This window comes from Flectobacillus sp. BAB-3569, from assembly GCF_002270355.1.
Taxonomy (GTDB): Bacteria; Bacteroidota; Bacteroidia; order Cytophagales; family Spirosomataceae; genus Flectobacillus; species Flectobacillus roseus.
In genome coordinates this window covers 1-57,671 of the sequence record NZ_NJFZ01000021.1, presented here as the reverse complement: position 1 = coordinate 57,671, position 57,671 = coordinate 1, and the positions used below count along the sequence as shown (strand labels likewise).

At 37.5% G+C, this 57,671-nt stretch carries 54 protein-coding genes and 1 pseudogene; 22 read left to right on the top strand and 33 right to left on the bottom strand.

Annotated features, from left to right (window positions below):
• Positions 1–111 precede the first annotated feature (111 nt).
• On the top strand, positions 112–888 hold the full coding sequence (surE, locus tag BWI92_RS19815; protein WP_095166046.1) for a 5'/3'-nucleotidase SurE: 777 nt from the start codon (positions 112–114) through the stop codon (positions 886–888).
• A 169-nt stretch (positions 889–1,057) separates the two neighbouring features.
• Complete coding sequence (locus BWI92_RS19810; protein WP_095166044.1) at positions 1,058–2,599, top strand: GH3 auxin-responsive promoter family protein; 1,542 nt, start codon at positions 1,058–1,060, stop codon at positions 2,597–2,599.
• Positions 2,600–2,690: 91 nt separating this feature from the next.
• On the opposite strand, the gene BWI92_RS19805 is transcribed toward BWI92_RS19810, so the two are convergent.
• The 5 genes from BWI92_RS19805 to BWI92_RS19785 form a co-directional block, all read right to left on the bottom strand.
• Positions 2,691–3,257, bottom strand: a complete 567-nt coding sequence (locus tag BWI92_RS19805; RefSeq protein WP_095166041.1) for a DinB family protein — start codon at positions 3,255–3,257, stop codon at positions 2,691–2,693.
• A 70-nt stretch (positions 3,258–3,327) separates the two neighbouring features.
• A complete protein-coding gene (locus tag BWI92_RS19800; protein WP_141234848.1) occupies positions 3,328–3,921 on the bottom strand; it encodes a Crp/Fnr family transcriptional regulator in 594 nt (197 codons plus the stop codon).
• The gene (locus BWI92_RS19795) at positions 3,914–5,053 is read right to left on the bottom strand and encodes a glycerate kinase (protein ID WP_095166038.1); all 1,140 of its coding nucleotides are present in this window, start codon (positions 5,051–5,053) and stop codon (positions 3,914–3,916) included. Before BWI92_RS19795 ends, BWI92_RS19800 begins: the two co-directional genes overlap by 8 nt.
• Positions 5,054–5,055: 2 nt before the next feature.
• A complete protein-coding gene (locus BWI92_RS19790) occupies positions 5,056–5,670 on the bottom strand; it encodes a LysE family translocator (protein ID WP_095166037.1) in 615 nt (204 codons plus the stop codon).
• A gap of 67 nt (positions 5,671–5,737) precedes the next feature.
• Positions 5,738–6,286 carry an NUDIX hydrolase gene (locus BWI92_RS19785; protein WP_095166102.1) on the bottom strand — a complete coding sequence of 183 codons (549 nt, stop codon included), beginning with the start codon at positions 6,284–6,286 and terminating at the stop codon, positions 5,738–5,740.
• A 235-nt stretch (positions 6,287–6,521) separates the two neighbouring features.
• Between BWI92_RS19785 and BWI92_RS19780 the strand changes: the two genes are divergently transcribed.
• Both BWI92_RS19780 and BWI92_RS19775 read left to right on the top strand, forming a co-directional pair.
• Positions 6,522–7,505, top strand: a complete 984-nt coding sequence (locus tag BWI92_RS19780) for a cation diffusion facilitator family transporter (protein ID WP_095166033.1) — start codon at positions 6,522–6,524, stop codon at positions 7,503–7,505.
• Positions 7,456–8,322: an alpha/beta fold hydrolase gene (locus BWI92_RS19775; RefSeq protein WP_095166030.1), complete on the top strand. Its 867-nt coding sequence runs from the start codon at positions 7,456–7,458 to the stop codon at positions 8,320–8,322. Before BWI92_RS19780 ends, BWI92_RS19775 begins: the two co-directional genes overlap by 50 nt.
• A gap of 32 nt (positions 8,323–8,354) precedes the next feature.
• Here the strand turns inward: BWI92_RS19775 and BWI92_RS19770 are convergent, their stop codons facing one another.
• The 4 genes from BWI92_RS19770 to BWI92_RS19755 form a co-directional block, all read right to left on the bottom strand.
• Positions 8,355–9,275: an SPFH domain-containing protein gene (locus BWI92_RS19770; RefSeq protein ID WP_095166100.1), complete on the bottom strand. Its 921-nt coding sequence runs from the start codon at positions 9,273–9,275 to the stop codon at positions 8,355–8,357.
• A gap of 98 nt (positions 9,276–9,373) precedes the next feature.
• Positions 9,374–10,075 carry an SDR family NAD(P)-dependent oxidoreductase gene (locus tag BWI92_RS19765; protein WP_095166027.1) on the bottom strand — a complete coding sequence of 234 codons (702 nt, stop codon included), beginning with the start codon at positions 10,073–10,075 and terminating at the stop codon, positions 9,374–9,376.
• Positions 10,076–10,345: 270 nt separating this feature from the next.
• Positions 10,346–11,047: a GTP cyclohydrolase I FolE gene (folE, locus tag BWI92_RS19760; RefSeq protein WP_095166025.1), complete on the bottom strand. Its 702-nt coding sequence runs from the start codon at positions 11,045–11,047 to the stop codon at positions 10,346–10,348.
• Positions 11,007–11,426 (bottom strand): 6-carboxytetrahydropterin synthase, encoded by a 420-nt coding sequence (locus BWI92_RS19755; protein ID WP_095166024.1) that lies wholly within the window; start codon positions 11,424–11,426, stop codon positions 11,007–11,009. The genes folE and BWI92_RS19755 overlap by 41 nt, the downstream gene beginning before the upstream one ends.
• A gap of 830 nt (positions 11,427–12,256) precedes the next feature.
• On the opposite strand from BWI92_RS19755, the gene BWI92_RS19750 reads away from it, so the two are divergent.
• The 5 genes from BWI92_RS19750 to BWI92_RS19730 all read left to right on the top strand — a co-directional run bounded on the left by BWI92_RS19750 (position 12,257) and on the right by BWI92_RS19730 (position 16,516).
• Positions 12,257–13,117 carry a sugar phosphate nucleotidyltransferase gene (locus tag BWI92_RS19750; RefSeq protein WP_095166021.1) on the top strand — a complete coding sequence of 287 codons (861 nt, stop codon included), beginning with the start codon at positions 12,257–12,259 and terminating at the stop codon, positions 13,115–13,117.
• Positions 13,118–13,262: 145 nt separating this feature from the next.
• A complete protein-coding gene (gene ispG / locus BWI92_RS19745) occupies positions 13,263–15,311 on the top strand; it encodes a (E)-4-hydroxy-3-methylbut-2-enyl-diphosphate synthase (RefSeq protein WP_095166019.1) in 2,049 nt (682 codons plus the stop codon).
• A gap of 79 nt (positions 15,312–15,390) precedes the next feature.
• Complete coding sequence (locus BWI92_RS19740; protein WP_095166017.1) at positions 15,391–15,579, top strand: DUF6728 family protein; 189 nt, start codon at positions 15,391–15,393, stop codon at positions 15,577–15,579.
• Positions 15,580–15,589: 10 nt separating this feature from the next.
• Complete coding sequence (locus tag BWI92_RS19735) at positions 15,590–15,943, top strand: MmcQ/YjbR family DNA-binding protein (RefSeq protein WP_095166015.1); 354 nt, start codon at positions 15,590–15,592, stop codon at positions 15,941–15,943.
• A gap of 24 nt (positions 15,944–15,967) precedes the next feature.
• Positions 15,968–16,516 (top strand): tetratricopeptide repeat protein, encoded by a 549-nt coding sequence (locus BWI92_RS19730; RefSeq protein WP_095166013.1) that lies wholly within the window; start codon positions 15,968–15,970, stop codon positions 16,514–16,516.
• Between the two features lie 55 nt (positions 16,517–16,571).
• On the opposite strand, the gene BWI92_RS19725 is transcribed toward BWI92_RS19730, so the two are convergent.
• From BWI92_RS19725 to BWI92_RS19715, 3 genes are all read right to left on the bottom strand, one after another.
• On the bottom strand, positions 16,572–17,603 hold the full coding sequence (locus BWI92_RS19725; RefSeq protein WP_166577773.1) for a DUF255 domain-containing protein: 1,032 nt from the start codon (positions 17,601–17,603) through the stop codon (positions 16,572–16,574).
• Positions 17,604–17,708: 105 nt separating this feature from the next.
• Entirely contained in the window at positions 17,709–18,062 is a 354-nt protein-coding gene (gene gldC / locus BWI92_RS19720; protein WP_095166009.1) for a gliding motility protein GldC, read from the bottom strand.
• 135 nt (positions 18,063–18,197) lie between these two features.
• Complete coding sequence (locus tag BWI92_RS19715; RefSeq protein ID WP_095166006.1) at positions 18,198–18,926, bottom strand: DUF4197 domain-containing protein; 729 nt, start codon at positions 18,924–18,926, stop codon at positions 18,198–18,200.
• Between the two features lie 278 nt (positions 18,927–19,204).
• Here BWI92_RS19715 and BWI92_RS19710 point away from each other — a divergent pair, with 278 nt between their 5' ends.
• Both BWI92_RS19710 and BWI92_RS19705 read left to right on the top strand, forming a co-directional pair.
• Positions 19,205–20,443, top strand: coding sequence for a competence/damage-inducible protein A (locus tag BWI92_RS19710; RefSeq protein ID WP_095166003.1), 1,239 nt, complete (start codon positions 19,205–19,207; stop codon positions 20,441–20,443).
• 101 nt (positions 20,444–20,544) lie between these two features.
• Positions 20,545–21,846 (top strand): dihydrolipoamide acetyltransferase family protein, encoded by a 1,302-nt coding sequence (locus BWI92_RS19705; RefSeq protein ID WP_095166000.1) that lies wholly within the window; start codon positions 20,545–20,547, stop codon positions 21,844–21,846.
• A gap of 25 nt (positions 21,847–21,871) precedes the next feature.
• Here the strand turns inward: BWI92_RS19705 and BWI92_RS19700 are convergent, their stop codons facing one another.
• The 7 genes from BWI92_RS19700 to BWI92_RS19670 all read right to left on the bottom strand — a co-directional run bounded on the left by BWI92_RS19700 (position 21,872) and on the right by BWI92_RS19670 (position 28,932).
• Positions 21,872–22,597 (bottom strand): ATP-binding cassette domain-containing protein, encoded by a 726-nt coding sequence (locus tag BWI92_RS19700; protein ID WP_141234847.1) that lies wholly within the window; start codon positions 22,595–22,597, stop codon positions 21,872–21,874.
• Positions 22,545–23,138 (bottom strand): hypothetical protein, encoded by a 594-nt coding sequence (locus tag BWI92_RS27055; RefSeq protein ID WP_141234846.1) that lies wholly within the window; start codon positions 23,136–23,138, stop codon positions 22,545–22,547. Before BWI92_RS27055 ends, BWI92_RS19700 begins: the two co-directional genes overlap by 53 nt.
• 472 nt (positions 23,139–23,610) lie before the next feature.
• Complete coding sequence (locus BWI92_RS19690; protein WP_095165994.1) at positions 23,611–24,372, bottom strand: acyl-CoA desaturase; 762 nt, start codon at positions 24,370–24,372, stop codon at positions 23,611–23,613.
• A gap of 181 nt (positions 24,373–24,553) precedes the next feature.
• On the bottom strand, positions 24,554–25,228 hold the full coding sequence (locus BWI92_RS19685) for a DUF4159 domain-containing protein (protein ID WP_374761193.1): 675 nt from the start codon (positions 25,226–25,228) through the stop codon (positions 24,554–24,556).
• 40 nt (positions 25,229–25,268) lie between these two features.
• Complete coding sequence (locus BWI92_RS19680) at positions 25,269–25,970, bottom strand: 16S rRNA (uracil(1498)-N(3))-methyltransferase (protein WP_095165989.1); 702 nt, start codon at positions 25,968–25,970, stop codon at positions 25,269–25,271.
• A 111-nt stretch (positions 25,971–26,081) separates the two neighbouring features.
• Positions 26,082–26,645, bottom strand: a complete 564-nt coding sequence (locus BWI92_RS19675; protein ID WP_095165987.1) for a hypothetical protein — start codon at positions 26,643–26,645, stop codon at positions 26,082–26,084.
• A gap of 82 nt (positions 26,646–26,727) precedes the next feature.
• A complete protein-coding gene (locus BWI92_RS19670) occupies positions 26,728–28,932 on the bottom strand; it encodes a glutamine synthetase III (protein WP_095165985.1) in 2,205 nt (734 codons plus the stop codon).
• A gap of 573 nt (positions 28,933–29,505) precedes the next feature.
• Here BWI92_RS19670 and BWI92_RS19665 point away from each other — a divergent pair.
• From BWI92_RS19665 to mtaB, 3 genes and pseudogenes are all read left to right on the top strand, one after another.
• On the top strand, positions 29,506–30,519 hold the full coding sequence (locus BWI92_RS19665; protein WP_095165982.1) for a glutamine synthetase beta-grasp domain-containing protein: 1,014 nt from the start codon (positions 29,506–29,508) through the stop codon (positions 30,517–30,519).
• Between the two features lie 646 nt (positions 30,520–31,165).
• Positions 31,166–32,463 (top strand): annotated as a pseudogene (locus tag BWI92_RS28910) (LTA synthase family protein).
• Positions 32,464–32,497: 34 nt separating this feature from the next.
• Positions 32,498–33,853, top strand: a complete 1,356-nt coding sequence (gene mtaB, locus BWI92_RS19655; RefSeq protein WP_095165977.1) for a tRNA (N(6)-L-threonylcarbamoyladenosine(37)-C(2))-methylthiotransferase MtaB — start codon at positions 32,498–32,500, stop codon at positions 33,851–33,853.
• A 172-nt stretch (positions 33,854–34,025) separates the two neighbouring features.
• Here the strand turns inward: mtaB and BWI92_RS19650 are convergent, their stop codons facing one another.
• Together BWI92_RS19650 and BWI92_RS19645 are read right to left on the bottom strand one after the other, a co-directional pair.
• A complete protein-coding gene (locus BWI92_RS19650; RefSeq protein ID WP_095165975.1) occupies positions 34,026–34,232 on the bottom strand; it encodes a hypothetical protein in 207 nt (68 codons plus the stop codon).
• The gene (locus BWI92_RS19645) at positions 34,229–34,618 is read right to left on the bottom strand and encodes an exonuclease domain-containing protein (RefSeq protein WP_095165973.1); all 390 of its coding nucleotides are present in this window, start codon (positions 34,616–34,618) and stop codon (positions 34,229–34,231) included. Before BWI92_RS19645 ends, BWI92_RS19650 begins: the two co-directional genes overlap by 4 nt.
• Positions 34,619–35,269: 651 nt before the next feature.
• Here BWI92_RS19645 and BWI92_RS19640 point away from each other — a divergent pair.
• From BWI92_RS19640 to BWI92_RS19630, 4 genes are all read left to right on the top strand, one after another.
• On the top strand, positions 35,270–36,064 hold the full coding sequence (locus BWI92_RS19640; protein WP_095165971.1) for an HNH endonuclease: 795 nt from the start codon (positions 35,270–35,272) through the stop codon (positions 36,062–36,064).
• A 10-nt stretch (positions 36,065–36,074) separates the two neighbouring features.
• On the top strand, positions 36,075–36,212 hold the full coding sequence (locus BWI92_RS27385) for a hypothetical protein (protein WP_176464489.1): 138 nt from the start codon (positions 36,075–36,077) through the stop codon (positions 36,210–36,212).
• A gap of 71 nt (positions 36,213–36,283) precedes the next feature.
• Positions 36,284–36,697: a HEPN domain-containing protein gene (locus BWI92_RS19635; RefSeq protein WP_095165969.1), complete on the top strand. Its 414-nt coding sequence runs from the start codon at positions 36,284–36,286 to the stop codon at positions 36,695–36,697.
• Complete coding sequence (locus BWI92_RS19630; RefSeq protein ID WP_095165967.1) at positions 36,676–37,083, top strand: hypothetical protein; 408 nt, start codon at positions 36,676–36,678, stop codon at positions 37,081–37,083. Before BWI92_RS19635 ends, BWI92_RS19630 begins: the two co-directional genes overlap by 22 nt.
• 162 nt (positions 37,084–37,245) lie before the next feature.
• Here the strand turns inward: BWI92_RS19630 and BWI92_RS19625 are convergent, their stop codons facing one another.
• The 3 genes from BWI92_RS19625 to BWI92_RS19610 all read right to left on the bottom strand — a co-directional run bounded on the left by BWI92_RS19625 (position 37,246) and on the right by BWI92_RS19610 (position 40,508).
• Positions 37,246–38,583: an ammonium transporter gene (locus tag BWI92_RS19625; protein ID WP_095165964.1), complete on the bottom strand. Its 1,338-nt coding sequence runs from the start codon at positions 38,581–38,583 to the stop codon at positions 37,246–37,248.
• 128 nt (positions 38,584–38,711) lie between these two features.
• Complete coding sequence (locus BWI92_RS19620) at positions 38,712–39,818, bottom strand: porin (RefSeq protein WP_095165961.1); 1,107 nt, start codon at positions 39,816–39,818, stop codon at positions 38,712–38,714.
• A gap of 342 nt (positions 39,819–40,160) precedes the next feature.
• Positions 40,161–40,508: a 4Fe-4S dicluster domain-containing protein gene (locus tag BWI92_RS19610; protein ID WP_095165955.1), complete on the bottom strand. Its 348-nt coding sequence runs from the start codon at positions 40,506–40,508 to the stop codon at positions 40,161–40,163.
• A 220-nt stretch (positions 40,509–40,728) separates the two neighbouring features.
• Here BWI92_RS19610 and BWI92_RS19605 point away from each other — a divergent pair, with 220 nt between their 5' ends.
• On the top strand, positions 40,729–41,745 hold the full coding sequence (locus BWI92_RS19605) for an acyl-CoA reductase (protein WP_095165953.1): 1,017 nt from the start codon (positions 40,729–40,731) through the stop codon (positions 41,743–41,745).
• A 177-nt stretch (positions 41,746–41,922) separates the two neighbouring features.
• Here BWI92_RS19605 and BWI92_RS19600 read toward each other — a convergent pair whose 3' ends face one another.
• The 3 genes from BWI92_RS19600 to trpS all read right to left on the bottom strand — a co-directional run bounded on the left by BWI92_RS19600 (position 41,923) and on the right by trpS (position 44,215).
• Positions 41,923–42,357 carry a DUF2147 domain-containing protein gene (locus tag BWI92_RS19600; protein ID WP_095165950.1) on the bottom strand — a complete coding sequence of 145 codons (435 nt, stop codon included), beginning with the start codon at positions 42,355–42,357 and terminating at the stop codon, positions 41,923–41,925.
• 33 nt (positions 42,358–42,390) lie between these two features.
• A complete protein-coding gene (locus BWI92_RS19595; RefSeq protein WP_095165947.1) occupies positions 42,391–42,948 on the bottom strand; it encodes a phosphatase PAP2 family protein in 558 nt (185 codons plus the stop codon).
• A gap of 292 nt (positions 42,949–43,240) precedes the next feature.
• Positions 43,241–44,215, bottom strand: coding sequence for a tryptophan--tRNA ligase (gene trpS, locus BWI92_RS19590; RefSeq protein ID WP_095166097.1), 975 nt, complete (start codon positions 44,213–44,215; stop codon positions 43,241–43,243).
• 164 nt (positions 44,216–44,379) lie between these two features.
• Here trpS and BWI92_RS19585 point away from each other — a divergent pair, with 164 nt between their 5' ends.
• Positions 44,380–45,066: a DUF2461 domain-containing protein gene (locus tag BWI92_RS19585; protein ID WP_229363389.1), complete on the top strand. Its 687-nt coding sequence runs from the start codon at positions 44,380–44,382 to the stop codon at positions 45,064–45,066.
• A 66-nt stretch (positions 45,067–45,132) separates the two neighbouring features.
• A complete protein-coding gene (gene dnaE / locus BWI92_RS19580; RefSeq protein ID WP_176464488.1) occupies positions 45,133–48,705 on the top strand; it encodes a DNA polymerase III subunit alpha in 3,573 nt (1,190 codons plus the stop codon).
• 409 nt (positions 48,706–49,114) lie between these two features.
• Here dnaE and hmpA read toward each other — a convergent pair whose 3' ends face one another.
• The 6 genes from hmpA to BWI92_RS19550 all read right to left on the bottom strand — a co-directional run bounded on the left by hmpA (position 49,115) and on the right by BWI92_RS19550 (position 57,351).
• The gene (gene hmpA / locus BWI92_RS19575; protein ID WP_095165945.1) at positions 49,115–50,302 is read right to left on the bottom strand and encodes an NO-inducible flavohemoprotein; all 1,188 of its coding nucleotides are present in this window, start codon (positions 50,300–50,302) and stop codon (positions 49,115–49,117) included.
• A gap of 183 nt (positions 50,303–50,485) precedes the next feature.
• Entirely contained in the window at positions 50,486–50,920 is a 435-nt protein-coding gene (locus tag BWI92_RS19570) for an Rrf2 family transcriptional regulator (protein ID WP_095165943.1), read from the bottom strand.
• A 111-nt stretch (positions 50,921–51,031) separates the two neighbouring features.
• Positions 51,032–52,402, bottom strand: coding sequence for an APC family permease (locus BWI92_RS19565; RefSeq protein ID WP_095165941.1), 1,371 nt, complete (start codon positions 52,400–52,402; stop codon positions 51,032–51,034).
• Positions 52,403–52,617: 215 nt separating this feature from the next.
• Positions 52,618–53,682: a mandelate racemase/muconate lactonizing enzyme family protein gene (locus tag BWI92_RS19560; protein WP_095165939.1), complete on the bottom strand. Its 1,065-nt coding sequence runs from the start codon at positions 53,680–53,682 to the stop codon at positions 52,618–52,620.
• Between the two features lie 9 nt (positions 53,683–53,691).
• On the bottom strand, positions 53,692–54,732 hold the full coding sequence (locus tag BWI92_RS19555; protein ID WP_095165937.1) for a DUF1611 domain-containing protein: 1,041 nt from the start codon (positions 54,730–54,732) through the stop codon (positions 53,692–53,694).
• A gap of 90 nt (positions 54,733–54,822) precedes the next feature.
• Positions 54,823–57,351 carry a serine hydrolase gene (locus BWI92_RS19550; protein WP_229363387.1) on the bottom strand — a complete coding sequence of 843 codons (2,529 nt, stop codon included), beginning with the start codon at positions 57,349–57,351 and terminating at the stop codon, positions 54,823–54,825.
• 146 nt (positions 57,352–57,497) lie between these two features.
• On the opposite strand from BWI92_RS19550, the gene BWI92_RS19545 reads away from it, so the two are divergent.
• A partial coding sequence (locus BWI92_RS19545) for an Lrp/AsnC family transcriptional regulator (protein WP_141234845.1) occupies positions 57,498–57,671 on the top strand: 174 nt, incomplete at its 3' end.

Below are 57,671 nucleotides of genomic sequence, written 5' to 3'. Positions count from 1 at the left end.
TTGTCATTCAAATGTAATCAATTTTCCTGTGGGAGAAAACGTTATTCGTGATTAGGAGATCGAAATCACCAATAAGTGCAAACTAAAACAATCCCTAAAATCAACTTTGCAATGCAAAAGCCATTAATTCTTATTTCAAACGACGACTCAATCGCCTCCAAAGGTATCAAAACACTCGCAGCTATCATGTCACAATTGGGCGAAGTTGTCGTGGTTGCGCCAGACTCTCACCAATCAGGTATGGGACATGCTATAACCCTTGACCGTCCATTGCGCGTGAGCGAAGTGCACAATTTTTTACCAGGTGTAAAAGCATATCAGTGTAGCGGTACTCCAGCGGATTGTGTAAAATTTGGAAAACATTATGTTCTTAAAGGTCGTAAAATTGATTTGGTGGTAAGTGGTATAAATCATGGTTCCAACTCATCAATTGCGGTAATATATAGTGGAACGATGTCAGCCGCCATCGAAGCAGCAATTGAGGGTATTCCTGCAATTGGCTTTTCGTTATGTGAATTTGGAGCAGACATTGAATTTGGTCATGGCGAGCCTTACATCAAGCAAATTGCTCAAACTATTTTAGATAACGGTCTTCCTCACGGCGTAGCATTAAATGTAAATATTCCAGCAAAAAAAGAAGAAGCGATCAAAGGAATCAAAATATGTCGTCAAACAGATGCACTTTTCCGCGAATCATTCGAAGAAAGAAAAGATCCATACGGAAGAGCTTATTATTGGATGGATGGTTATCTACAAAATGATGATAAAGGTGGAAATACTGATGAAGACGCATTAAAAGAAAATTATATTGCCATTGTTCCAGTGAAATTCGATTTGACTGATTATAAAGCAATTGACATTTTAAAATCTCTTAAATTGGGAGAGTAAATGCTAAAACTCAGTTAAGAATTTAACATTTACATTATTTTAACCTCAAAATTTAACAATAACTTTGAAAATCATTTTTCATCATTCAGAGATTAAGTAGCAAGGTTGCTCTATCATTCAGCATCAAAATCGTAAGGTTCTTTTTCTCTTTCAAAATTTTAATCATCATATGGCAATAGTCGGTAATCTACTTAAGAAAGGAATTGGTTTAACAACTGTGATTCAGCGTAAAAAAACGAATCATGCCAAACTACAGAAAAAGACACTGATTAAATTGTTGAATAAAGCCCGTTTTACGCAATTTGGTGACAAATATAATTTTGAAGATATCATGAATGCGGCTTTGTTCTCAGACGACAAAGAGTATTATACCAAATTCAAAAATCAAGTACCTGTTTATGATTACAATAAAATGTATAGTGAATGGTGGTACAAAGCGCATGCAGGCGAGAAAAATGTAGCTTGGCCAGGGCGAGTAAAATATTTTGCCTTGAGTTCGGGTACTTCTGAAGCTGCCTCTAAGCATATTCCTGTGACCAAGGATATGGTAAAGGCTATTCACAGAACATCTATTCGTCAGATTTTGTCGTTGGGTTCCTATAAAAACTTGCCTCCTCAGCTATACGAAAAGGGCTATTTGATGCTCGGTGGTAGTACTGAACTTCAACAGATGGGCTCGCATTATGAAGGTGATTTAAGTGGTATTACAGCTGGAAAAATTCCTTTTTGGTTTGAAAGATTTTATAAGCCTGGTAAAAAAATAGCCGCCACACGGGACTGGAGCGAGAAACTTGATAAAATTACCAAGCAAGCCAAAAACTGGGATATTGGCTTTATCGTCGGTGTTCCTGCATGGATTCAGTTATTGATGGAAAAAATCATCAAGGAATATGGTGTCAACAATATCCATGATATTTGGCCAAACTTAGAGATATTCTGTCACGGCGGTGTGAGCTTTGAGCCTTACAAGCAAGGTTTTGAAAAATTACTTGGTCGTCCGATTACCTATATAGAAACCTATCTAGCTTCAGAAGGCTTTCTGGCATATCAAACGCACCCGAACAGCGATATGCGTTTGGTGCTTAATAATGGTATTTTCTTCGAATTTGTACCTTTCAACGAGAACAACTTTGATGCTGATGGCACCATGGTAGATCGTCCAGAAACCTTGATGATTGATGAGGTAGAAGAAGGTAAAGAATATGCTTTGCTCATTTCAACAGTATCTGGAACTTGGAGATATTTGATTGGCGATACCATCAAGTTTACTAATAAGAAAAATGCAGAAATTGTCATTACGGGTCGTACCAAGCACTTTTTAAGTCTTTGCGGCGAACACCTTTCTGTTGACAACATGAATAAAGCCATAGAATTGGCATCCAAACATTTCAATATTGATATTCGTGAGTTTACGGTAGTAGGGAAAAAAGTTGAAACTACTTTTGCGCACCATTGGTATGTTGGCACTGATGACAAAATAGAGTCAGAAGCACTAGCACAGTTTATTGACAAAACACTTTGTGAAATCAACGATGACTATCCTGTAGAAAGAAAGCATGCACTTCGTGAAATGAAAGTTCGTGTTCTACCTGCCAAAACTTTCTATGATTTTATGGCGTCGAAAGGAAAAACAGGTGGTCAAAATAAATTCCCAAGGGTAATTAAGAAAAAAGAGCAAATTGATGATTGGGAAAATTTCTTGCCGAAATAAATATAAAAGTTGAGTGAATTCTTTCATTCCTCTTTAAGCATGAAAAAAGGCGATCGAAATTAGATTTTCGGTCGCCTTTTTTCATGAATTGCTATTTTACCTTAATATTCCGCTCTGCTTGAAGGATATGTCTTTCTTGATGGATTATTAAAAAATAAAGTGCATCAGCTAATCTTAATGTCAAAAATTTCGCAATTGAGATAGGAATCGTAATCTGATTGAGTTGATAATTTCTGGCAACCTTAAGGATTTCCAGTAAATTCTTTTGATGTGATATAAAAGTATCTAGCACTTCAAAAGCTGGAAGCTTAGAAGAAGGGATATAGCCTTTCATTGCCTTAAACTTGCTTTTTCCTGTATCTGGATGCATACTTTTAATCGCCAATTTTCCCAACCAAGTAGATTTTATCGGGTGGTTTTGGGAAAATTGCCCCTGAGACAACATTCTTTCTCGAAAATTTTGCAAATAATAATTACTGTAGGCATTTAGATGTGACAAACATTGCGCAACACTCCAACCTCCTGTCTCACTAGGCTGTAATAGCGTTTTTGCATCTATGGACTGTCGCCACTCGACGGTTTTATCTAATTGTTTTTCTGCTAGTTGAGTCAAAAAGTCGAGCAATTCCTCCTTTGTATCAAAATAAGTTAGTGCCATAATTAAAAATATTGATTTCGGAACAAAGGTAAAAGCGTCAACCTTGAATAATCTTGGTATTTTCTAAGATTTACAATTTTACAGAATTTAGCAGCTTGCTGAAATTGGTAGCATCGATACCGATATAATTAGCCAAATATTTATGGGGTACAAGTTGGAGAATATGCGGGCTTCGAATTAGCAAAATTCGAAATTTTTCTTCTGCTGAATAACATTGTATTTCAACCAATCTTTCGAGCAACCCACTGAAAGCGAATAGTAGACCTTCAAATAATAATTGATTAATGGCAGGATAGATTTTGCCTAAATCCCGCACGTCCTTGATATTGGCACGAAGTAAAGTAGATTTTGTCAGAGTCTCGTACGTGTATTTGGTCTTTCGACCTGCCAGCATGGAATCCAATACGCCTCCAAAGTTACCTTGATAGGTAAAAAGAATAGTAGCTTCGTGTCCTATATCATCCTGAAAAACAATACGTTGAACTCCCTCTAACACAAAATATAAATATTTTTCGGTAGAACCAGCCTCAGTCAAAACCGATTTTCGACTATAACTTATTGGCTTGAATAGGGCATAAAATTGATCTAGCTCTTCAGAATGAAGAATCCCAAAAGCATTTACAGTTCTTTCGAACGAACGATATGATTCCTCTGGATTATCCATGATGAATCGTTTTAAGCATTTTCCCGATTACTTTTCCTTTTTGAAAAAGCAATTCCCTACAATTTTGCAAGGAAATTTCGAGAGATTGTGGTCCCGTCTGAATTGCACTTACATACACCACTTCGGGAATTTCTAGTAACTTATCAAGCTCTTGAATTTGTCCAGCTATTCCAAAAATAGGTTTCTGATATGTTTTAGCATACTTTAAAACTTCAGAAAGCACTTTACCTTGAAAGGATTGGCTATCGATACGCCCCTCACCTGTGATAACAATATCAGCTTCTTCCACGGCCGTTGACAAACCAATCGTTTCGAAAACCCATTGAGCTGCCGAAATGATTTTTCCGCCCAAAAAACAAATACCTCCTGCTCCTATTCCTCCACCCGCGCCAGCACCAGCTATTTCTTGCGTGTCAATGGAAAAGGTATCTTTAAATATCCTATGAATTTGCTCAAGACCATGATTCAATAGTTCGACCTCTTCTGAATTTGCCCCTTTTTGTGGAGCATAAACAAAGGCTGCACCATTCTTTCCAAATAGTGGATTGGTTACGTCTGTCGCAATATAAAATTCTGTGGTGTAAATTCGTATATCTATATCTTGTGTAAGGATGGAAGCGACTTTCCCTACATTTTCCCCTGAAGCTTCTAAACTCTTTCCCTTTTCATCCAAAAATTGGTATCCTAATGCCTTAGCCATACCCATGCCCGCATCGTTGGTAGCACTTCCTCCAACCGTCAAAAAGATCTTTTTTGCTCCTCTATCCAAAGCATGCTTGATAAGTACGCCCGTCCCGAAGGTGGAAGTCTTCATCACATTTCTTTCCTCTGGTCGAAGCAATTCTAATCCCGAAGCCTTTGCCATTTCGATAATGGCTGTTTCTTGTTGAGCTATCCAAAGATAACTTGCCTCGATAGAACGATGAAGGGCATCGAAAGTAGGTACAAACTCATACTTTCCATCCAATGCCAATTGCAAGGCTTCGAGCGTACCTTCTCCCCCATCAGCCAATGGTTTTTGCATTATATGAGCTTCTGGAAATGTATAAAAAATTCCTTCAGAAATAGACTCACAGACTTTCTTGGCAGAAAGAGCATCTTTAAATGAATCACATGCAATGAGGATTTTCATGGTTAAATCATAAACTGTTTATACAAAATAGCCATTGCCGAACCTATAAAAACCAAACCAGCTACCTGATTGATACGCGTAATTATTTTAGGGGTAAGTATTCTTTTCATCTTATTCGCGTAATAAGAAATAAGCGATTCAGCCAGCATAGTGGCCAGCAAACTCAAACAAAAGAAAACTATAATTTGCCCTAAATCGAAATGCTGCGCCCCCTTTAGGTAGGTAGATGTACCAAAGACTGCGATATAATTAGAAGGATTAAGTAGGTTAAGGAAAAGTCCGGAGGTAAAATAATACAGTACTGTACCAAATTTGGTTTTGGGGTATACCAGTTGTGGTTGTTGCTTAAAAATACTAATTAAACCCAACCCCATCAATAAGACCGCTCCACCAACAGACAAATACATATCAAAATTGTCGATTTGAGGCAAAAAAGCGGTTCCAAAAACTGCCAAAAACATTAATATCGCATCTGCGGCTGTTACTCCTAAGGCTATCAACATACCACTTTTGTAGCCATTATCAATACTCGTTTGTATCAATCTAAAAAAGGCTGGTCCAAATGTAAAACATAGAATAAAGCCATACAAAAAACCAAAAAATGCTGCTGTTATCATACTATATATCTTAAAATTTGATTGGAAAAATGTTACTCTACAGTCCCAATCAAAATGTTCTTTCTTATTAAATTCCTTTCAACCTAGCTACTTTCAACAAGGCTGCGATACTCAACGAGTCTGTGATTTCTGAATTCATCACCATTTCAATGGCTTTTGACAAGCTTACTTTTTGTATTTTCAAAATTTCGGTATCGTCTGGTTCTGATTCACCAAAAGTTAGATTTTCTGCCAAATACATATAACCGACCTCGTCAGTCACCGAATTTGAGGTATGAATTCGTCCCAACTCTGTCCAGCTTTCGGCAGAGATACCCGTTTCTTCTTTCAATTCTCGCTTAGCCGAATCAAGACTCTCTACGTCTAAGGCTCCTCCGCCCATCGGAATTTCCCAAGAATACTCTTCTAAAGGATATCGATATTGTCCTACTAGCCAAGTATTTAACTCGCTATCAACAGGAACAATTGCAATTGCTTTGTTTTTAAAATGAGCTACCCCATAAATACCTGGTTCGCCATTAGGTTTAATTACTTCCTCGTGTCTTATGCTTACCCAAGGATTATCGTATACTTGGGTAGAAGAGGTTTTGGTCCAAGGATTTTTTTCTTTTGTCATACCACAAAGGTAGAGCATCAAGCTGAGATACAAAACAGGAAATATTACGTTTTATATGAACTATTCCGAAATTGATTCGGTTTTTATAATCATTCCCTATAATTTTCGTTCGACAAATTGAAGGCTATCAGGAATTATGGAGTGGTATTTTTTCAAAATGGTAAAGTATAAATAAAACTATCCAAATCAGTAATCAGCTCCCTTTCAGTACCTTTGTGCAAATTCTAATAATACCATGACCCCTAAATATCGGATTATCCTAGCTTCGTTTGTAGTTAGTACTTTATTGATGATTGTCAAATTTGTGGCCTACTACATGACCTATTCAAGTGCTATTTTAACAGATGCCCTCGAATCAATTATCAATGTAGTCGCTAGTGGATTTGCGTTCTACGCTATTTATCTCGCTTCGCAGCCCAAAGACCTAAACCACCCGTATGGTCATGGTAAAATTGAATTTTTTTCTGCTGGTTTAGAAGGCGTCTTAATCGTACTTGCAAGTATCTTTATCATATTTCATGCGGTTCAAAACTTCTTTAATCCTCAACCTCTTTCAGATCTTCCTTTGGGTCTAGGAATTATCATTTCTGGGGTTGTCATCAACTGGTTTCTAGGATATTATATCGAAAAAGAAGGGATAAAATACCAGTCACCTACCTTAATTGCTGATGGAAAACACCTCAAATTAGACGCACAAAGCGGTATTATTTTGATTGCAGCCGTGGCATTGGTGGTATTTACTGAATCTGCTTGGATAGACGGTGTAGCATCTGTAATTTTTGCAGTGTACATGGGTTGGAGTGGCATAAAAATCATGCGAAAATCTATCGGGGGATTAATGGACGAAACTGACCAAGAAACGCTTGAGAAGGTAGTGCAAATATTGAAAAACAATAAAAAATCCGAGTGGATAGATATTCATAATTTGCGTATCCAACACTACGGAGCCGATCTCCACATCGACTGTCATATTACATTGCCTCGTTATTATAATCTCGAAGTGGTACATGCCAATGTTCACGAATTTGAAGATATCTTAGGCGCTGAATTTCAAGGCAATGTAGAAATATTCATTCACGCCGATCCATGTCTCGACGATTGCTGTTATTATTGTAAAGTACAGGATTGTCCTATTAGAAAATTCCCTGTTTCCAAAACTATTGAATGGAATGAAGTCAATTTATCGCTTAATCAAAAACACTTCATTGAAAGCATATAGTCTTATTGCTCTGGCCTTTGTATGTTGTGTTTTAGGTCTAAGCGCGTGTCTCCAAGGTTTTACAACGAGCGCCAGTCAAGTAGATGAATACTACGCTGCCTTACCGCCCAAGCCCGATTTCAGTTATGCAGAATACGAGCATAAGAAAATATATTTTGCTCAATCAACCAATGTTCGTCATAAATTACTGTTCCTCATACATGGCGCACCAGGTGCATGGTTTGGCTATAAAGATTATCTAAATGACTCTTTGTTGTTGCAGAAGTTTAAAATCGTTGCTGCCGACCGATTCGGGTATAACCGATCTGACAGAAAGTTAGCGACCATTGATGAACAGGCAAAAGCATTTTATGAATTGCTAAAAAAATATCCTGACTACGAAATAACGGTGGTGGGACGTTCGTATGGAGCCGCTATTGCTGCCAAACTAGCGATGGATTATCCAGCTTTAGTCAAAAAACTATTTCTGATTTCTCCTGCTTGTGCGCCAAAACTGGAAAAATACTGGTGGTTCTCTAAGCCCGTAAATACTGGATTAGTAAAGTTCTTTTTGCCATCGTATGTAAATAGAGCGAGTGAAGAGAAATTTTCTCATCAAGAAGACTTAGCAAATTTAGAAAAGGATTGGCGTAAAATTCACTGCCCTGTGGTGATTTTACAAGGAGGAAAAGATTGGATTATTGATACGCAAAATGGAGCTTATTTGGATTCTATGATAACTGAAGCACCAAAACAATTTATCTTTCTACCCGAGAACGGTCATTTGTTGACTGAAGAAAGGAAGGATTTGATAAAAGATTTGTTATTAAAACCGTAGACTTTAACTAGTAAAGTCTACGGTTTTGGAGACTATTTCACTTCTTTCAATTGTTGTAGAGCCGAAAGCTGTTTCATCGTTTTTTCCATTCCTTCAGTTGAACCATCTAAGAAAATAACATTTCCTTTTCCTTGTTCAGCGAAATGCTTAATGGCTTCAGTCCACATAGAGAATAAAATGAGTGAAGCATCTAATTGGTTATCTTTCATTACTTTAGCAGACTCTGCCATCCCTTTAGCTACTTCCTCACGGAACAACGCAACCCCTTGTCCACGCAATTGTGCTGCCACTTTTTCGGCTTCAGCCGCAATACGAATGGCATTTCCTTCTGCCTCTGCAGCTTTTGTTTTGGTAATTAACAAAGCCTGACCTTCATTTTCAGCAGCAGCTTTTAAGTTATTTGAAGCCACAATCTGTGCCATCGAGCGCATAATTGCTTCATCAAAAGCAATGTCATTCAGTTGTAAGTCAATCAAATGATATCCCCAAGTTTCGAGGGTGTTATCGATATGCTCCTTTACCTGAATCACAATTTCGCTTCTCAGACCAAGTACCTCAGCTTGGCGCTTAGTTGCCACCAATGCACGAATAGTACCTTCAATCGTACGAATCAAAGCTTGCATAAATGAGCGCTCATCCATAAACTTAAAGGCCACATTTTTAATAGTTTCCTCCTCTTGGTTCATTACGGCATATACCAACATGGCTTTGAAGTTCACATTGGCTTGATCGGCAGTAATAGCTTGAAATTCGAGTTCAATAGAACGACTTTGAATTGAGATTTTCTTGAAAATTGCTTCAATAAACGGAATTTTAAAGTTTAGCCCTGGTGTCATGATTCGCTGGTATTTACCAAAAATAGTCACCACTGCAACAGTTCCCTGATTGACCACCGCAAACGAAAGTGCCAAAAGAGGAAAGGCAATCACTAATAAAACAAGTAAAAACGACATAGTTGTAAAGTTATAGGTTAAAAAAACAGCATACTCGGACGAATATGCTGTTTCAATTTTACAGAAAAAATACCAAAGTCGATAATAATATTTCAAATTTATGCGCCTTTTATGCTTCCCATACCTCCATCGACCCCGATTATTTGACCAGTAGTCCATGACGAAAGTTCACTTAATAAAAAGGTAGAGATACGTGCTATGTCATCTGCGGTACCAACTCTTCCTAATGGATGACGTTTGTTTGAAGCTTCTTTTTTCTCTTCAGTTGATAGTAAATTTTTGGCTAAAGGGGTATCCGTCAACGATGGAGCCACACAGTTGACACGAATTTTCGAAGGAGATAGCTCTGCAGCTAACGATTTTGTTAAGCCTTCCACTGCTCCTTTCGATGCCGCTACCGAGGCATGAAAACCCATTCCTATTTTGGCTGCCACTGTACTAAACAATACGATTGAAGCGCCATCTGCTTTCTTGAGTTTTGGCAATACCGCTTGAATCACAGCAACTGCACCAACCACATTTATTTGAAAGTCATTTTTAAAATCGTCTGTAGACAACCTGTTTATAGGTTTCAAATTAATCGTACCGGGGCAATATACCAATCCATCCAATGATTCTGGTAATTGACTAAATACCGAAGCATCCGGAGCACTTGCATCCCAAGTCAAATGAATAACTCCTTCAACTTTTGGGGTATTTCTAGAGGCAGAAAAAACTTGGTGTCCTTCTCTCTGCAATTGCGAAGCGATTGCCTCACCTATTCCTGAACTAGCACCAATCACTAAATAATTCTTTGTCATATTTTGTGGAGTATTTTTGTAAATATCTTAAACAAAAAAAGGCATTTAAAGTATAAACTTCAAATGCCTTTTTTTGTTTTAATTTCAATTAATAAGCGCGTTTCTTATTAAGTACTAACGCAAAATAAGATCTATTTTATGTGATTTAGACACGAGGCAATCGGCAAAAAAACATATCTATAGTTACTAAAAACATTTTAACCCTCTTTGCCTTGTGCCTGTTGCCTGTTCCCTAAAACACATAACTTCAATCAAATTTTGCACGGATACTTATATTCCTATATACTTCAAAAACTCCTGACGTACGCTTTCTTCCTGAAATTTACCGCCATAATAGCTAGTTACAGTCGATGAAGTATCATCTTTTACGCCACGAGAGGCAACGCAAAGGTGTTTTGCATCTATCATAACAGCGACATTTTCAGTTCCTAAAATCTCCTGTAAATCTTTGGCAATTTGTACTGTCAAACGCTCTTGTACTTGTGGGCGCTTAGCATAATGCTGAACAATACGATTAAGCTTAGACAAGCCAACTACCTTACCTTCAGCGATATAAGCCACATGAGCCTTACCAAAAATTGGCACAAAATGATGCTCACAGTTTGAGTAGAAGGAAATATTTTTTTCCACCAACATTTCATTGTATTGATATTTGTTCTCAAACAATGCAATAGAAGGTTTATTTTTAGGGTCTAAACCACTGAATATCTCCTTAACATACATTTTAGCTACACGTTTTGGCGTACCTTTCAATGAATCATCCGTCAAATCTAGTCCTAAAGTTTCCATGATTTGTCTGAAATGATATTCGATTTGAGCTATCTTTTCATCGTCGCTCAACTCAAAGGCATCAGCACGCATAGGTGTATCCACAGAAGTCGAAATATGATCATCGCCAATTTCTTCATCTGTTAGCAATAATTTTCCATTATTATCCAACAGGGTATTCAACAAAGTTTCGTTCTGTCTCATATAATCTGATTTTAATATCCAAGTTTGGGTTTAGTTTGTTTCTGAGAATGTCATAAATAACAATAGCAATATTCTCTGCAGATGGATTAAGATCTTTAAACTCCTCAGTATCAAGGTTTAAGTTTCGATGATCAAATCGATCCAAGATTTCAACCTTTATAATATCGCTCAACACCTTCATATCAATCACATAGCCAGTTTCAGGATCTAATTCTCCAATCACTTGTACAATCAATTCGTAATTATGACCATGAAAGGTTGGATTATTACATTTACCGTAAACTCGCTCGTTCTTCTCATCCGTCCAATTAGGATTATGAAGGCGATGTGCGGCATTAAAGTGTTCTTTGCGGAACACCGCCACTCGCTTTGTACTCATTGTAATTTTGCTAATTTAAAAGTGAATTTAGAGACAAATGGACATATCGGGCAGGACACATCCCGAGCTTTCGCTCTCTTTGAAACAAACTATATTTTATCGGGGATTTAGTCATCAAGTTTAAAAGTCGTCTGAAAGGTTGTCAGCAACACTCTTAAACTAAATCGGCGAGTAGTTCTTTCATTAAGTCAAACTTTAAGTTTGAAGAAAAGGTTTCGATTTTGTTTAAAATAATTTTAAAAACATTAAACAAAAAGGCTTTCATCTTGAAACATAAAATGGTTTTGTTTGACCCTATAAATACCAAACACATAAATGATTGAGATTGTTCAATGTGATGATTAAATGTGATTTTGTATTTACTAATTCAAAGATACAAAGGAATTGTATCATTATAATAATTTTACCAAAGGTTTGGATGTCGGAGTATATATATAGAGAATTTAGTTTTTGTGCCTAAGGCTTTCAGGTATCAGCTTTCGGCGATGAGCTTTGAAAAAAAGCATATCTGTGGTTATTTTAAACATATTAACACTCTTTGCCTTGTGCCTGTTGCCTAGTGCTTGAACACATAAATAAATCTCTTACTGCACGATTACTTAAAAAGGGTTTTTACTAAACTGATTCACAAACTCCTGTTTATGAATCAGTTTACTTTTAAGTCAAAACTTACACGGAAACCGAAATTTGGGGATATTAGAGTTTTTTAATTAGTTTAGTTAAAAAATCAAAACTATTCCTAAATTTGCGGTAATATATTACCTCGCTTTTGAGGCTTAAGCAACACTATTTTTAAAAATATATTGCTACTTTCATCGAGCATTATTTATATGGCAAAACTATTAATCATGGCAGGCGGGATGTCTTCTCGCATGAAAAAAACAGACGGCAATTCAAATTTGGATGAAAAGCTAATCGAACAAGCAAATACGCTTCCGAAAGGAATGATTGGCGTGGGAAAAGACGGTCGTCCGTTTATGGATTATCTTTTATACAATGCTCATCGTGCTGGATACAATGAAGTTTTGATTTTGAAAAATCCTAAAGATACTGTTACACAACCTTATTATGACCAATTGGTGGCAGATGGAAAAGCTTGGGGATTTACTTTTAAATTCGCTACTCAGCAAATTGCCCCTGATCGTGAAAAACCAGCGGGTACTGCTGATGCAATTCAGCAAGCATTAGAGCAAACACCCGAATGGAAAGGCGAACGTTTTACCGTTTGTAATTCAGATAATCTTTATTCTGTTTCTGTACTTACACTATTGAAAGATGCGGAAATCCCGAATGCGGTAGTTTCTTACAACGCCGATGCCTTAGGTGTGGAGCCAGAACGTATGAAAGCTTTTGCTATTATCAAAACTAACGAAGATGGTAGTTTGGTAGAAATCTTGGAGAAGCCAAACGATGAACAAATTGCTGAAGCAAAGCGTGTTGCTGGTCAAATTGGGGTAAATATGAATGTATTTCACTTCAACTATGATGATATTTTGAAATATGTGCAGTCTGAGCCTTTCAACCCGATTCGTAACGAACGTGAGTTGCCAAGTGCGGTTACTCGAATGGCAAAAGAAAACCCAGGTTTAGTAACCACTGTTCCTGTAGCCGAAAATGTACCCGACTTGACGTCTAAAGGTGATATTTCCTTGGTTCAAAAATATTTAGTTGATGAATTTGGTGATTTCTAAAATATTCAGCCTGAATTCATAACCTTCCTACCCCGACTGTTGTTATAGAAACAGTCGGGGTATTTTATTGTCAATCTACCAATAAGCCCTAAATTTGTGCAGTCAATAGTATTGGCAAAAAATCAAATTTATATTTTAGCTCGTTATGTCGAATAACTCTCAAATAGTAAACCTTATCGAAAAAGGAACCAAATATTGTACTTCTCTTACCGAATATAAACGTCGCGAAACAATCTCTGTGAACATTGGAGATTTGTGGATGGGCTCACAATATCCAATTCGTATCCAATCTATGACTACTATCGACACCATGGATACCATCGGTTCGGTTGAGCAAACACTCAGAATGGTAGAGTCGGGTTGTGAATTGGTACGTATTACAGCACCTTCTGTAAAGGAAGCGCAAAACTTAGAGAATATTCGTAAAGAACTTCGTAATCGTGGTTGTAATGTTCCATTGGTCGCAGATATACACTTTACACCTAATGCAGCTGAATTAGCAGCGAGATTAGTGGAAAAGGTACGTATCAATCCCGGAAACTATGCTGACAAGAAGCGTTTTGAAACCATTGACTACACCGAATCTTCTTACCAAGCAGAACTCGAACGTATCAGAGATAAGTTTGTTCCCTTGATTAAAATCTGCAAAGAGTACGGAACTGCCATGCGTATTGGCACCAATCATGGTTCTTTGAGTGATAGAATTTTGAGTAGATATGGCGATACTCCACTCGGAATGGTTGAGTCTGCCTTAGAATTCTTGAGGATATGTGAAGACGAAAATTACTTCAATATTGTTCTTTCTATGAAAGCTTCGAATACACAAGTAATGGTTGAGGCTTATCGCTTGCTTTGCAAAAAGTTGAATGAAGAAGGGCTAAAACCTTACCCCCTACATTTGGGTGTAACTGAGGCTGGAGAGGGTGAAGATGGTCGTATCAAGTCGGCTGTAGGAATCGGAACTTTGTTGGAAGATGGTCTTGGAGATACCGTTCGTGTTTCGTTGACGGAAGACCCAGAGTTTGAAGCACCTGTTGCCAAAAGTCTTATCGACAGATATACTAATCGTGCTGAAACTACTACTTTGATACCTGCTTGGAAACCCGCAGACGCACAACTTTCTGAGGCTTTTGACTCTCCTATCAACCCATTCCAACACTTCCGAAGAGCAACAACTGAAGTATCCGTATTCGGTGGACATAATGTTCCAAGAGTAATTGCAGACTACTCGCAGGTAGGTATCAATGAACATGATGATTTGAAACCAATTGGGCATTTTTACTTACCAGCCACGGATAAATGGGCAATGAATGACTTGGGGGCTGATTTTGTTTATACTGGACAGCGTCCTGCTACATTTATGTTGCCGATGGGGCTAAAAGAGATAGTTGACCACAAAATTTGGCTAGAAAAAAATTGTCCAGAAAATTTATTCCCCATGATTTCTCTTGAGGCAATATCGGGCGAAATCAAAACACATAACTCACTGAATTTCATCACCATTAACATAGAGAATCTCAAGTCAGAGTTGATTCCAAGCTTGTCTTCTCTGAGAGATGCTGTTTTGGTAATTTCTACAAATAATACGCACGGAATGCCTGCTCTGAGACGTTTCTTCTTTGAACTCATTAGTCAAGGCATTAAACTTCCTGTAGTTATTTGGCGCCAATACGAAACAATGTCTACTAGTGATTTCCAACTATTCTCCGCTACTGATTTGGGCGGGTTGTTAGTAGATGGTTTAGGGGATGGAACGATACTCTCTGTTCCTCAAGACACCCCAGCTTCAGCGTTTCAAAGTTTGGCCAAAATCTACAATGCAACAGCATTTGGGATTTTGCAAGCTGCCAGAACTCGTATGAGTAAAACTGAGTATATCTCATGTCCTTCTTGTGGTCGAACTTTGTTTGATTTGCAAGAAACTACCGCTATGATTCGCAAAAGAACTGACCATTTAAAAGGTGTAAAAATCGGAATTATGGGTTGCATTGTAAATGGACCTGGCGAGATGGCAGATGCAGATTATGGTTATGTAGGTATCGGAAAAGATAAAATCGCTTTGTATCGCGGACAGCAAGTTGTTAAAAAATCTGTGCATGCAGACCGAGCAGTAGACGAACTTATCGAGCTAATTAAGGAAGACGGCGTGTGGTTTGAGCCTGTTCAAAATCCTGAATTAGCGGATATTCTTTAAAGTTAAAATTCGAATCTTTATGTTAGCCATAAAAATTCACACTCAAATAAATATTGTTTCACAATAGATTTAAAAAGCCATGAGTCGTCTCAAAGATCAATTCAAATTAGGTGAAGCCTTTGGTTATTTTCTAAGAGTTTTCTCAAAACCAGATCCTTCAAAACCAACAAGTTTCAACTTGCGCACGATGCACTTCATCAACAAAATTTCGATTTTGATGTTTTTGGTTTGTTTAGTCGTTATGATTTATCGCGCTTTTATACGCTAGTGATAATTTTATGGATATCGAACAGTTCAGGGAATATTGTTTATCAAAAAAAGGCGTTACAGAAGAACTTCCTTTCGGGCCAGAGACCTTGGTGTATAAAGTCATGGGAAAAATATTTGCTCTGACAGGACTGGATAGTGAGGTTTTTACGGTAAATCTAAAATGTGAGCCTGAAAAAGCAATTTCTCTTCGGGAGGAATTTTCTTTTATTATTCCTGGGTACCACATGAACAAAAAACATTGGAATACCGTTAATTTTGAAAGAACTCCTACGAAGATGGCGACTGAACTCATAGACCACTCTTATGAAATTGTAGCGTCGGGTTTAACCAAAAAACTTCAAGCAGAGTTAGCACAATTATAAACCAATAGCAATTGTTCGTGTACTATGGAATGGTTAGTCCTCTTTTTCTTTTTGCCTTATGTTCTAACATTGATGTTTTTCAATTGGATAGAAGAGAAGTTTATTACCATCAAAAATAAAGAAAAGCTTGAAGATGGTGAACATCTTATTCACCACAGAAAATATAAAGAGGCACTTTCTTTTTTTTCTGAAAAACTAAAGCGCTTTCCAAAATCAGCCAAAGCGCATTACTATCGCTCGCTCTGTAATTTACAGTTGGGAAATTTATACTCGGCATTATACGATATCGAACAATCGTTGAGTTTTGATAATACGGTTGGGGAATCTTATGTTACCAAAGGAAAGATTCTTTACAAGCTGGAAGATTATGATGGCGCTTTTTTGGAGTTTGACAAAGCCGATTGGCATTTTAGAAGTGAAAATCCGATTGCCCTTCGATGGCGAGGTATTGCGAGATACCAATTGGGTCAACGGAAAAACGCTATTGAAGATTTTCAACAAGCCGTACAATTGGGAGATGAAGATTCGGCCTATATTTTGAGGACCAGCTTTGAATACATAGACAAAATCTAAAAAAAAGGTGAATGATATAGAGTCATTCACCTTTTTTGTTTTAATATCTTACAGATTAACGCCCTTTTGCAGCCCAGATTGTAGCCTTCGCTAAAGCAGCTTTATCTGAAGTTCTAGATTTTACAAAATTGCTTAGATAAGCATAGCTTGCCTTATCTGTTTTCGCATCTATAATGGATTCTAATATTTTAATCGCCTCCGCAGATTTACCTTCTCTAAACAATGCAGTGGCCTCCTCGCGGAAGATTCGCACGCCTATAGCTTTTTGAGTTACACCTAGTTTAGCCAAATTTGCTTTCACTTGGGCGATTTTAGCAGATGAATACTTATTTCCCCTACTCGAATAGAGCGAGTACATAATGATATTCTCTGCTGTTTGCTTGACTAAATTTTTATCAAACTTGGCATTAAATTCTGCAAGGTGGTTAATCATGTACACAAAAAGTGGATTCTCATCATCCATAATGGCTTTTTGAAGTACTGCAAAATTTACATTACTTGTGTACTGAGACGTCGGAATAGATTTGGCATAGGTTTTCAAAACAGTAATATTCATCACTGTATCTTTCAAGATGCGAGCCATGTATCCATAGTCAATTAAGAAATTAGTAGTTCTGTTGCCGCTCTGATAAATAGCTTTGTAGGCAGTTGCCCGTTTTTGTGGGTTCATTGCAATCATTGCCGACGAAATAAGCGCTTCAGGTGAGTTGGTATTTTCTCCCATAATAGCAATGTGCATTAATTTTACATCCTTATCAAAAAACAACAAAGTTGGCGTTGATGGAATCCAAATATTTTGTTTTTGTAAAAAACCAGCCGCCTCTGGCGAAGTCATATCCAATTTATAGGAGATATAGTTTTTATTGTAAATATCTCCAACTTGTTGATTCTCGAATGTAGGTTTAAATGCCATACAAACATGGCAAGTGGGTGCATAAGCTTCCAAAAAAACCGCCTTATTTTGGACTTTTGCCAAGTCAAATACGGTTCTTAAATTTCCACCAGAAATAAAATTAACGCCTCTTTGGGCGATTGAAGAAAGACTCAGTAGCAACAAAACAGCGATACTCGGAAGAACTCTTTTCATAGTGCAAGTATTAGGGATATAGTTAAAAACAACGACTGTATTTACCATAAAAAAGCTGATTATGCTGGAGGTTTCCAACATAATCAGCTTTCTAATCTTGGAGAATTAAGCTTGTTGCTGTTGAGCGGCTTTCATTTCCTCCTTCAAAGTTTGACTCAAATCTTTACATAATGCGTCGATTTTGATAGCCATGGCTTCATCGCCCGTAGCACGGATAGCGGCTTCTGCGATACTTCCCATCATCTCGATATAGAAACGTTTCATTTCAAGTACATCCATATCTTTAGTCCATAAAGGCAAAGCAAGTGTTCCTTTGTGGTAGTGATCCCAAACACCAATAAAGATAGATTTTGTTTCCTCAATTCCTTCGTTAGGGTTTTCGGTAGCAGTCCACTGAATTTGTTCAGGAATACTTTGGTCGTCTAATGTTACTTGAAAATTGATTTCTGATTTTTTCATGATAAATTCTTCACTTGCTCACATTTTAGGCAAGTCTGTATATTGGAAAATTAAAGCTTTCAGATGAAACAGCGTTTTCCGCCGAAAAGTTTGCTTTGTGCAAACAAAAGCTTACAACGAATTTAGCACAAAAAACTAGTTCGAACCAAATACTTTTTTGAGAAGGTCTGTCACACGGGCAGCAGGATTCTCACGAATCTTTTGTTCCTCCTGAGCCACCAATACAAATAAACCATCAATTGCTTTTTGTGTAGCGTATCCTTTCAAATCTGGATTTAGCTTTTGTGCAGTAAACGGAATCTTGTTATAAGTAGTCGCAATATCACCATACAATTTGGTTGCTCCTGTCGAATTGATAGATTCCTCCATGATAGGAGCAAATGCTTTAGCCAGTGCATCCGACGATGTTCTTTTTAGATATTGCGTTGCAGCATCTTTATCTCCTTTCAAAATACTCAAAGCATCTTGAATCGTCATTTTACTAATGGCATCCACAAATATTGGCACTGCTTGACCAGCCGCTTTCTCTGCACCTCTATTCAAAGTTGTAATAAACTTATCACATTCACTTCCTAAGCCAATTTGACGAAGCTTCGCTTCCACTTTTTGCGCTTCTGGTGGAAACAATAATTTAATGGTTTGATTACCCAAAAATCCATCAAGCGCACCCGCTTGAGCTGAAGAGTTTTTAATACCAACCGTCAATGCCTCTTTTAAGCCTTTCCCTATTTCTTCAGAAGTGAGCCCTCCTTTACTTGCGTTTGCCAATACATCATTTGCTTGTTTTAAAATATTTCCTAGGTTTTGAGATTGACAACTAGTTACTGTACCCATTAGGCAAATGGCGATAAGAATTCTTTTCATAAATAAGATGTTGTTTAAATTAAGAGAACCAAATAGGTCTCGATTACTTTCATTTTCAGACTTTAAGAGTGAATAGAAGTAACAAAATCTTAGATTTTAACCCTGACTCTTTTAAAATCTTTTGTTTTGTACCTTTTATTTAAACGACAAAAGTGCCGAAAATGTGTAATTTTGAACAAAAATAATGAATTCTTAGCAGGGCTTATCCGAATCAGAGTGGTTTGTTCTCTACAAAAATGAATAAATCAGTTCCAAAAGCATCTTGAACCTTTTAAGCAATGATTAAAGCAGAGATTATTACAATTGGGGATGAAATCCTGTATGGTCAGATTACAGACACTAATACACAATGGATTAGTGCAGAATTGGATAAAATTGGTATCAAAACCGTTCGAAAATCTTCGGTTGGTGACACGGAAGAGGCAATTCTTACTATTTTTTCTGAGGCTTCGAGTCGCGCGGATGTAGTATTAGTTACGGGAGGTTTGGGACCAACAAAAGATGATATTACTAAAAAAACGTTTTGTAAGTTTTTCGGTACTGAATTAGCAGTCCACGAACTAGCTCTAATTGACCTTAAGGCTTTTTTCCAAAAAAGAGGCAGAGAAGTTACAGGACTCAACTTAGGACAAGCCGAATTACCACTAAATGCCACCTATATTCAAAACAAACTAGGTACTGCACCTGGAATGTGGTTTGAACATAATGAGGTTATTTATATTTCGATGCCAGGAGTTCCTTACGAAATGAAAGGATTGATGTCGGATGCAATATTACCAAGACTTCAAGGACACTTTAAAACTCCTACCATCTTTCATCAAATTATTAGAACCGTTGGGATAGGTGAATCTATTTTAGCAGAAAAAATTGCTGACTGGGAGGATGCTTTACCAGAAAACATAAAACTTGCTTATTTGCCATCGATGGGAAGCGTCAAATTGCGCTTGACGGGTTTTGGCGAAAATGAGGAAGATATAAAGACGCAAGTTGCCGCCGAGGTTCAAAAACTTATTCCTATCGTTGAGGAGTTTATTTATGCTCTCGAAGATATCGAATTGGAAGTTGCCGTAGGACGACTTTTAAAAGAGAAAGGCTTCACCGTTTCGACAGCCGAAAGCTGTACTGGAGGATATCTGGCCCATCAATTCACCAAAGTGGCTGGCTCGTCAAGTTATTATTGGGGGAGTATTATTTCCTATGATAATTCGGTCAAAATCAATCAACTTGGCGTAAGACCAGAAACATTAGACCAATTTGGAGCCGTTTCGGAAGAAACTATTATTCAAATGGCAGAAAATGTGCGCCAAAGACTAGGAACAGATTTTGGATTGGCAACTAGTGGTATCGCAGGACCAGATGGAGGATTACCAGACAAACCCGTTGGTACCATTTGGATTGCTGTGGCTACAAAAGACAAGACATTTACTCAAAAGCTACAATTAGGAGGCTTTAGAGAACAAAATATTCATTTAACTTCTATCAACATACTTAATTTATTGAGAAAAGTTTTGAAATAACTGAACAGTTTCGGATTTTCGGCCGAAAATGAGGTTTGAGTACACTCAGTGAACCGAAATTTAGACTTTACAGCCAAAAACAAAACAAAAAACTTACAATTATGGCTCAAATTGAAATTATTATGCCCAAAATGGGTGAGAGTATTATGGAGGCAACCGTGCTATCGTGGCTGAAGAAAGTTGGCGAGCGCATTGAGGCTGACGAATACTTATTGGAGGTGGCAACAGATAAAATTGATACCGAAGTCCCTTCATCGCACAGCGGGATTGTAAAACAGTACTTGGTACAGGAAGGTGATATAGCCGTAATAGGAAAGCCAATCTGTATTATTGAAACTGATGGTGAAGCCAGCTCTGAGCCAGTTTTAGAAACTATCGAAAAGGAAATTGAAGAGATTCAATCGCTTACAGGAATTAATTTAGACCCTACTAATCAGGCGATTACAGAGACAGTTCCTTCAGATACTACTAAGCGTTTTTATTCTCCATTGGTCATGAGTATTGCCAATGAAGAAGGTATCTCAGCACAAGAATTATCTCAAATTGCAGGAACAGGTTCAGAAGGTCGTGTTACCAAACATGATATTTTGGCATACCTCCAAAATCGTAAAAATCCTGTAAATACGGCACCAAAAGCCGCTCTAACTCCTGTGGTTGAGGCAGTTAAAACCGCTCCAATTACGTTCTCTGGTCAGGACGAAATCGTGCAAATGGATCGTATGCGTAGAATGATTGCCGACCGTATGGTTGACTCAAAACGTATTGCTCCGCACGTAACTTCTTTCGTTGAAACCGATATGACCACGGTATCTTTGTGGAGAGAAGGTATCAAAAATAGCTTTAAAAAGGAATATGGTGAAAATATTACTTATACCCCGCTATTAATTGAAGCGGTGGTGAAAGCCATCAAAGATTTTCCAAAAATCAATGCTTCGGTGGACGGTGATAAGATTATTTACCGTAAAAATATCAATATTGGTATGGCGGTGGCCCTACCAAATGGCAATCTAATTGTACCTGTTATTCATAATGCGGATTCTTACAATTTGATTGGTTTGACTAAAAAAGTCAACGATATTACCCAACGTGCTCGTGAAAACAAGCTCAGACCTGACGACCTTGAAGGTGGTACTTATACTATCTCAAATATTGGCACTTTTGGTAATATCATGGGAACTCCAATCATCATGCAACCACAAGTGGCGATTATTGCTTTTGGGGCTATTCAGAAAAAACCATCTGTCATAGAAACACCTCAAGGTGATTTAATTGGTATTCGTCAGAAGATGTTTATCTCTCACTCTTACGATCACCGTGTGGTAGACGGCTCACTTGGGGGACAATTTGTCAAACGAGTTTCTGATTATTTAGAAGGATTCGACCCAAAACGCAATCTTATCTAACAATCATCTAAAAGGTATCTAATCCTCAAAGAAGATGATGCAAAGTATCAAGCTTTGTCCAGTCTTCTTTGAGGATTTTTTCTATTTTGTCAAAGGCAGAACCCTCAAAAATACGCTCCACGCTTCCTCTTTTTAACCACAATATTTTATCACAAATTCCTGTAAGGGTTTCTAGGATATGCGAGGTTAGAATTATGATTTTCCCTTTTTCTTTTAATTTAACAATAATTTCTTTTAGCAAAAAACTGGATTCTAAATCAAGTCCATTAAAAGGTTCATCGAAAATCATTATGGGTCTATCAAGTAACAATATGCTCAGTAATGTCAGCTTTTTTTTCATCCCAGTAGAAAATCCTTCTATTTCTTGAGTCAAAGGTATATCCAGCATTTCTGCCCAAGATTGAAAGTCTACCATTTGTCCATCCTTCACAAAAATGTGAAGATATTCTTGTGCTGTTAAGTGCGGATAGAAATAATTATGCGTTTCGAGCATCGCAATTGATTGCTGACCCAATACTTCATTTTGAAAATGAATTGTCCCATGCTCTGAAGGCAAAAAACCTGCTATTAGATTCAATAAAGTAGACTTCCCTGCACCATTTAACCCTAGGATACCAAGTATTTCTCCGCCCTTTATTTCAAAGGATACATTTTCTAAAACAGGCTTTTCTCCATATGAAAAACTAAGATGATTGACGTTAAGCATAAAAGTAGGTTTGAAGGTTTTTAATAGCTTTTGGATAGAAAACAACAAAAAGTACGATGGAAATAGGGAAAAAATAGGGCAGCAACATTCCCAACAAAATCATTCCAACATACACATTTCCAGATGTGACAGATTCATTCGGGATATAGGATTTGTATTTATTTAAAATCAATACCACAAAATTGAGAAAATAAAAGAACAGTAAAATCAGATACGCCAACCAGTGCTCAGGAAAACGGAATATATACCAAAATACAATTGGTGCGACAAACTTGCCAAAAAGAAGATACTGAGTAAGTATTTTTTCCTTTAAAAATCTTCGAGCGCTGCTATGCTCTAGTTTTAATATCAATAGGCTCTCGCAATGATTGTAACAACCTGCCAAACTAATAGTTACCACCCCAAGTCCAATAAATCCTGCCCAATGCCATACCCCAATTACGATTGTCAACAGATAAAGGCTATATATCCCCCATCCGTTTCGTCGAAAGTGGGCACGCCATTCAAACTGAGAGGGGGGAATCCATGGGTGATTTAATTGAAAACCTTGCCAATTGATTGCTAAATTAGGCTGTAATCTTGCCATAAGTGCAACTATCCCAATGGTTAAACTCCCATATAGCCAATTTTGACTCCAAAGCACATTCCACACAACAAAAGGAATTGAGAACATTTCGTATTCGAAAAGAAATACAAGCCATGTTTTTTCCAAGAAAATTTGTTGCAATAATCGTTTATCTTTCCGGTTTTGGTGAAAAGGAAAATATGAAATAGGAAGAAAAAGAATCCAATAGGGACTTATTTTAGAAATACCAATCAGTTGCAAAAACAAGCCTGACAAAAGACAAACGGCCAGAAAAGTATATATCCAACCTGTTTTTTGAAGAATTGAAATTAATTGTCTATATCTGAGAAAGCAGATCTTTTGTATCACCGCAGCACCATTTTTAAATGAATCTAAATTTATTACTCCTTATGAGTCGCAAAATTGAGGTATAATTACAAAAAAAGGCTACCCAATGGATTGGATAGCCTAGAAAATTTATTCTTTTTCAAAATTAGAATTGCGCATCTGCTGGTTTCACATTCGGACGAATGATTCTCAACCATGTCAAAACTTTAATCACTGGATAAGTTGGGTCGATTTCGTACCATTTTGCACCAAAGTTCATGTTGTTAGGCAATTTGTGGTGGTTATTTTGGAACAATTCACCCATCATCAAGAAATCAAAAATCAATGAATTTCTTGATTTATCGTGGTTATCAAAATTTTGGTATCCATACTTATGACCAGACCAGTTAACAATAGCACCGTGGATAGGTCCCATCAAAAAGTGGATTGGTAATAAAAAGAAGAATGCCCAGTGCATATCGAAGTACACGAATGCAACGATATAAAACACAGAATAAGCAACTCCCCAACCAACGCGTGACATCCAGCTATCGCCTAATTTCTCAATAAAATTTGAGTAAGGATAGTTGTGATCAAAACGTTCTTCAATCTTAGTCTTGCTATTCAAAAGTGCATTGTAAATGTCTTTTGTTTTCCACATCATTGTGAACACGTTACTCGAAAAATGAGGTGAGTGTGGATCCTTCTCGGTATCGCTGAACGCATGGTGCATTCGGTGCAAAATCGCATAAGCACGAGGGCTCAAATAAGAAGAACCTTGAGAAACGTAAGTCAAAAAATAAAAGAAACGCTCCCAGAACTTGTTCATCAAAAACATTTTGTGCGCCGAGTAACGGTGCAAGAAAAATGTTTGGCTAAACAATGACAAATACCAGTGAATGATGAATGCGGGTAATACCAATTGCATGTGTAATAGTTGTTTAAATGTTACAACAAATATACTCTTTGTTGTTCTAAATTGTTTTAATCATTAATTATTCTGACAAATGTCATTTTTCTTACAAATTTAGTCGGGTTTAATCGTATGGTTTTCAGGAAAAGTACAAATTTTATCCTATTAACCTCCTCCATTTACAGGTTATGTTTTTCTAAAAAGAGGTCAAGGCAAACGATAAAAGATTTGCACCCATCTGTAATGCTTTTTGTCGTACTGGCTCGGGGTCATTGTACACAGATTGATCTTCCCAGCCATTGCCTAAATCACATTCATAACTATAAAAACATACTAATCTGCCTTCATAAACTAGCCCAAATCCTTGAGGAGCTTTACCATCGTGTTCATGAACTTTTGGCAAACCATTCGTGAATTTAAACTTTTGGGAATAAATCGGGTGATTGTAGGGCAGTTCCACAAAACTTAGCTCTGGAAATACCTTTTTCATCTCTCTACGAACGAATTTATCGAGTCCATAATTGTCATCAATATGTAAAAAACCTCCACTCAACAGATACTTTCTAAGGTTTCTTGCTTCTGATTCTGAGAATACCACGTTTCCGTGTCCAGTCATGTGGACAAAGGGATAGGTAAATAATTCTGGACTGCCTGGCTCCACAATATCTTCCTCAGGAAAAATATTCATTCGCAAATTACTATTGCAATACTTAATAAGATTTCCAAGCGATGTTTTGTTACAATACCAGTCACCACCACCACCGTATTTCATTTTAGCAATCTTAAAAGATGCTTGAGAATACGCAGGTTTAAATCCTAGGAAAAGTACAATTCCGAGTACAATGCAAGCAAGGTGTCTAAATCGCATCATATTGTCTAAATATCGTAGTTAAATGTACGGATTGTATATATTATTGATTCAATAAATTCGCTGTGTGACAAGCTACTAAGCCTGCTGTTTCGGTTCTCAAACGACTTTCACCAAGACTTACAGGTTTAAATCCTTTACTTAAAGCCTGTTCGATTTCTTCTGGAGAAAAGTCCCCTTCTGGACCAATCAGCACGCAAATGCTTTGTTTTTGCATAGGAATATCTTTCAACAATGTTCTCTCTCCCTCTTCCAAATGCGCGATAACATGAAAGTTAGCTTCTGGAACATTAGCCAAAAAGCTTCTCCAGGTCTGTATTTCATTAATTTTGGGTAAATACGCTTTTAAGGACTGCTTCATGGCGCCAATAGCCACTTTTTCAATTCTTGGTATTTTGATTTCCTTCCTTTCAGAATAACGGGTTTGAATAAAAGATATTTCATCTATGCCTATTTCGACACATTTCTCGACCATCCATTCAATCCTATCTAAATTTTTGGTTGGTGCAATCACCAAATGAAAACGATACGCTTGCTTTCCAAACGCCTGCTTTGTATCCAGTATGCGAAATTCACATTTTTTATCATGTGCCTTGCTTATTTCACAACGATATAATCCCCCTACTCCATCTATTACATGAATTTCATCTCGTTCCTTGAGACGCAACACTTTTATCGCATGACGAGACTCCTCTTCACTGAGTTGTTGTAATTTTTGAATTTCGGGTTGGTAAAATAAATTCATTAAACTTCTGTGTTAAACTTTATATCTTGCGTATTCTATTGACTCCAAACAAACAAGGTCGCAAAAACTTGTTTTTTAGCTTTGCGACCTTGCCTTTTGACCCTGCAAATATTATTCGTCGTGATCAGTTTTGAAAGAATAAAGCGTTGGATCAAGTCTGATGCTTCCAGTCAAGAAATCGTCTACAAACTTAGTTACAACTTCTTCTGAGATTTCATCTACATTCAAACATACGTCGATACCGATACCATATTCAAAATCCTCATCGATTTCGATATGTTCTGACAACTTGATTTCCTCATTCTCTTCCATCTCGTCGATTACTTCAGCAATGAAGATATCCACTTCCTCATCAAGCGCCTCATTAGGTTTGTATTTAGCCGAGCGTTGATCCATAGGCACGTATTTAGGAAATGCCTTTACTGCCTTTTTCTCAGCAGCTTCAAATACGACGCTACTATAATGCAAGCGCAACGTGTAAAGCACAGCATCATAAATTACTTCTTGGCCTTTGTATTCACCTACAAATTGAACATGTACAAACTCTTCAACATTGTCTGGTTCGTCGTTTAGCTCATCTTCGAAGTACACAAATTTTTGACCAGCTTCTTGGCATTCTTGCTTTAATTGAGCGATTTCGGCTGGGTCAAACCCTAAATTTTTTGGTTGTGCCATAATTTTAACTTTAATAGATTTTCTTAATGTTTTGTCAAATATAAGAAAAATGCCCTCTATTTGTGAATAGAGGGCATTAAAATTATCGAATTAACAATAACTCACGGTATTTTGGTAAAGGCCATTCATCATCATCAACAATTAATTCAAGCTTGTCAACACAATAACGAATGTCTTCAAAATAATTTTTGATTTTATCACTGTACATTTTAGCACGTTCAAAAGCATCTTCTAAGTTGTTTGCTTCTTTACGAGCTTCAGTCATTTCATCTACCAATGTAGTTATTTTTGACGTGTACTGCGAAATCTTCTTAATCATCTCTACCGTAGGAGCATAATACTGCGGATCGATACCAATTTCTTTTTGTCCACGAACGTTGTCTACCAATTGAGTTTGGTATTTCAACGAAGTAGAAACTACGTGGTTGATAGCCAAATCGCCCATCACACGAGACTCGATTTGTACTTTCTTCATGTAGTTTTCCAATTCGATTTCAAAACGTGCGTGCATTTCTGTCTCACTGAAGATGCTGTATTTGGTAAACAACTCGATAGCAGAAGGCTCAATATATTTGGCCAATGCTTCTGGAGTAGTTTTCAAATTAGACAGGCCACGACTTGCTGCTTCTTCTACCCATTCGTCAGAATAACCATTACCTTCGAACAAAATACGCTTAGTTTCCTTCACATACTTTTTCAATACCTCTACGATAGCCAATTCCTTCTTAATACCTTTTTCGAGAATCACATCAACTTCTTCTCTAAATTTGATTAATTGGTTAGCCATAATGGTATTCAAAATTGTCATTGGCGATGCAGAGTTCGCAGAAGAACCAACCGCACGGAATTCGAATTTGTTACCAGTAAAGGCAAATGGAGAAGTACGGTTACGGTCAGTATTATCCAACAACAATGCAGGAATTTTATTGATACCCAAACGTAGATACACATTATCTCCTTTTTCTAACTTAATATCGTTCAAGTCAGAAAGATTTTCTAAATCATTCAATACACGACTCATTTCGGTACCTATGAAAATAGAGATAATTGCTGGAGGAGCTTCGTTTGCACCCAAACGGTGTTCGTTACCAGAAGTAGCAATGGAGGCTCTCAACAAGTCTGCATGGTCGTGTACCGCTTTGATGGTATTCACAAAGAACGTCAAGAAACGAAGGTTTTCTTTTGGTTTAGTCGAAGGACCCAACAAGTTAACACCTGTATCTGTTCCTAAAGACCAGTTATTGTGTTTACCAGAACCGTTGATCCCCGCAAATGGTTTTTCGTGGAACAACACTCTCAACTTGTGTTTAGCAGCCACTTTATTCATCAAGTCCATCAACAAAGCATTGTGGTCACAAGCCAAGTTAACTTCTTCGAATGTTGGAGCTACTTCAAATTGAGCTGGCGCAACTTCATTGTGACGAGTACGTACTGGCATACCCAATTTCAAAGCCTCCAATTCAAAGTCTACCATAAAGGCGTTGATTCTTGAAGGAATCGATCCAAAATAGTGATCTTCTAATTGCTGACCTTTTGCAGGTGAGTGACCAAATACTGTACGACCTGCCATCATCAAGTCTGGACGAGCATTATACAATGCTTCATCTACCAAGAAATACTCCTGTTCAGCACCTAAAGTAACTGTTACTTTTGATACATCACGGCTGAAGTATTCATTCATTACTTTAGTAGCCGCCTTGTCGATTAACTCAATTGATTTCAACAAAGGAGTTTTGTAGTCTAGCGCTTCACCAGTATAAGAAACAAATACAGAAGGAATACAAAGCGTGGCAGTTCCAGCTGTGTTTTCCATAATGAAAGCAGGAGAAGAAGGATCCCAAGCAGTGTAGCCACGAGCTTCGAAAGTAGAACGGATACCTCCATTCGGGAATGAAGATGCATCTGGCTCTTGTTGAACCAAAGCACTACCTTTAAATTTTTCAATTGCTTTACCTGTATGAGTCACATCAAAAAATGCGTCATGTTTCTCAGCGGTAGTACCCGTCAATGGTTGGAACCAGTGAGTATAGTGTGTAGCACCTTTTGAAAGTGCCCAAGATTTCATCGCTGCTGCTACCTCATCGGCCGCCTCACGGTCTATCTTCTTCCCATCTTGGATAGCATTGGTAATTTTGAGATATGCTTCTGGACTAAGGAGCGAGCGCATCACTTCGTCATTAAAAGTATTACTGCCATAAAAGTCAGTTACTTTTTCAGTAGGCACTTTAACAGGGACAGTCTGGCGTGACTGAGCCAATTCAAGAGCTTTAAATCTTGCTATTGCCATAATTTGAAAATATGAATTTTGGTTGACAAAATTGTTTGCAATCCAAAAATAGACAATAGATTCATAAAAACAATCAGGATTTTTTCAGAAACCCGTATAAATACCCTAATCTGATTTTAGTATTTCTCCCAAATCTAGTTTATTCTACATACAGTATATGTACACTAATTGCATTTTTACCTTAAAACAAGTTTAAAAAACATCTACTATTTCGAAAAAAAATGAAAAAATCAGCAATTAAGGCTTAAGTACAAACTATCAAATGATTTCAAAATAAAATCTTTTAAGAAAAAATTGTATTTTTCTAATAAATATAGAAAATATTTTGCATTTTTCTTTTATCGCAAAATTATATCTTGTACTTTTGGATATCACAAAATATAATTCGCATTACGAGGAATATTAGCATTTATACAGATAGTATTTTTTACTTAAAACTGACGAATGCAAACAATCGAGTTAAATTTTAAATCTTTTTTTAAATTTTTTTTGTATTTTTCTCATAAACTAGTTTATATTTGTACCAAGAATTACGAAATAATTAACCAATCAATAAAAATCAGTTAAATTATCATGGCAAAAGCAAAACTTGAGTATATCTGGTTAGATGGATACAAACCAACTCAGAGTCTACGTAGCAAAACTAAAATTGAAAACAATTTTAGCGGAAAATTAGAAGACTGCGATATGTGGTCATTCGACGGTTCATCAACAGAGCAAGCTCCAGGTGGTTCTTCTGACTGTTTATTGAAACCAGTATTTATTTGCAATGACCCAGCTCGTAGAGATGCGTACTTGGTAATGTGCGAAGTTTTGAACGCTGACGGTACTCCACACGAATCTAACGGTCGTGCTACTATCGAAGATGATGATAACGATTTCTGGTTTGGTTTTGAGCAAGAATATTTCTTGTGGAACTTAGAAACTGACAAGCCTCTTGGCTTCCCAGCTAACGGTTATCCAGCTCCACAAGGACCATACTATTGTTCAGTAGGTGCTAAAAATGCTTACGGTCGTGATATCGTTGAAGAGCACTTAGACATCTGTTTGGACGCTGGTTTGAACGTTGAAGGTATCAACGCTGAGGTTGCTGCTGGACAATGGGAATTCCAAATCTTTGCTAAAGGTGCAAAAGAAGCTGGTGACCAAATCTGGGTTGCTCGTTATTTGTTGGAAAGATTAGGTGAGAAATACAACGTAGCTATCAACTGGCACTGTAAGCCACTAGGCGCAACAGACTGGAACGGTTCAGGTATGCACGCTAACTTCTCTAATACTGTATTACGTACTTGCGGAAGCAAAGAAACTTACGAAGCTATTTGCGAATCATTCCGTCCTTACGTTGCAGAACACATCGCTGTATATGGTGCTGACAACCACTTGCGTTTGACAGGTAAGCACGAAACTCAGTCGATCGACCAATTCTCTTTTGGTGTATCTGACCGTGGTGCTTCTATCCGTATCCCAATCGCTGCAGTTGAAAAAGGTTGGAAAGGCTGGTTGGAAGACCGTCGTCCAAACTCTGCTGCTGATCCATACAAAGTTGCAGCTCGTATCATCAAAACTGTTAAAACTGCTAACGTTTAATCAGCATAATGATATATCTGAAGCCCACCCAAAAGGTGGGCTTTTTTATTTGTGTCCACTTCCAAAATATTTATAAAATGAACGTACCTTTGCTGAAAAATATATAGGCCGTGTTAGAAAGATTGTACTTTTTAGTGAGATATTACCTGTATTGGATTATCTACTTTATCATCAGCAAAGAGGTTTTCGTTCTTTATCATTTCAATAAATTCCATGCACTCGATACTTGGACTCAAGTCAAAATCTTTTGGGTTGGGCTTCGTTTGGATGCTTCATTTGCTGCTTACCTAAGTATTTTACCATTTACTTTATTGGCATTTTCAATAAACCCAAAAATTCAAAAGTCAATTTTTAGCTTTGTAAAATACTTCACCTATCTCTGTATAATCATTTGCACGCTGATAGTAACCATAGATTTGGAACTCTATCGAGCCTGGGGATTCAGGATAGATGCAACGCCATTAATGTATTTGAGCAGTCCTGACGAAATGATGGCTTCCGCAGGTGCTTCACCCATTGGACTATTAATATTTATCTGGGTAGTCATAAGTATCATTTCAATTCTTGCCTTTCATTTTCTTTTTCAAAAGGTAAGATTTGAAAAACTTCCTTGGCTCAACTTTCCAATTGTGCTTTTTTTGCGGCTGTGCTCATTATACCTATTCGTGGAGGGTTACAATTGGCCCCTATCAATCAGAGCGCAGTATATTTCTCAAACAAACTATTTGCAAACCATGCTGCCATTAATCCACTTTGGAATTTTGCAGATTCTTGGTTTAATAAAACAGCTGACAAGGGTAATCCATATCAATATCTACCTACCAAAGAGGCCGAATTAGAAGTATCAAAAACCTTACACAATAGCTCACCAACGACTGAATATGTTATAGACACCACGATAACAAAACCCAATGTTTTAATCATCACTTGGGAGAGTCTTACCGCAAAAGTATTTGATAAAACTGGTGGAATAAAAGGTGTTTTGCCCGAATTAGGTAAAATTGCTAACGAAGGTATCCTTTTCAGGAACTGTTTTGCCAGTGGTGACCGTTCAGATAAAGGATTGATTGCTATTTTGAGCGCATTTCCTGCTCAACCAACGGCAAGTGTCATGACTATGCCAAAGAAGACGGCTCATTTGCCTATTCTGAGTCAGGATTTCAAAAACAGGGATACCGTACAGCATGGTATTATGGTGGAGAGCCCGAATTTGCCAATATAAAATCGTACATATTGGCGGGTGAATTCGACCAATTAATCACCAAAGAAAACTTTGACCCGAAGGATATGAATTCCAAATGGGGAGCACACGACCATGTGGTTTTCAATCGACTGTTAAACGATTTGAATGGGCAAAAAGAGCCTTTCTTTGTTAATTATTTTACCCTGAGTAGTCATGAACCCTTTGAAGTACCTATGGAAACGGTTTTTAAAGGTGATGATATGAAAGATAAGTTTATCAATGCTCATCATTATACGGATAGAAGTCTAGGACAATTTATCGCTGAAGCGAAAAAACAAGACTGGTGGAAAAATACTATCGTCATCATTGTCGCAGATCATGGACACCCACTACCCAAAGACGATAAAAAAATTGACAATTTTCATATTCCAATGGTTTGGACTGGCGGTGCATTGAAGGTAAAAGGAAAAGTAGTAGATTCGGTTTGTTCCCAAAATGATTTGGTGGCTATGCTCCTAGCACAGCTTCGCATGCGCAATCCAGCCTATCAATGGTCAAAAAATATTTTTCAACAAAATTATCAACCGTCGGCATATTATGTATTCAATGATGGTTTCGGGTGGGTCGCTCCAAAAGGAAATTTTGCCTTTGACAATCAAGGTAAAAACCTTATCGAAACCACAGGAAAAGTCGATTCAAACCTTGTAAAACAAGGAAAAGCATATCTTCAGTTATCATTTCAAGCATTTTTGAATTTATAGCTGTAACTTTGCCAAATAGATTTCAAAAAGATTTATGCAAAATACTGAGAATCACACGGATAAAAAGAAAGTAGCCTTTTATACCTTGGGCTGTAAATTGAACTATTCGGAGACATCAACGATTTCCCGAATGTTTGAATCTAAAGGGTATGAAAAAGTAGAGTTCAATCAGAAACCCGATATATTTATCATCAATACATGTTCGGTAACCGAAAATGCCGATAAGAAATGTAAGAAAATTGTCAAGGAAGCCAACAAAATTAACCCTGATGGCTACGTGACAATTATTGGTTGTTACGCGCAATTGAAGCCACAAGAAATTGCTGATATTGAGGGAGTTGATGCCGTTTTGGGAGCGGCAGAAAAGTTTCAATTGATTGACTTGTTGGATGGTTTTGTAAAAGAGCCAAGTGGACAAAAAGCCAAAGTTTACAATCAAAATATCGAAGAGGCTATTGATTATCATACCTCTTATTCTTTGAATGACCGTACACGTACCTTCTTGAAAGTACAGGATGGTTGTGATTACCCTTGTGCATATTGTACGATTCCCCTAGCGCGTGGAGCTAGTCGTTCTGACAGCATCGCAAATGTGGTAAAGGCAGCACAAGAAATTGCAGCAAGTGGCGTAAAAGAAATCGTATTGACAGGTGTGAATATTGGGGATTTTGGTTTACGTAACGGCACAAGAGAAGAAACTTTCTTCGATTTGGTCAAAGCACTTGACGAGGTAGAGGGAATCAACCGCTTTAGAATCTCGTCTATCGAACCAAACTTGTTGACAGATGAAATTATCGCATTCGTAGCGCAGTCAAAACGCTTTGTACCGCACTTCCATATCCCATTACAATCGGGTTCTAACAAAGTTTTGGGCTTAATGCGTCGTCGTTACAAAAGAGAATTGTATGTAGATAGAGTTCAAAAAATCAAAGAACTCATGCCCGATTGTTGTATTGGCGTTGATGTCATTGTAGGTCATCCAGGTGAAACAGAAGAAGAGTTTTTGGAAACTTATAATTTCCTAAATGAACTTCCTATCAGTTATTTGCACGTATTCACTTATTCAGAACGTGAAAATACCACTGCATTGACGATAAAACCCGTAGTGCCACAAAGCAAACGTGCAGAACGCTCGAAAATGTTACATATATTATCAGACAAAAAACGTCGATATTTCTATGAACAACAATTAGGAAAAAGCTTTGAAGTACTATTCGAAGAAGACGTGGAAGATGGACAAATGCAAGGCTTTACAGAGAATTATGTTCGCGTGACAGCCAAATATGACCCGCTCTTAATCAATGAAACTAAGCAAGTTGCCTTGGTAAGCATTAATGAAAAAATGCTAGTGGAGGTTCAAGAAGCCGAAGTATTATTCGAAAGTCATTAAAAACAAAAAAGGCTGTTCAGAGTTGAGCAGCCTTTTCTTATAACAAAACAAAACCACAAGAAACCAAACTTGTGGTCTGCAAAGATAATTAATATTCTTAGAATAATACTAACAATCGGCGATTTTTCTCCAAATTGTTCAATTACTCATTTTATCCTTTATATTCAGTAGATTATGAAGGGTTCCCGTCTTTAGGGAATTTTCTTTTCTTGAAAAATCTAGGGCGTGATGGCGCATAGGAAGCCATAATCTCATATACATCATTTGTACCTATTTCCTCAGCCATTCTCAACAACAACAAAGCACTCACCTCCGCATCCTCCATCGCATTATGGTGGTTAAAACGGTGATTGAGTTTGTTCGTAGCAAGTGTATTCAAGCCATACCCCGGCTCCTCTTTCCATATTTTTTTGACAACTCCAAAGAGCACAACGAAGCATATCGAATCGGAGGAATACCGTATAGTTCTAAAACGGTACTCAGCACCCCAAAATCAAACTTTCCATTGTGAGCCACCAAGGTAGTATTTTCGAGATAAGGCTTAATTTCTGGCCATACTTGGTCGAAAGTTGGTTGTTCCTCCAACAATTCTGCTGATAATCCATGGACACGAAATTGATAGTACCCTACCTCGAAAGGTTCAGGACGAATCAACCATTCTTTTCTCTCAGTAATCACGCCATTTTCGACTTTGACTGCCCCCAAAGCACACGCACTACTTCTACTATTATTGGCAGTTTCAAAATCTATTGCTGTAAAATTCATACTAATAACATCTTCATCACATCGGCTCAAATGCTTCCATAAAGGCAAAATCTGTAAACCAAATTCACTGAATATAAAATAAGTTTCTGTTCTCTATAAATGCAAATATCGGAAAAAAGGAGCGAAAATGGTAGAAAATAGATAGGTGATTCTAGTAATAGGTATGATTGTCCGATTAGTTTTAAGACGGCTAAACCCAGATAATAAGTTTTCCTAAACGAGAACTTCTTGAGATTGGTGAAGACTATGTTATTTTTTACTTTAGTGGAAGGAAATTTAACTACCCTCACAAAGCAATTACACTTTTCATGATTAAATATTAATTTCTACTTTTGATAAGTATAGCCTTGACTTTGCGCAGACAAGTAGAGAATGTATGGGACAGAAAGAAATTCTTGGAGCGAAACGGGTATTTACCTCAAGAGCCTCAAGCACCCGTTCAAAGCAGCTCAGAGCACCTTGAGCGGTTTTAACTCCAACAGAAGCGTGAACAAATCAGAGACCAAATCCTTAAACTAGAAAAAAAGATAGCCTACCCCACCAAGCACGTGCGCTTTCATAAAGTAGAGCAAAAAATGTTGGAATGGCAAAAGCAGCTTTTGATTTATAGGGAGGAGTTGGAGAGAGTGAATTTTACAAATTAGATATACTATGGATGTAAACTGTATCGTGTGCCATGATTTAAACTCAGCAATAAGTATAGAACACATAATTCCTGAATCCTTAGGAAATAAACTTTACTTATGTCAGAAAGGTAAAATTTGTGATCGTTGTAACCAAAAATTTTCAAAATTTGAAAAAAAGGCATTGACGCTTAGTACTTTGGTTATGCAAAGATCAAGATATAGTATTCCTTCAAAAAAAGGGAAACCTGCGAGCGGAGAGATAAATGGCTTAAAAATAAATGGTGATCAAAATTTTAGAAAAGGTTTTGTAGAAATCAGAGGTAAGGTTAAACTAATTAAGAAGCAAGGATCAACTGATTTGTACGACCTAATTGTAGGGACGTTTGACAGAGATGAAAGCACCCCGTGTACGAAACTATTTTTTAAAATTGCGATAGAAGCATTATATCATTCTAAAATTGAGATCTATAACAAGTACGATGGACAATTAGAAAATTTAAGGCGGTTTATTTTAGGTCTTGATAATAAGGAATGGCCAATAATTACAAGTTCATTTGGGGTTAATGAAATGATTGATATACCCGAGGAGTCAATAATAAATCATTTAAAGGAATCACATATTGAAATAAAATTTATTGAAACATTTTCAAGTTTGATCTTTTGTTTTAAAACAGATGAAATATGTTTTCAGGTTGACTTATTAAACAGACTTAATTCCGATTGGATTCACAATATTTTAAATAATGACCCATTTGCAAGGCTTTATCCAATTTATTATTATAAAGTGTTTAATCGAGGACCAAGGATTGATAAACAATAAAAAAAACTAAATGTCTACACCAATAAAACTAGAATGGCACGTTGAGCGTATCGCTTGGCGTGATATGATTCCTTACGAGCATAATCCTCGTAAGAGATATTTTTCTTATAATAAAAATATTGACCCTAAAGTCATTTTCAATACCTAGTTACTTTAAGGATAAATCCCGTCAAATGAGCGTAAGATTTATTTAAAAATTTCCACCTAGATTATTCACAAATGACAAGAGAAGAACTTCAAAATCTTTCAAAAAAGAGACTTAAAGAGTCTAAGTATCTAATTGATGGCGGGTTTTATGATGGAGGATATTATCTTTGCGGTTACTGTATTGAATGTGCTCTAAAGGCTGTAATTGCTAAAAGTATTCCCAAAAACACCTTTCCAGATAAAACATTTGCCATAAATGTCTACACGCATGATTTAACCCAATTACTAAGGTATAGTAATTTGAAAGCACAATTCGATCAAGATATTGCTGCAAACATGAATTTGAAGACTAATTGGAATATTGTTAAAGACTGGTCTGAAATTAAGAGATATGAGTTTAGTAGTAGAGTACAAGCGGAGGATTTATATAGAGCAGTTTCACATAGACAAAATGGTGTATTAAAATGGCTAAAGCAATATTGGTAGAAGAAAATATTAAAGTAGGCGAAAAAATTCTCGTAGAACTTGATAAAATAATTCCTGATATAATTGGTGCTTTTTGGTTTCTCTTTGAAGAAACTGAAGAATGGAAACTGATATTCGTCTCTCCTACTTTTGATACAAAAGGTCCTAGGTTTGCTTACAAGTTAATTTTGGATGTTCTTCAAAAAAATTCTATTAAAGAAAACTTAATTGCTTTTGAAGATATTTCTATTTTACCCGTGAGCAGTCCAATTTTTAGTCTCTTCAAAACTGCCATAAAAACTGGAAAAGACATATCGAACATTAGATTTCGAAAAAATAGCATTAATGGTGTTATTATAGAAGATGCAATGTTGTATAGAGTTTTGTCGAACAAACAGGTTGCGTAAATCTTGATAACAAATTCCTTAAAAGCCTGCCATATCAGTAGGCTTTTTTAATAATCATTTCCCAAAAAAACAAAATGCCCTCTGACATAGTCTGAGGGCATTTTTTCTGAAACAAAACCACAAGAACCATTACTTGTGGTCATGCTTGTATAGTTATTAATCCTAAACTTCTACTAAAGATTCGTCGTGTTGTGAGATATCCAAACCTACTCTTTCTTCTTCTTCTGTCACACGCAATGGAATAATTTTGTCTGTGATGAACAACAATGCGTAAGAAGCTAAGAAAGCGAAAGCTGAAACTACAACCAAAGCTACGATGTGTTTGATGAACAAAGAAGCGTCACCACCGATGAACAAACCTTCTTCTGCTACTGCTCCGTTGATTGCTTTTGAAGCAAACAAACCTGTCAACAACATACCCATCATACCACCTGTACCATGGCAAGGGAATACGTCTAATGTATCATCCAATTTAGAGTTAGCTCTCCAGTGAGCAGCGATGTTAGAAACGATTGCTGAAACTGTACCGATAAAGATAGCTGCTGGAACTGATACAAAACCAGATGCTGGCGTGATAGCTACTAGACCAACTACTGCACCGATTGAGAAACCTAATGCTGATACTTTACGACCACGAGTTACATCAAATAATACCCATGACAAACCTGCTGAAGCCGCTGCTACGTGAGTTGTTGCGAAAGCTGAAACAGCCAAAGAACCTGCACCTACTGCTGAACCAGCGTTGAAACCAAACCAACCGAACCATAATAAACCTGTACCTAACAATACGTAAGGGATGTTTGCTGGAGGAAGGATGTTTGCTTCTACGTGTGACTTACGACGTTTCAAGTAAATAGCACCTGCTAATGCTGCCCAACCTGCTGACATGTGTACTACAGTACCACCTGCGAAGTCAAGAACACCATATTTGAACAACCAACCTTCTGGGTGCCATGTCCAGTGAGCTAATGGAGCATATACTACTACACAAAACAATACCATGAACAATACGAATGCACGGAAGTTGATACGTTCAGCCAAAGCACCTGAAATCAAAGCTGGAGTGATTACAGCAAACTTCATTTGGAAGAAAGCAAACAAAGCAAAAGGAATTGTTGGAGCTAATGACCAAGGCTTACCATCAAATACACCTTTGAAGAAAGCATACTCAAATGGATTTCCGATAAGACCATTGATTGAGCTACCAAATGCTAATGAGAAACCAAAAATTACCCAAATCAAAGTAATTACGCCCATTGCAATAAATGATTGCAACATTGTTGAGATTACGTTTTTGTGGTTAACCATACCACCATAGAAGTAAGCCAAACCAGGTGTCATTAATAATACAAGACCTGCAGATACTAACATCCATGCGATGTCACCAGTGTCAAGACCTTCTGTTACAGCAGGACCTGGAGTTGGAACACCAAAGGCAGCAAAAAGCGCAATTGCCAAGAGGATCAACATTGGGATCCAAGTTGGTTTTTGTTGTGTCATGATACTAAAAGTTTTAGGGTTTATGGATTTTGTTTTCAGAGAATGTCAACCGTTGCCGTTTGACAATTATCTTAAATTAAGTCAGGAATAAAGGGATAGATATTCCTGACTTAGTTGTAATATCTTAATTAGAATTTGTAAATCATTGCCCAAGTAAATGTTGACTGAGACTTAGTGTCTTTTCCATCACCATCTACGAAGAAGTTTTTGTCGTAAGAGTCAACTCTGAATTCAGGCTTCAATAACAAGTGTCCGTCTGCTACTGTAAATGTAGGAGTAATTGTGAATGAATTTACACTTACACCATTACCATTTGCATCGATCAAGGCAGTAACACCGTCTTTGTTAGAGAATGATTCATAACGAGCACCTAAGCTAAATGTACTTGAGAAGTCATATTTAGGATACAATGCTACACCACCCCAAGTTTTACCACCTTGCTCACCAGTTGCTGCGTTCAAACCGAATAAGAATTTATCAGTCACTTGGTAAGTTGTAGTCAAGTCTAACAAGTTGTAAGTTCCTGTTGGTGTTACACCTGTTACTGGATCTTTTGAGTTACGGTTGATTGTGATACCGTTAACATATACATTCCATCCTGCTGTTGGTTGTACAAATACTTGTGCAATCAAACCTGGTTTATTGTTGTTGCTATACAATTGGTCAACACCACTTACGATACCGCCCATCAAAGCAAATTTATCAGAGAATGCATAAGCAGCTTTAACACCTACATGGTAGAAAGGACCATTATTAAATAAGTTCGAAAGCGAGTAGTGATAGTTAGCTGGAGCATCGATTACTTCATAGCCAATGTGTGTACCGAACTGACCAGCTGTTAAAGTAAATTTATCTGTAGCCTTCCAGTTGAAATAAGCTTGTTTGATAATCAATGAAGATGATCCGTCTTTTCCTAATGGACCAATGTTGTTACCATAGTTTCCTAAGTCAGCGTTCGGACCGAATGCCAAGTCTACAACAACATCAGATTTGCTAGTTGAGTATCCAATTTTAGTTTGAGCCAAACCTAAAGAGAAACCTGTTTTCTGATCAAATGCTCTAGCTGTACCAGAAGCACCTGTGTTCTTCATATCTCTTGGATTATTGAAGTTTGACAAATAGTAAGAATCAATGTATCCAGAGAATGTAAACTTACCTTTATCTTCCTCCTTTTCTTGAGAAAATGCTGGAACTGCCAAAAACAAAGAAAATAATGCCGTTAAAGTCTTTTTCATAATATTATTTGGTTAATTGATTAATTATTAATGCTTGATTACAGTGCAAATATTATAGGTAAAAATCATTAATCCAAATTTTTTAGATAATTTTTAAACCTATTTTCTGCTATTTTTCAAAAAATAATCCAAAATCAATCTTTTTATAAACCAATATTATCCCTTTTTGCATAAAAAACCAACAAACAAGTTCGTTTTTAAACATATTTGGCAAATCAATCAATATGCCAAATATTATTCTTTGCACATTTTGATATTTTTTTGGATTTTTCCAATAAAAAAGCCCCAACTTCTTTCGAAATTGGGGCTTAGAGCCTTTCAGTACAATTGTACTATACCATGTTACTCAGCATGTAACCATGCTTTTTTAGCCAACAATGTTTCTTCGTCTTCCACATACTCTGGGTCTGGAACACAACAGTCAACTGGACAAACAGCTGCACATTGTGGTTCTTCGTGGAATCCCATACACTCAGTACATTTATCGGATACTATATAGTAAAACTCGTCAGAAACCGGAGCCATTGGTTCTTTACCGTTGATAACAGTACCGTCTTCCAATTCAACATCGACCAATTTTGTCCCACCTGACCAAGTCCACTCTACACCACCCTCATAGATTGCAGTGTTTGGACATTCTGGTTCGCAGGCTCCACAGTTGATACACTCCTCAGTGATAATAATTGCCATAGCTTTTTAAATAATTGATTAAAACGTTATCGGTTTATGGCTATCGGTTAATCGGAAAAGATTATCGCGCTAAATTCAAAATTTATGATAATGGTTTTGATAACTGATAACTAGCCACAAATTTAATAACTAAACAGCGAATAGACTAGATAGTTTGAAGACTATTGTAAAAATTTTATTTCCTCTTTTTGATTACCTTTGTGAAAATTATCGAATGATTATGACATTAGAAGCAAGAATTGAGGCTTTTGTAGCGCTTGGACGCTTTTTGAAAGACGCAAAAAATCAATCAGAAATTGAACTTTGGGTAGATTTAGCTTACCATCAAAACAATTGGTTTACCCCTGAAAATACTCGATCAGCGATCGAGGCTATTGCTAATTACTTCTTAGACGAGACTGCTATTCGTCGTTGGATTGGTAATTATCAAATACCAAATGAAAACCCAACTCCTAAAAAAGTGGGTTTAATCATGGCTGGAAATATTCCTGCGGTGGGTTTTCATGATTTGTTTTGTGTCCTTATTTCGGGAAATATCAGTGTTGTAAAACTTAGTTCGCAAGATACTGCCTTGATGAGAGGACTTATTTCAAAATTATTGGAGTTTGCCCCAGAACTTCCAATCGAATTTGCGGAACAAATGAAAAATGTGGATGCATTGATCGCTACTGGTTCTGACAACACTGCTCGATATTTTGAATATTACTTCCGTAACAAACCACATATTATTCGTAAAAACCGTAGTTCGTTAGGCATCATCAAGGGTGATGAAACTACAGAGGACTTTTTGGCGCTAGGACAAGATATTACTTCGTACTTCGGACTGGGCTGTCGCAATGTGTCTAAATTGTATGTTCCAAAAGGTTACGAATTTATCAGCTTTTATGACGCAATCGAGCCGTTAGGTGACATTTTCTTGAATCACAAATACAAAAATAATTACGATTACAATAAATCAATCTACTTGATTAATGGCGTAAAACATTTTGATAATGGATTCTTGGTAGCAACGCCAAGCGAAAATCTGGTTTCGCCTATTTCTGTCATCTTTTATGAAGAATATGAAAATGAGCAAGATTTGACAGAAAAATTAGCGGTTCATGAAGAGAAAATTCAATGTATCGTAGCCAAAGATAGCTGGTTCCCAAATTCAGTTTCATTCGGAGATTCACAATGTCCTAAACTGGATGACTATGCCGATGGCGTAGATACAATAAAGTTTTTGTTAGAAATGTGAGGATTTTGTTTGCATTGAGTGAGTTTTGATTGAGCGATTGAGTGATTATTAACAAAAAAACTGCGGTCGAAATGGGTTTTCGACCGCAGTTTTTTGTTGATAACCTATCATTGGATACGAAGACATTGATGAAAAAATCACTCATTCACTCAATCTCAATTCTCTCAATTCAAGAGATTATTCTCTCGTAAAAGTAACCGACTTACCAAAAATTGGTTTACCGATATATCCTCTCACATCTAAAGTATTCGAATTCTTGAGCGTCAAGATACAGTCGTACGTTTTACCACTTCTTGGATCATATATAGTCCCGTTTCTCCAAGTATTCTTTGATTCTGCAATAAAGTTTTTCAGTAAGACCAAACCCAACATGGGCTTATTGCGCAATGACTCATCTTGATTTTTGGTATCCAAAACAGGTTTTCCGTTAACCGAAGGTTGTTTAAGCCAAGCTATCTTTCCATGATACTTTCCGTTTTCTTCATAGATTTGAATTTTGGAAAGCTTATCCGCCGTTAGCCACATTCCTTCTACAGAAGAGCTTTCTGTTTTGTAAAAATGAGAAAACAACAAAATAAATCCGATTCCAAAGAGGTTAATGAGAATTTTCATAGATTTTCGTATTGAGTATTATTAAAGAGTAAACTATTTTGAGCTCAGAATGTTAGGATACACTTTTGATACCCCATAAGCTGCAATAGAGCCAATGATCGCTCCGCAAATTACATCACCAGGATAATGAACTCCAACATAGATACGGCTGTAACTTACAATTATTGCCCAAGGAAATAAAAATTTGACCCAAGCGTGTTGCTTTCCGTACTGTAAATAAAGAAATACGGCCAAAGTAAAACTGTTGGCAGCATGCGAACTACAAAAACCAAATTGTCCTCCACAACCTCCTACCAAATGTATTAAACTGGCTAAACTTGGCTCATGGCAAGGACGTAATCTAGCTACCCAAGGTTTGAGCAATCCTGAACAAACTTGATCCGAAATCAATATACAGAACAAGATCGCTACCAAGACTTTCCAACTTGACTTACCTTCTTGTTTAATAATAAAATAAAGAAAAAATAAATACAAGGGTATCCATGTAAACTTATTGGTCATCAAACTCATAAAACCGTCCATGACAGGATGATGAATACCATTCAGGAAAAGAAAGGCTTGTGTATCAAAAGATTTGAGAGATTCCAACATAAAATGAGTCTATTCTTAATCTGAAACAGATGGATGAAGAGAAAATAAACCGTGTCAAAATCGTGTAGGTATGAGTGGACTCTAAACTATTGCAGATTTGGGATTTCGGAAATAAAGTAAAATACCTTTATTTTTCACAAAATATAGAAGTCTACACTTCCGAAATCCAATATCCGATATCCGAAATAAATGGTTTTTATTATCCTTTGTACAATACTAGTTGTGAATTTGAATATCAAGATATTAACAAACACACTCAAAACTCAACACTCACATGACACGGTTGAGTATTTTAAACAAATCGCAACACTTTGCGCACACGCTCAATCGTTGCTTTGGCGATTTCTTCTGCTTTGGCTTCCCCGATTTTCAATTTTGCTTCTAGCTCGTCTAGGTTGTTCATATAATACTCAAACAAACGTCTTTCTTCTGCAAACTCACGCACCAAGACTTCATGCAATGCTTGTTTGGCATGACCATAGCCAAAGCCACCAGCCAAATATTTTTCACGCATTGTAGCAATCTCCTCTGTAGTTGCGACTAATTCATACAATTTGAAAACGTTACAAGTATCAGGATTTTTAGGTTCTTCTAAAGGAGTGGTATCTGTAACAATTTTCTTAACAACTTTTAGTAATTCCTTTTCAGGTAAAAATACATCAATGAAGTTGCCATAAGATTTACTCATTTTTTGTCCATCAATCCCAGGAATCGTCATAACTGACTCATCAATTCTTGCCTCTGGCAATACCAAAACCTCCTCTTCATATTGGCGGTTAAATGCTGACGCAATATCACGAGTCATTTCAAGGTGCTGGCGTTGGTCTTTGCCAACAGGTACCAAGTGAGCATCATATAAAACGATGTCTGCTGCTTGTAAAACTGGATAGGTAAACAAACCAGCGTTTACACTAGCTAATTTTTCAGATTTTTCTTTGAAGCTGTGCGCATTGGCCAACATAGGAAATGGCGTAAAGCAATTAAGATACCACATCAATTCGGTATGATAGCCAGCCAATCTTGATTGACGGTAGAAAAAGTTTTTTTCAGGGTCAAATCCGCAAGCCAACCATGCGGCTGCAATAGCATAAGTATTTTGACGAAGTGCATCACCATCTTTCAAACTTGTTAAAGTATGTAAGTCGGCAATGAACAAAAATGATTCATTATTTGGTTCTTTAGACAAGGCTACGGCTGGGCGAATCGCTCCCAAAATATTTCCCAAATGTGGACGCCCCGATGCTTGAATGCCTGTTAGTATTCTCATGCTAGAAGGATTAATTGGTTCTTTGTGATATTGAAGCCTTCGCAAGCTTCGAGTCCATTTTTGTACAAAATTCCACAAATTCCTCCAATCCGTCAAATCATGGTTTGAACATTTTGAGTAACTTCACAAATAAGAACTGATACAAATCTATAAAAAGTAAAAATATGGCCATTACTCAACAAACTTTTGAATACCTTAATCAACTCAAAATCAACAATAACCGAGAATGGTTTCACGCCAACAAGAAAGAATACGAAGGAGTAAAAGTAAGTTTTGAAGAAACCATCCAAGAATTAATAAATACCATTGGAACGTTTGAAAACCTGTCTGGCGTAAAAATTAAGGACTGTAATTATCGAATTGCTCGTGATGTCCGTTTTTCTCCAAACAAAGCCCCTTACAAAACTTGGCTCTCGGCCAGTTTTTCGGAAGGTGGTCGTAAGTCAGGTAAAATGGATTACTATTTACATATAGAAGATGGAGGCTCCTTTTTGGGTGGCGGTATGTATTCTCCAACAGCAGAACAACTCGCGGCATTCCGTCAAGAAATAGATTTTAGTCCAGAAAGTCTAAAAGGTATTATCTTTGATCCTCTTTTTGTCAAAACCTTTGGAACGCCTGAAGGTGAGAAAGTAAAAACTTCTCCAAAAGGGTATGATAAAAACCATCCAGAAATTGAATTACTGAAATGGAAACAGATGTTTTTCTGGAAAAAATTTACAAACGAAGAGGTGCTTTCGCCCAACTTTGTGGAGCAAGTCACTGAAACCTGTAAAGTGTTAAAACCTTATTTGGATTACCTGAATGTCATTTTCTTCGACCACGAAGAGCCAGATATTCAGTTGTTGTAGGAAAGAAATTAATTCTGAAATAGGTTTTTCCAAACCATTTCTTTGCCAATATTACCCTTAGAAATTATGCAATTTAGTCACTTACACTGTCACACACAGTACTCCTTACTCGATGGAGCTTCAAAAATTTCTGGGCTTTTTGCCAAAGCCAAGGCTGATAATATGCCAGCTGTGGCTATTACCGACCACGGAAATATGTTTGGAGCGTTCCAATTTGTGGCAGAAGCAGGCAAACATGGAGACGTCAAACCTATCGTGGGTTGCGAGTTCTATGTTGTAGAAGACCGTCACAAAAAATCCTTTTCAAAAGACCAAAAAGACCGTCGTAATCACCAATTAATGCTGGCCAAAAACCGCAAAGGTTACGAAAACTTGGTCAAACTTTGTTCGTTGGGATACATTGAGGGTTTATATGGTAAATATCCTCGTATCGATAAAGAATTGATTCTACAATATCATGAGGGATTAATCGCGACTACGTGCTGCATCGGTGCTTCTGTTCCTCAAGCTATCTTAAAACATGGTGAAGAAGAGGCTGAGAAAGAATTCAAATGGTGGCTAGACCTCTTTGGTGAGGACTATTACATCGAGGTACAAAACCATGAAATTCCTGACCAACTAAAGGTAAATGAGGTTTTACTGAAGTTTGCCAAAAAATACAATGTAAAAGTAATTGCGTCGAATGACTCTCACTATCTCGACCAAAAGGATGCCAACGCACACGATATTTTACTTTGTATCAACACAGGGGAAAAGCAATCAACCCCAACTTATAAGGATGTTGATGATGGTGAAAGTGTAAAAGGAAAACGTTTTGCCTTTTACAACGACCAATTCTATTTTAAGTCAACTCAAGAAATGACTGACCTTTGGAGCCATATTCCAGAGGCAATTGATAATACCAACGAAATCGTTGACAAGTGTGACCACTTGAAACTGAAGCAAGATATTTTGCTTCCTAATTATCAGATTCCAGCAGGTTTTGTTTCTCAAGACGATTATCTCGAACACCTTACATGGGAAGGTGCTCGCAACCGATATGGTGAAAATTGGGAAGAACCGCACATCAAGGAACGTTTGGCGTTTGAGTTACACGTGGTAAGAACGATGGGATTTGCGGGTTACTTCTTGATTGTACAAGATTTTATCAACGCTGGTCGAGACTTGGGAGTATTTGTGGGTCCAGGTCGTGGTTCGGCGGCGGGTTCGGCGGTGGCATATTGTATCGGTATTACCAATATTGACCCAATCAAATACAATCTCCTATTTGAGCGTTTCTTGAATCCTGACCGTAAATCAATGCCCGATATTGATACGGACTTTGATGACGAGGGTCGCCAAAAAGTAATTGATTATGTAGTAGATAAATATGGTAAACAGCAAGTTGCACACATTGTAACCTATGGTACAATGGCTGCCAAAATGTCCATCAAAGACGTAGCTCGTGTGATGGATTTACCATTGAATGAATCCAACGAACTTGCAAAACTAGTCCCTGATAAACCCGGCACTAGTTTGAACCGCGTAATGAATGCCCCACTTGTTGGTGAAAAATCACTTGCTGAAAAAGAACAATTACAAGCTGAAGATATCGAAAACGTCAAGAAACTTCGTGAAATTCGTCGAGAAGGTTCTTTACGTTCGAAAGTACTAGAAGAAGCCTTGGTATTGGAAGGTTCGGTTCGTGGGACGGGTATTCATGCTGCGGGTATTATCATTGCGCCAAAGGATTTAACTGAAATTTTGCCAGTTGCAACTTCAAAAGAAGTAAACTTATTAATTACGCAATTTGAAGGTAAAATCATTGAAGATGCTGGGGTAATCAAAATGGACTTTTTGGGTTTAAAAACGCTTTCAATCCTAAAAGAAGCCCTTCGTTTAATTAAGCAAAACTATGGTGTAGAAATTGATTTAGATACCATTCCGCTCGATGACGTAAAAACTTACGAATTATATCAACGAGGCGAAACAAACGCTACCTTCCAATTTGAATCTGGTGGTATGCAAAAGCACTTATTGGACTTAAAGCCCGATCAATTCTCGGATTTAATTGCTATGAATGCCTTGTACCGACCAGGTCCTATTGCCTATATTCCCAACTTTATTGCTCGTAAACATGGTCGTGAGGAAATCTCGTACGATTTGCCCGACATGGAGGAATACTTGGCAGATACTTATGGAATTACCGTTTATCAAGAGCAGGTGATGCTTTTATCTCAAAAACTAGCAGGTTTCTCAAAAGGAGATGCCGACGTTCTGAGAAAAGCGATGGGTAAAAAAGACCGTTACACACTTGATAAAATGAAAAGTAAGTTTGTGGACGGTGCCAAAGAAAAAGGACATCCTGAAGACAAACTCAATAAAATCTGGACAGACTGGGAAGCCTTTGCACAATATGCCTTCAACAAATCTCACTCGACTTGTTATGCATTTGTAGCGTACCAAACTGGTTATCTCAAAGCGCATTATCCTTCGGAGTATATGGCTGCCGTGATGTCTAACTCATTAGGCAACATCGAAAAGATTACTTTCTTTATGGAAGAGTGTAAGCGAATGGGATTGCCAGTGTTGGGACCAGACATCAATGAATCTTACCGTTCTTTTGCCGTAAACAAAAAAGGAGAAATTCGATTTGGTTTGGGTGCCATCAAAGGAACTGGTGATGCGGCTGTAGAATCAATTATCGAGGAGCGTGACAAAAATGGTCCTTACAAGGATATTTATGACTTTGTGACTCGTGTAAATTTACGAACTGTAAACAAGAAAACGCTAGAAAGTTTGGCGTATGCAGGTGCATTTGATTGTTATCCAGAAATCCACCGAGCCATCTATTTTGAAGAAAGTGAAGGTAGTACCTTTATTGAAAAAATTATCCGTTATGCCAACAAATCCACGGAACTAGCTTCTTCAGCCCAAGCTTCTTTGTTCGGAATGTTGGGTGATGGTGGCGGGGCAGATATTGCCAAACCAAAAATTCCGAGTATCGAAAAATGGTCTCAAATGGAGCGATTGAAGTTCGAAAAAGATGTCGTAGGGATTTACATTTCAGGTCACCCGCTCGATACCTATCGACTAGAGCTTGATAGTTTTTGTACCACCACTTTGGATAAAGTAATGGATCCTGCTTATCGTGGAAAAGAGGTTAGTGTAGGAGGAATTGTCACCAAAGTAGTGGAACGATATTCTAAAAATGGAAATCCATTTATGTTGTTCACATTGGAAGATTATAATGGCAGTTATGAGTTTGCGCTTTTTGGTGAGGATTTTGTGAACCTATCGAAATACGTTTCTCAAGATAGATTTTTGTATGTACGAGGTACCGTTCGCAACCGTTGGGGCAAGCCTGACGACTGGGAATATAAACCTATGAGTATGCAATTGCTTTCAGAAATTCGGGATAAATACACCAAAGAACTCAGTATTACTTTAGGATTGCAGTCTGTAAATTCTATGATAGTAGAATCTTTGAATCAACTTTTCCTAAAACATCAAGGTACATGTAGTGTTTCTGTGAAAGTTGTCGATCCTGAAGACAAAGTGGAGGTTACTATGCTCTCAAGGAAGAATAAAATTTCTCCCAATAATGAATTCTTGGAAGAACTTCAGCAAATTAATGGCATTACTTTTAAGTTGAATTAATTGGAAGGGCATAGTTAGAAAGGAACAAAGGCACAAAGTGAATAATCACCGAGTGAGTGATTTGTGCTTTAGTAATTATGTTAAAGTTTGTAATTTAGAAGTAGAGAGGTAACACTTGCCTAGTTCGAGACTTGGTCTCGGACTATCTTTTGCTTCAGTTTATAAACTGTATAAAAAATTGAGTCCAAGACTAAGTCTTGAACTAGTAATTTAGCTGATATTCTCTTTGAGCGCCGTAGCTGCGACAGAAAGCCAATTATATGGAAGTCTGTCGCAGCTACGGCGCTTTTTAAAATAATTCAGGATAGCGATTCTTTGCTAAAAACCTTCGCTCCTAAGAAGCTGAAGCATCAGATAAGCCTCAGAAATATTAAAATAAACAGTTCTATCATGTTCACTTTTTATTTCTCTACAAATCCCCACTTGGACCAAAAAATTCATAATGTAATTGACCTTCTGGAATTTCTAGCGACAAAAGCATCTGTATTACCTGTTTCATAAATGGTACTGGTCCACAGAAATAATATTCTGCATCAAGCGATGAGATATTGGCTTTTAGAATTTCTGGTGTAAGCAAACCATTATAATCTGGTTGGTCAGTCGATGAGGGTTCGTCGTAGATTGAAATCACTTTCAAACTCTTCTTTTTATCCGCCAACTGACGACTTCTTTGTCCAAAAGCGTGAACTTCGCCATTTTTAGCACACTGAATAAACAAAACTTCATTTTCGGCATGATGAAACAAATCCATATACATACTCATCAATGGGGTAATACCCACTCCACCAGCAATCAAAACAATTGGTTTTTGTGTCGGTTCTAATACAAATTCTCCCGCAGGAATACCCAATTTGATGATATCGCCAACCTGTGCTATTTCGTGCAAATAATTAGAAACAACTCCTGCTGGATGACCAGATTCTTTTTTTACCGAGATTCTTAACGTATTTTGCGTCGTACAACCCGACAAACTATAATTACGTGTGTGGGTGTGCTCTGCGTCGGGAATAACCACATTAACCGCCACATATTGCCCTGCCTTAAAAGGCGGTATTGCAGAGTTGTCTGAAGGTTTTAGAAAGAAACTAGTTATAATACTCGATTCCTCCTCTTTTTTGACAATTGTATAATTTTTCTGTCCACGGTAACCACCCTCCTGTTGCTCAGCTTCTTGATAGATATTCTCTTCGATGCCAATCAATAAGTTTGCTAATTCTTGATAAGCCTCTGCCCAAGCATTGATAATATCAGCCGTAGCAGCATCTCCCAAAACGATTTTGATAGCCTCCAATAAATTGGTACCCACAATGTCATACATTTCTGGAGTAACGGATAAACTGGTATGTTTCTGTGTAATTTGGGTTATTGCTTTTGCCAAAACTGCTGGATTTTCGATGTTGGCAGCATACGCATAAACCGCATTCGCTAAGGCACGCGGTTGTGTTCCGTGTGCTTGGTGCGTCATGTTAAACACATTTTTGAGAGAAGGATTTCTTTCAAATAACAACTGGTAAAAAGTTTTCGTAATTGCCTCACCGTGAACGGCTAACACAGGCACAGTAGCCTTTACGATTTCTATAGTTTTTGCACTTGCCATAATTTTACAATAAAGAATAAAAGACCTTTTAATCTTCTATACGGTTAAAAAAATATGTTTGAAAAAATGTTTAAAAGGTGATTAATCAAATTAAACTGCAAACTCTCAAAAGGTTTTAACCCATATTAAAAGGATTACCCATTAGTAAAATTTCAATCAATTTTGGAGAAATCACCCATAAGACTAACGCTTCAAAAAAGTCAATCCATCGGCCAAACCTGTTGCTACGTCATACAAAGTGGTAGTTTCAAGAAGTTTAGTAATGTCAGCTCTAATTTTAGCAAATTGATTATGTAAAGGACAAGGATTTGCTCCGGAACATTCCTTTAGACCTAATCCACAACTTTTGAAAATATCATCACCATCCATTGCGCGAACTACCTCTGCCAATTTTTTCTCCTTCATCGCCGATTCGAGAATTTCAAATCCTCCGTGTGGGCCTTTTACCGAAGCCACAACATGATTCTTGGATAAAACCTGCATGATTTTTCCAGTAAAAGCCTCTGGCGATTCTATGGCTTGGGCAATATCTTTTATCCCCACCCTCTTTTGTGCTAAAGACTGGGAAGCAATGTAAATACTGGCCTTGATGGCATATTCACAAGTTTTAGAAAACATAAATACTATTGTTAATTAACATGACAAAGATAAATCATTAATAAAAGATAAAAAAGTCTTTTATTGTATTTTTTCACAATACCTTCTCCGAAATTCCCGAAAAAGGCATTCTTAATTTTTACTTTCTTTTTTCTTCCAGTAAAAATAAAAAGGTATTCCTGAGGCAATTAGTGCCAAGCCAGAAAATGCTTGTACAGGTTGTGTAAACAATGTGACAGTGACCAAAACCAAGCAAAACAAAATAAAAACAATCGGTATATAGGGATAACCCACTACTTTGTAGACTCGTTTGAGCGTTGGTTCTTTTTGACGAAATAGGACAACTCCGTATGCTGTAGCGCCATAATAGATGAAAGAAGCGAAAACCAACATATCTGTCAGTTGATCAAAACTGCCAGACCAAATCAATAGCACTGACCACAAAGCTTGAAATAGCAAGGCAAAAGAAGGAGTTTTATAAATCGGGTGAATATGTGCAGTTTGCTTAAAAAACAGCTTATCTCTACCCATGGCATAAAACAACCTTGCCGACATCAAAATAGTCCCATTCGTGGCATTGAGAGTCGTGAGCAGAATTAAACACGCCAATAAAATCGTTCCAATTGGTCCCATGATTACCTTGGCAACTTCAATAGCCGCAATAGTATTGGGATTTTCATTTATTTGGATAAATGCCTCAATAGGCAATACTCGAAGATATACAAGATTGAGCGACACATAAATCAGTATAACGGCAAGCGTCCCAAAAGTTAGAGCCAAAGGCAAATTCTTTTGGGGAGATTTGACCTCTTCGCCAATAAATCCAATATGGTTCCAGCCTTCGTATCCCCAAAATGCCCCAAGACAAGCTGCAAATAACGCTTTAATCCAAGACCCCGAAGTACGATTTTGATAGATTTCTAAGGATGAAGTATGACTTAAATTTTGCCATGAACCTTTCGGACTAAACAATCCACATATCACGAAGATACCTACAGCCAAAAACATCAGAAATGTCAAACTATTACTCAATTTCTCCGCAATGGTCAACCCCTTAAAGTTGACATACGTTAGTGAGGCGACTAAAAGCGTTGCTATTGCCTTGATTAAAATAGGAGCCTCTATGGAATATGGCTGAAGTTTTAAGGCAAAAATAGAATAAAAAGATTCTGCGAAAACATACGCTAGGGCGGCAATAGAGGCTGTTTTCATCACCGTAAAATTGCCCCAGCCGTACAAAAAAGCAAAGAATGGATTGTACACTTTTCGGTAATATTGATATTCTCCACCCGAATCAGGAAAGAGACTTGCCATTTCGGCAGTAGTGAGCGCCCCCGCCAAGGTGATAAGCCCTGCGACAATCCAACACAATAACACCAACCAAGGGGAACCCAATTCAGCCGCCATTGGGGCTATTTTCTTGAAAACTCCCGAACCAACAATCACACTTACTACAAGCAAGCTAGCCGAACGAAGCCCTATTTTAGGTTGGAGAAGAGACATAGTTGAGTGCTGAGTTAGGAATGCTGAGTTTTGAGTTTTTTGAATGAAATTAGATTATTCAATCGTGAATAAAGTTGATACTTCAGAAAACAGACTATTAAACTTATGGTGCTCTTTAGAAATTCTTCGTTCTATTTATCAAGTAAGAGGACTATATATTAATGGATCACTTTGAAAATATCCTTTAACTAATAACTGATAACTACTATTTATTACTACAACAAAGAAAATCCAAATCCACTTTTTTCATTGAGATACATGAAACCGTTTTTAACTTCAAAACCTCCTGTTACCAAATCCTCTGCCAAGTCAAAACTGCCATCTAAATCTAGATATTTTGAATTTGGACAAGCATAAGCAAGGTGCAAGGCAGCCGTGATACTCGCGATACTTTCGTCGTTACACCCCCAGAATAACCTAATTCCAGCATTTTTGGCAATTTGGGCTATTTCCAAAGCGGGTAAAAGTCCTCCACATTTCATGAGTTTGATATTAAAAATACCGAATCTTTTGGGTTCTGAAGCAAACTTGATAGCATACCATGCATCTTTCAAACTTTCATCTGCAGCTATGCTCGATGCGAAATCTAAGGTTTGATACAAGTTGTTTTCCTGTCCTACTTGAATAGGCTGTTCAACCAACTCGATCTCCAAACTTTGGGTATGTTCAAACCATTTTTGTAAGGTATCTAAGTCATAACCTTGGTTGGCATCTACTCGAATCGTGATAGCATTGCCAAACGATTTACGCAAGGCAGCTACTCTTTCCAAATCTTCTTGCCAATCTAGTCCTGTTTTTACCTTCAATGTCGAAAAGCCTAGCGAAAGATACTCCTTTGCTTCTTCGACGGTTTCCTCTACACCCTTAATACCAATCGTTACAGAAGTGGGCAAAGCTTCTATTTTTCTTCCGTAATAATCAACCACTGGTATACCTAAATATTGACAAAAAGCATCATGAAGTGCTAAATCAATCGCTGCCAATGTCCCAGGCAAATACCCAAAATATTGGTGAGCTTCAAAAATGAGTTGTTGGAAATGTCGGATATCTCTTCCTACTAATTTTTGCACAAAATCTGTTTGTAAAGAAGCTAAAGTCTGAGCAGGATTTTCGCCTACAACTTCTTCGGCAGGACTCGCCGAACCTACGCCAATGATACCGTTTTCTAGTTCAATTTCTAGAAATACCAATTTAACATCTGTAAATGTACTGTAAGCAATGGTATAAGGCTTGGTGAGAGCCAAATATTTGATATAGGCACGAATAGCAACGATTTTCATAGGCTGAGGTTAGTTTAGAATCACATTTAATACATCCTCTACCCCATCCTGAAGTGGTAATACAACGGGTATGCCTAACTCTTTTTGATAGCTTTCTTTAAAAGCAAGATATTCTTCTTCGGTACAATCTTCAGTATTCAGAGCCAATGCGATTACTTCAGCTCCTAGTTGTTGTATCAATGCTATTTCTGAACTTACACTAGGTATTTCGCCCCAATGCGGGTCATTATCGTAATATTTTCTTTTGGGTGCATGTACCAAAACGACCTTTTTGGCATTTCCTGAAATAATAAACTCAAAGCCGCAAGGACCACTTGGGTTTCTTAAGGCAGATTGTCCTTCCAATAGAATAAAAGCGGGCTTAGTCTCTTTCCAACAGGATACAATAGCATGTTCTAATTCTCCTGAAACAAAATCATTGAGTGTCGAATCAAAGACAAAACCGTATTTTCCACCTTGCAACCAACCTGTTTGACCAGTATAAATCATTTCTGCTGAAATACCTTTTTGTGCTGCACATTGACGTAATAATCTGGCTGTGGTACGTTTTCCCAAGGCACAATCCATGCCCATCACTGCCACAATTGGCACGTCTACTTGCTTGATTTCGCCTGTCCAAAAATGTAAATCCTGACGTTTCTTAGGCTTACGAATATCTATGAGCTCCAAGTTTTTTTCCTCCGCTAATTTGACAAAAACAGGATTATCCGTCAAATACTCATGAAGTCCATTTACTACAGAAATACCTGCTTCTAAGGCCTTTTCTACGATTCCAACCATGGCTGGAGGCAACACTCCCCCAACAGTCGCTACACCAATGATTAAAAAATGAATATCTGCTAATTGCTCAATAGCATCTTCCAACGAACCAAATACAGGAATATTTCGATGTTTTCCATCCAAAACTTCTCCCGCATCTTTGCCCGACAACTTAGGCGTATCAATTACACCAACGATATCGAATCGTTCGGTGCCCCTGATTAAGCCATGCGCCGTTTTGGCGTCATTTGTTTCTAATAAACCGTTGGTTAATACTACAGCTTTTTTCATATAGAGAGGTAATTAATTACTTGATTAAGGGCAAAAGCAAATGAATGCGATTGCCCTTTTAGGATTAGATATTAAGGTGAAAAATGAATGTTATCGTTTGATCATTTGACCAGATAATTTTCCAGTAGGCTTTTGGTCTTGCCAAACTAGTTCGCCATTGACCCAAACCATTTTGATACCTGATGAAAGAGCTTTAGGATTTTTTACATCAGCATGGTCTACGACCGTTTCAGGGTCAAATAGTACCATGTCTGCATAACAATCTGGTTTGATAAGTCCACGATGTTGGATACCTAAATTTTCGGCTGTTAGTCCTGTCATTTTATAGATAGCCGTTTCCCAAGAGAAAAGCTTTTTTTCTCGAACATATTTCCCCAATACTCTCGTAAAAGCCCCATGTCCCCTTGGATGTCCGCTTCCTGCTCCGTCTGAACAGATATTGGTATGTGGCCAAGCCAATATTGCCTCCACATCTTCATCATCCATAGATTTACCCATGATTGCTTCTATTCCTTCGTCATAATCTGGGTATTTCTTGTCAAATGCTTCCGCTTCAGCTACCAAGTCCATCAAGGTTTGAGCTTCTGTTTTCCCCCGTAAACCAGCAATTTCAGCAAGCGTTTTACCAGCATAAGATTTGTTTGGCGCAAAACGAACTATGATAGACTCTTTGGGGTCAAAAAGCTGTTCAGTTGCCATCTGGGCACTCTCAAGATTGGTGTAATCTCTTTTAGGAAAAAGAACTCTTAAAGTCGAATGCCAAAAAGTATATGGATAACAATCTGCCGTAATTTGAATTCCTTCTGCACGAGCTTCTTGGAGTTTGGCCAATACTTCGTGAGCAGATTTCCATTGAGAACGAAGGGCTATTTTTCCATGTGAAATTTGGACAGGAATCTTTGCTTCTCTGCCTATATCAATAATTTCGTCAATAGCCTCTGTTAAATTTATATCCTCACTTCTGATATGACTCATATAACGTCCGCCGTTGATGGCAGCAACTTTAGCTAGTTCAAGGACTTCATCACGATTCGAGAAAAAGGAAGATTCATATTCAAGACCTGTATTTAAGCCAATCGAACCTTTCTGAAGTTCAGTTTCTAGCAAAACTTTCATTTTTTCGACCTCCTCAGGCCTCGCGGTTCGGTACAAACCTCGTGGTCCCATCACTTTTTGGCGAAGTGTAGCATGTCCTGTGTAAGAGGCAACATTAACGGCTACAGGCTTTTCTTTCATCCACTTGCTCAAACTATCCATGGCATAGCTACTACCATCTTGACCGATTACAATGGTAGTAATTCCTTGGCTGAGCATGGGAATGGCTGTGGGGGTCTTGTCTAAACTTCCATAATGATGGCTATGCGAATCAATAAACCCAGGTGCAAGTATTAGTCCATTTCCATCGGTTACGGTCTCGCCAACAAAAGGTTCTAATTTGCCAATTTCCCAAATCTTATTATCTTTAATCCTAACCTGAACTTGTTGACTTGGCAACCCTGTACCATCTATCAATTTGATATTTTTGATTAAATGTGTTTTAGGTAAATGAAAAGGTTGACCAGCAAGTATTTTTTTGAGAATATTTCTAAAAATTGGGTTTGTTCCATTTGATAGCAGAATGGCAGTTGTTTGGGTTTTGTTATTTCTGAAAATAGCATTTTGAAAACCAACCCATGAGCCGGTATGTTCAAAACCATTTTCGGAAATTCCCCAACCAAAACCATAAGGATAACTTGAGCCGTCTTTGAGTTGAACAGGTGTGAAAGCCTCCGCCCAAGTGGCAGGTTTTAGCACTTTATTTTCTGTAACCAGTTGAATCCATTTATTCAAATCCTCTGCGCTTGAGTATATATTGCCATCGCCAACAACCCCATCCAAGAGAATGAGGTCATTGGAAATAGCTTTCCCATTTTTTCTTTCAAAACCTAAAACACGTTTTTTGTTTTGATTAGGACCATTTAGAAAATAAACAAAGGTGTTTTTTAGACCAAACGGCTGGGATATTTGAGTGCTGAAGAAGTGTTCAAAAGAAGTTCCCGATGCTTTTTCGATAATACTTGCCAAAAGTAAATATCCCGTATTACAGTATTCCCATTTTGTACCAGAAGCAAAATTGAGTGGTGGGTGTTTTTCGACGAGTAATTGAATGAGCTTATCGTTGGTGAGCGTATCGAGGGTATTAAGGTGGCTCATCGCCATGTCAAAATATTCTGGAAGACCAGAAGTATGCGTCAGTAGCTGGCGAATGGTAATCTCTTGATAAGGGAAATTTGGAATAAAATGGATGACCTTTTGGTCATATTCCAATTTCCCTTGCTCAAAGAGTTTCATAGTCATCGTTGCTACGAATTGTTTAGTAATTGAGGCAAGATTGAAGGGCTGAGCCGCATCTAGCGCAGTGCGCTGTAAGTAATCTGTATATCCGAGTGCCTTTTGAAACTTGATTTTCCCTTTTTCAGACAAAAGAACCACTCCGCTAAATTGACCCTGAGCGTGTAGCACTCGCATGGCGCTATCTACTTGAGCAATTTTCTGAGGAGTCAGTTGAGCTGTTGTCCTACAAAAAGGATAAAACACTGCCAAAAGCAGCAAAAACAAGTTTCTTTTTAGAGGCATCATATCAGATATTTATGCTGATTACTTAGTTTAAATTTATATTTTATTCTTTAAAATACTCAAAAATACCCCGCTAACTTTTGTCATTTTCAAAAAAATAAGCATATTTTGCTTTATCAACATAAGATTAAATTGTTAAACAGAATATTATGCTGGACTCGACCGACCAACAAATTCTTCAGTTATTACAGCAAAATGCCAAACTAACTATTAAAGAATTAGCCGAAATGTTGAATCTAACCACCTCGCCTGTATTTGAGCGAATCAAGCGGTTAGAAAAAGACGGTGTTATATCTGGATATGTAGCCTTAGTAAATCCTGAA

Excerpts from the sequence above, each read along its gene's own strand:
- BWI92_RS19665 (WP_095165982.1), top strand. The coding sequence starts at position 29,506 with ATGGCAAAAGCAAAACTTGAGTATATCTGGTTAGATGGATACAAACCA.
- BWI92_RS19725 (WP_166577773.1), bottom strand. The coding sequence starts at position 17,603 with ATGAAAAGAGTTCTTCCGAGTATCGCTGTTTTGTTGCTACTGAGTCTT.
- BWI92_RS19645 (WP_095165973.1), bottom strand. The coding sequence starts at position 34,618 with ATGAATTTTACAGCAATAGATTTTGAAACTGCCAATAATAGTAGAAGT.
- BWI92_RS19600 (WP_095165950.1), bottom strand. The coding sequence starts at position 42,357 with ATGAAAATTCTCATTAACCTCTTTGGAATCGGATTTATTTTGTTGTTT.
- gldC (WP_095166009.1), bottom strand. The coding sequence starts at position 18,062 with ATGAAAAAATCAGAAATCAATTTTCAAGTAACATTAGACGACCAAAGT.
- mtaB (WP_095165977.1), top strand. The coding sequence starts at position 32,498 with ATGCAAAATACTGAGAATCACACGGATAAAAAGAAAGTAGCCTTTTAT.
- BWI92_RS19770 (WP_095166100.1), bottom strand. The coding sequence starts at position 9,275 with ATGTCGTTTTTACTTGTTTTATTAGTGATTGCCTTTCCTCTTTTGGCA.
- BWI92_RS19585 (WP_229363389.1), top strand. The coding sequence starts at position 44,380 with ATGGCCATTACTCAACAAACTTTTGAATACCTTAATCAACTCAAAATC.
- BWI92_RS19685 (WP_374761193.1), bottom strand. The coding sequence starts at position 25,228 with ATGATGCGATTTAGACACCTTGCTTGCATTGTACTCGGAATTGTACTT.
- BWI92_RS19705 (WP_095166000.1), top strand. The coding sequence starts at position 20,545 with ATGGCTCAAATTGAAATTATTATGCCCAAAATGGGTGAGAGTATTATG.
- BWI92_RS19775 (WP_095166030.1), top strand. The coding sequence starts at position 7,456 with ATGAAGTCAATTTATCGCTTAATCAAAAACACTTCATTGAAAGCATAT.
- BWI92_RS19765 (WP_095166027.1), bottom strand. The coding sequence starts at position 10,075 with ATGACAAAGAATTATTTAGTGATTGGTGCTAGTTCAGGAATAGGTGAG.
- BWI92_RS19620 (WP_095165961.1), bottom strand. The coding sequence starts at position 39,818 with ATGAAAAAGACTTTAACGGCATTATTTTCTTTGTTTTTGGCAGTTCCA.
- BWI92_RS19730 (WP_095166013.1), top strand. The coding sequence starts at position 15,968 with ATGGAATGGTTAGTCCTCTTTTTCTTTTTGCCTTATGTTCTAACATTG.
- dnaE (WP_176464488.1), top strand. The coding sequence starts at position 45,133 with ATGCAATTTAGTCACTTACACTGTCACACACAGTACTCCTTACTCGAT.
- BWI92_RS19735 (WP_095166015.1), top strand. The coding sequence starts at position 15,590 with ATGGATATCGAACAGTTCAGGGAATATTGTTTATCAAAAAAAGGCGTT.
- BWI92_RS19710 (WP_095166003.1), top strand. The coding sequence starts at position 19,205 with ATGATTAAAGCAGAGATTATTACAATTGGGGATGAAATCCTGTATGGT.
- BWI92_RS19680 (WP_095165989.1), bottom strand. The coding sequence starts at position 25,970 with ATGAATTTATTTTACCAACCCGAAATTCAAAAATTACAACAACTCAGT.
- trpS (WP_095166097.1), bottom strand. The coding sequence starts at position 44,215 with ATGAGAATACTAACAGGCATTCAAGCATCGGGGCGTCCACATTTGGGA.
- BWI92_RS27385 (WP_176464489.1), top strand. The coding sequence starts at position 36,075 with ATGTCTACACCAATAAAACTAGAATGGCACGTTGAGCGTATCGCTTGG.
- surE (WP_095166046.1), top strand. The coding sequence starts at position 112 with ATGCAAAAGCCATTAATTCTTATTTCAAACGACGACTCAATCGCCTCC.
- BWI92_RS27055 (WP_141234846.1), bottom strand. The coding sequence starts at position 23,138 with ATGGCAAGATTACAGCCTAATTTAGCAATCAATTGGCAAGGTTTTCAA.
- BWI92_RS19800 (WP_141234848.1), bottom strand. The coding sequence starts at position 3,921 with ATGGATAATCCAGAGGAATCATATCGTTCGTTCGAAAGAACTGTAAAT.
- BWI92_RS19810 (WP_095166044.1), top strand. The coding sequence starts at position 1,058 with ATGGCAATAGTCGGTAATCTACTTAAGAAAGGAATTGGTTTAACAACT.
- BWI92_RS19750 (WP_095166021.1), top strand. The coding sequence starts at position 12,257 with ATGGCAAAACTATTAATCATGGCAGGCGGGATGTCTTCTCGCATGAAA.
- folE (WP_095166025.1), bottom strand. The coding sequence starts at position 11,047 with ATGAGACAGAACGAAACTTTGTTGAATACCCTGTTGGATAATAATGGA.
- BWI92_RS19640 (WP_095165971.1), top strand. The coding sequence starts at position 35,270 with ATGGATGTAAACTGTATCGTGTGCCATGATTTAAACTCAGCAATAAGT.
- BWI92_RS19635 (WP_095165969.1), top strand. The coding sequence starts at position 36,284 with ATGACAAGAGAAGAACTTCAAAATCTTTCAAAAAAGAGACTTAAAGAG.
- BWI92_RS19560 (WP_095165939.1), bottom strand. The coding sequence starts at position 53,682 with ATGAAAATCGTTGCTATTCGTGCCTATATCAAATATTTGGCTCTCACC.
- BWI92_RS19630 (WP_095165967.1), top strand. The coding sequence starts at position 36,676 with ATGGCTAAAGCAATATTGGTAGAAGAAAATATTAAAGTAGGCGAAAAA.
- BWI92_RS19790 (WP_095166037.1), bottom strand. The coding sequence starts at position 5,670 with ATGATAACAGCAGCATTTTTTGGTTTTTTGTATGGCTTTATTCTATGT.
- BWI92_RS19565 (WP_095165941.1), bottom strand. The coding sequence starts at position 52,402 with ATGTCTCTTCTCCAACCTAAAATAGGGCTTCGTTCGGCTAGCTTGCTT.
- BWI92_RS19670 (WP_095165985.1), bottom strand. The coding sequence starts at position 28,932 with ATGGCAATAGCAAGATTTAAAGCTCTTGAATTGGCTCAGTCACGCCAG.
- BWI92_RS19780 (WP_095166033.1), top strand. The coding sequence starts at position 6,522 with ATGACCCCTAAATATCGGATTATCCTAGCTTCGTTTGTAGTTAGTACT.
- BWI92_RS19795 (WP_095166038.1), bottom strand. The coding sequence starts at position 5,053 with ATGAAAATCCTCATTGCATGTGATTCATTTAAAGATGCTCTTTCTGCC.
- BWI92_RS19570 (WP_095165943.1), bottom strand. The coding sequence starts at position 50,920 with ATGTTTTCTAAAACTTGTGAATATGCCATCAAGGCCAGTATTTACATT.
- BWI92_RS19755 (WP_095166024.1), bottom strand. The coding sequence starts at position 11,426 with ATGAGTACAAAGCGAGTGGCGGTGTTCCGCAAAGAACACTTTAATGCC.
- BWI92_RS19805 (WP_095166041.1), bottom strand. The coding sequence starts at position 3,257 with ATGGCACTAACTTATTTTGATACAAAGGAGGAATTGCTCGACTTTTTG.
- BWI92_RS19555 (WP_095165937.1), bottom strand. The coding sequence starts at position 54,732 with ATGAAAAAAGCTGTAGTATTAACCAACGGTTTATTAGAAACAAATGAC.
- BWI92_RS19625 (WP_095165964.1), bottom strand. The coding sequence starts at position 38,583 with ATGACACAACAAAAACCAACTTGGATCCCAATGTTGATCCTCTTGGCA.
- ispG (WP_095166019.1), top strand. The coding sequence starts at position 13,263 with ATGTCGAATAACTCTCAAATAGTAAACCTTATCGAAAAAGGAACCAAA.
- BWI92_RS19550 (WP_229363387.1), bottom strand. The coding sequence starts at position 57,351 with ATGATGCCTCTAAAAAGAAACTTGTTTTTGCTGCTTTTGGCAGTGTTT.
- BWI92_RS19740 (WP_095166017.1), top strand. The coding sequence starts at position 15,391 with ATGAGTCGTCTCAAAGATCAATTCAAATTAGGTGAAGCCTTTGGTTAT.
- BWI92_RS19605 (WP_095165953.1), top strand. The coding sequence starts at position 40,729 with ATGACATTAGAAGCAAGAATTGAGGCTTTTGTAGCGCTTGGACGCTTT.
- BWI92_RS19595 (WP_095165947.1), bottom strand. The coding sequence starts at position 42,948 with ATGTTGGAATCTCTCAAATCTTTTGATACACAAGCCTTTCTTTTCCTG.
- BWI92_RS19785 (WP_095166102.1), bottom strand. The coding sequence starts at position 6,286 with ATGACAAAAGAAAAAAATCCTTGGACCAAAACCTCTTCTACCCAAGTA.
- BWI92_RS19675 (WP_095165987.1), bottom strand. The coding sequence starts at position 26,645 with ATGGCACAACCAAAAAATTTAGGGTTTGACCCAGCCGAAATCGCTCAA.
- BWI92_RS19690 (WP_095165994.1), bottom strand. The coding sequence starts at position 24,372 with ATGCAATTGGTATTACCCGCATTCATCATTCACTGGTATTTGTCATTG.
- hmpA (WP_095165945.1), bottom strand. The coding sequence starts at position 50,302 with ATGGCAAGTGCAAAAACTATAGAAATCGTAAAGGCTACTGTGCCTGTG.
- BWI92_RS19610 (WP_095165955.1), bottom strand. The coding sequence starts at position 40,508 with ATGGCAATTATTATCACTGAGGAGTGTATCAACTGTGGAGCCTGCGAA.
- BWI92_RS19715 (WP_095166006.1), bottom strand. The coding sequence starts at position 18,926 with ATGAAAAGAATTCTTATCGCCATTTGCCTAATGGGTACAGTAACTAGT.